Here is a 55,004-nt window from a genome sequence, read left to right as displayed (position 1 = left end):
TCGTCGGGGTAGACCTCGGGGTTCTCGTAGGGCATGCCGTTGCCGACCTTTTCCTTCTCGGCGAAGAGCTCGATGGCGTGGCCGGTGGGCACGGTGAAGCGAAAGCGCTTGCCGGTGCGCAGGTGCTCGCCGGCGTCGATCCACTGCATGTCGGTGGCCAGGCCGCTGGCCTTCAGGTCGGCCGCAAGCTTGTCGAGCGTGGCGGGCGAATCGACGCGAAAGCCCATGAAGTCCATGCCGGCCTCGTCGGCTTCGCGCAGCACGACGCTGTGGTGGTCGTGCTCGTCCCAGGCCTTGAGGTAGATGCGGCCCTGCGCATCGCGCCCGGTTTCGATCAGGCCCAGCACGTCGCGGTAGTGCGTGAGGGCGGCCCCGAGGTCGAGCACGCGCAGTTGCACGTGTCCGGGGCGAATGACGCCAGTGAGTGCCATGGAAGTCTCCTTTGGTGGGTGAGGGAAAGGTTCAGGTGGGGGAACGGGGAACGGCGGGCTGCGACGCGGCCATGCGCCGCTCGATGCAGCGCGCCAGCCTCTCGACGGCGCGCAGGGCCAGGTCGCTCTGCGGGTACGCGCGGCAGGCCAGCACGTAGCCCTGGGCTTCTTCTTCGGCGCTGACGTGGCAGCGGCTCATGCGCTCGCGGCGCACGGCGCCCGACTCGATGCGCACCTTGCACACGCCGCAGCCGCCGCCGCGGCAACCGACCGGGATGCCCTTGCGGCCGAGCTGCTCCATGCCGCCGAGCAGGGTCTGGTCGGCGCGGCACACGTAGTGCTCGTGGGTGTTGCCGATGGCGACGGAAAAGCGCATGACCGGCTCCACGTCACAACGCCTTGAACAGCGGGCTGCGCGGCGCTGCAGAGGCCGCATCGGCAGCGGTGAAGAATTTCTCGGTGTAAATGTCGCGCTCGAACAGCCGCCCCTGCATCAGCGTGGCGATGCAGGCCTCGGTCATCGGCGGCGGCCCGCACAGGTAGGCCTTGTGGCCGCGGAAGTCGTTCGCGAAGTGGGCCTTCAGCGCCTCGTGCGCAAAACCGCGCGCGCCGTGCCAGTCGCTGTCGGCCGGCAGGTCGGACAGCACGGGCACGTAGGTGAAGTTGGGGTGCCGCTCGGCGAGCTGCTCGAAGAGCGCGCGGTAGTACAGCTCTTCGGTGTTGCGTGCGCCCTGCACCAGCGTGATCGGCAGGGTGCAGCCTTCGGCCAGCAGGTCGAGCACCATCGACTTCGGGCTCGACAGGCCCGAGCCGCCGGCCACGAAGATCATCGGCAGCCCCGCCGACTTGCGCACGAAGAAGCGGCCGTTGGGTGCGGTGAAGCGCAGCCGCTGGCCCACCTGCAGTTCGTCGTGCAGCCAGCCGGTGGCGCGGCCGTTGGGCACGCGGCGGATGTGCAGCTCGACGAGGTGGTCGTCGGGTGCGTTGGCGATCGAGAAGGCGCGCGCGCCCTCCACGCCCGGCACATGCAGCATCACGTACTGGCCGGCCTGGAACGGCGCCGGCCGGTCGGTGCGCAGCCACAGGCCGCGGATGGTGGGCGTGAGCATGCGGGCCTGGACCAGCTCGGCGTCGAAGTCTTCCAGCGGCAGGAACTGCGCGTCGGGGTCTTCGTCGATCTCGGCCTCGATGACCAGGTCGGCCTGCGCCATCGCGCAGCACGCGAGGATCTTGCCGTCGTCGCGCTCGAAGTCCATGAGCGCGAAGTTGGACGCGTCGCCGTGCTCGCACTCGCCTTCGAGCACCTGCACCTTGCAGGTGCCGCACACGCCGTGGCCGCAGGCGTGGGGCAGCCACACGCCGGCGCGCAGACAGGCGTCGAGCACGGTCTGTCCGTCGCGCGCCGCCACGGCCTGGCCGAGCGGCTCGATCATGATCTGGAAGCTCATGGCAAGGCCCTCCTTCCTGTGCTCAGCTGAACGAGCCGCCGATGCCCGTGAGCCCGGGCGTTCGAAAACGCAGCGCCGACTTGTGGACCAGGCCGTTGTCGGCCAGCGACTTCGCCGCGTCGGGCGCGAAGGGCTTGCCGGAGTCGAACCATTCGACCTTCGACCAGTCGACCTTCGCGAAGTCGGGGTGGCTGCCGTACACGCCGGGCAGCACGTCGCTGACGAGCGCGCCAAAGGGCATGGCCGCGGGCAGCGGCAGGCACACGGGGGCGCAGAAGAGCAGGTGGTCTTCCCAGCCGATGTAGAGCAGGCGGTTGCCATGGAAGCGGTCTTCGCTGTCCATGACGGTGCCGGTGTAGCCGGGGGCGAGTGCAACAACAGACATGTCGGTCTCCTTGTTTCGGGGTGAGCGCCGCCCGCGCCGTGCGTGGGCCACGGCGGGAGCGCGGGGTCGATGAGGGGTGGTGGGCCGGGGGCTCAGGCCACCTTGGGCTCGGCCGCCGACAGGTCCTGCCCTGTCCAGCGTTCCCAGTTGGCCTTGTCGGGCGAGGTGTTGAACTCGCCGTTGTCCGCGCCGACGTTGATGTGGTAGTAGTCGAGCACGGCCGCCAGCGGGTTGAAGCCTTCCACCGTCGGGTCGGTGCCCTCGGGGAAGCAGTTGCCCTGGTAGATCTGGTGCACCGGCAGCCAGGCCTGCACGTACTTCTCGGGCTCGCCGTCGAACACGTCCTTGCAGCCGTCGGAGCAGAAGTGGTACTTCATGCCGTGGTAGCTGCTCTCGCGGTAGCAGATCTTGGTCGGATCGTCGGGCTCGGTGAAGGCCATCGGGATCTGGCAGGTCTGGCACAGCATGGGCAGCGTGTTGTTGAACCAGCGCTTGCCCTGCTTCTCCTGCTCGGCCAGCCACTCGAAGCGCGGGCGGTACAGGCTGTCGAAGGTCTCGGGGTACTTCTCGGCCAGCCAGGTCATCTCGTCGGGCTTGGGTGCCCAGACGTTGAAGTTGGCGGCGTGGCCGTAGTTGTTGAAGATGGCCCAGGCCTCGTGCGAGATGCGGCTCTTTTCCTTCGACGCGACCTCGTGGTACTTGGGCATGCGGATGCCGTAGCGCGCCAGGTCCTCGAACAGCGCGCCGCCGTTCTTCTCGAAGTACATCTCCCAGGCCTCGGACCAGCTCATGACGCGCTTGGGCAGCATGTAGTCCATCATCATCGCGACCAGCGTGAGCAGGCGGTAGCCGCGCCAGAACCACTTGTCGACCCACTTCTGCACGATGGGCACGTTGTCCGGGTCCTGCTCGAGGATGAACTTCACCACCTCCAGGCCCAGCGTCATGTGGCGCGACTCGTCGCTCTGCGCCGAGAAGCCGAAGGTGACGGTGGCCATGTCGCCGTTGTAGGCGGCGCCGCTCATGAAGGGCATGAACAGCAGGTTGGTCAGCACGTACTCGAAGGAGAACGAGATGGCGGTGATGAACTCGAAGGGCCCCGCGCTCATCGCATCTTCGAAGTAGCTCTTGGGCACCGACAGGTACCACACGCGGTCGTGCATGTGCTGCGGGTCGTGCAGGCCGTGGAAGTACTTGTTGAAGTGGCTGATGGTGTGGAACTGCGTCTGCGCATGGCGCAGCTCGTCGATCGACTGCATCTGGCAGGCCACGCGCGCGCCCACGCCGCGCAGCGAACGCCCGGCCATGGCATAGCCGCGGTGCGCCGCGTATTCCAGCGGCGAGACGCCGGTGAGGAACAGCTTGAGCGTGTTCAGGTAGCGCGGGTCGCTGATGTTGAACTGGCCGTTGTTCTGCTGGAACGCATCGATGATGGCGTAGAGCTTCTTTTCCTTCTCGCCCTGGAACTTCCAGTAGGCGTCCATCGTGAGGCGGAACGGGTCTTCCCATTTATCCCAGTCGTGGATCTTGATGCCCTCGAACTTGTCGAACGGGAACACGTCGTCCATCGACTGGTAGGTGGTCTCCCAGCCGAGGCCGCGCGTCATCATGGCGTAGCGTTCCTTCAGGCCGAGGCGCGGGGTCGTGGGGGTCTTTGCTGCTGCTTGGGTGGTCATGGCGTGGTCCTTGGTCGTGGTCCGGTGGGGGCTGTGCTCAGGCGCCCCAATGGAGGGTGAATTCGTCGTCGGTTTCTTCGATGCTTCCGGACAGCGAGATCAGGCTCAGGTGCAGTTCCTGCAGGTCCCAGCGGCGCCCGACCAGGGCTTCGACGCTCTCGCGGCGGATCACGAGGCGGCCGGGCGCGTCGATCTTCACCATCGCGGGGTACTCGGTGACGGTGGCCCCGGGGTTGTCGGCCACGATGGCCTCGACGATGGCGCGCGCGGCCTCGCCGGTCTGCAGCGCGATGAAGACGGGCGGTCGGGACACTTCGGCGGTGGCGGTGGTCATGGGGTGGTCTCCTTGGTTCGATCGATTCGGGCGTCAGGCGGCGGCGCCCGTGCGCACCAGGCGGGCCACGCGCGCATCGAGCGCGGCGTGCAGCGTCTTGAGCACCTCGGCGCCCTGCGCGCCGAGCGCCAGCGCGGCCAGCGGCGCCAGCGCCTGCACGGCCTGGTCGCGCCAGCTCGCGTACCACTGCGCGAGCAGCTCGGCGTTGGCAGGCGACTCGTCGGCGGCGGTCTTCAGCGTGGCGTCGACCCAGCGCACGTTCTCGTCGAACCACTCGTTCATGAACTCGGTCAGCATCGCCAGCGCGTTGCCGGTGGCGGCGCTGTGCGCGTTCACGTAGTGGCGGTAGACCAACGGGTACAGCAGGCCGTCGAGCACGAGGTTCTGGGCCACGAACACCTCGAACCAGTCTTTCGTGACGAAGAGGTTTTCCATCAGGCGGCGCACGCCCTGCCAGGCCGGGTGCGCGAGCCAGGCCTGCTTGCCGGCGTCCAGCGCGCGGCCCGAGTTGGCGTCGATCTGCAGGCCGACGCGCGAGAGGTACTGCGCGATGCCCAGGCGGTCCATGGCCGCGTAGATGAAGGGCTGCGTGATGGCCGTGCCGTAGCCATAGCCGCAGCAGTAGCTGTGGTTCATGTTGGCGCCCCACTCGTAGTGGCGCAGCGGCACCAGCACCTGCTGCAGCGACTCGCGCACGCCCGCATCGGCCTGGGCCAGCAGCTGGCGCTTCTCCGCGAACTCGAACTGGCGGTCGGCGCCTTCACCCTGGCGCGCGCGGGTCATCGTGTACACGCCGTAGTAGTAGTGGCGCGGGTCCTTGAAGCTGTACCAGTCGGCCATCACGAGCGCCGTGCGGCGCTTGTCGTACAGCGCGTGCTGCGGGTCCCACAGCGGCCGGTAGTGGAAGTTGGCCGTGGGCTGCATGTCCAGCGTGGCCTCCTGGTAGCGCGAGGCCGGCTTGTCGCCGAGCCGCCGCGCCACATGCGAGAAGGTCTGGCGGATCGGCCGGATGTCCGAGGTCTTGATGTCGACTTGCACGGGGTGTCTCCTTGGTTGTCGCGGGAAAAAATACGGGGTCGTCAGTGGTCGATGCCGGGCGCGCCGAAGCGCCACTTCATGCGCTCGAAGTCCAGCCGCGCGCCCTCTTCGGTGCTCAGGTGGCGCACCGCGTGGCGCGCGCAGAACTCGCGGAACTGGTCGAACTGCAGCACCAGCTCCACGGCCAGTTCGGGGTCGCCGATGGCGAACTCGAACTCCACGAAGCGCGTGCCGCGCGTGCCGGTGACGCGCACGAAGCACGGCTGGCCGGTCATCTGTGCGGCGCTGCCGCTGCGGGGGTCGGGCTGCATCGAGGGCATCACTTGTTCAATCCATCAACAGGTGGACGGCACCAGCGCCGCCCGGCCTGATAAGGGCAACGGGCGTGCCAGCGTGGCTAAGTGATTGATTTGCATAGGCCCGCTGCGCCTGCGGGCCCGAAGCACCGGGAAGTCCCGGATGCTGGTTTGATCATTTGCTGCGGTGCAGCTTGATCAAATGGTGAAAAACCGGAAAACGCCGGCCGGCGTCCGCTCAGGACGTGGGCAGGCCTTCTTTCTTCAAGCGATAGGCCAGCTGCGGGCGCGTGATGCCCAGGATGCGCGCGGCCTGCGACAGGTTGCCCTTGGCGCGCTGCATCGCGGTCTGCATGAGGCGCTGCTCCAGCGAGGCGATGTCGATGTTCTGCTCGAGCACGCGCTGGCACAGCGCGTCGAGTTCGCTCGCGTCGGCGCCCGAAGCCGAGGCCCCCGTGGCGACCTTGCCGCTGGCGTCGAGCTGGTTGTCGGGCGGCGCGCCCGGCGGCTGCATCCACAGGTGGCAGGCCTCGATGTCGCCGTGGTCGGGCGCCAGCAGCACGGCGCGCTCGATCACGTTCTCGAGCTCGCGGATGTTGCCGGGCCAGGCGTGCTTGTGCACGTCGAGCGCGGCCTTGTCGGTGAGGCCGCGCAGCTTCTTGCCGTACAGCGCGCTGTACTTCTCGACGAAGCGCGCCACCAGCGCCGGGATGTCGGCGGTGCGCTCGCGCAGCGGCGGAATCTGGATCGGGAAGGTGTTGAGCCGGTAGAACAGGTCGGTGCGGAACTTGCCTGCCTGCATGGCCTGCTGCAGGTTGACGTTGGTGGCGGCCACGATGCGCACGTCGACCTTGGTCGGCTGCTCGGCGCCCAGGCGCTCGACCTCGCCGGTCTGCAGCACGCGCAGCAGCTTGACCTGCGCGGCCAGCGGCAGGTCGCCCACCTCGTCCAGGAACAGGGTGCCGCCGTGCGCGCGCTCGAAGCGCCCGGCGCGCGCATGGTGGGCGCCGGTGTAGGCGCCCTTTTCCACGCCGAACAGCTCGGCCTCGATCAGGTCGGCCGGGATCGCCGCGCAGTTGACGGCAATGAAGGGCTGCTTGCCGCGCGGCCCGTTGTCATGCAGCCAGCGAGCGAACACTTCCTTGCCCACGCCGGTCTCGCCGAGCAGCAGCACGGTGATGGCGCTGTCGACCGCGCTGCGCATGAGCTCGAAGGCGGCGCGAAAACCCGGCGACACACCGACCAGCTTCTGGTCGTACTCGCGGCGCGGCTGCAGGCGGCGCAGGTGCTGCAGGCCGAGGTTGAAGTCGATGAGCTTCTCGGCCACGTGGTGCTGGCGGAAGTACTCCAGGTAGTGCTCGTCGTTCCACGCCTCGGCGGCCTGGCCGACGATGCGGCAGCGGCTGTCGCCCATGCTGGTGCATTCGACTTCCTTGAACACCACGAGCCGCCCCATGAAGGCGGTGGTGTAGCCCGAGGCATAGCCGATCTGCGACCAGCACTGCGGGTCTTCCCCGTAGCCGAAGTCGGCCACGTGGGCTTCGCATTCCCAGGAGTTCTCCCAGAGGAATTCGCCATAGAAATGCTTGGTGGCCACGTCGAGGTCGACCTGCACCTTCTGCACCGAGACGATGCCCTCGATGGAATGCAGGCGCGGCCCGAGCATGAAGGCGTCTTCGGCGCGCATGCCGGCAAGGCGCTCGCGCACGGCCACCTCGCCGTCGCGCAGGCCGGAAGCAAAACCCATGCGCACCAGCAGGCCGCGCGCACGCTCGATGCCCAGCGAGTCGAGCAGTTCGCGGCGCAGTTCGGCGAAGGCCCGGGCATGCATGAGCAGCATGCGCTGCTCGTCCAGCCAGATGTGGCCCGAGCCGGCGCTGAAGCGCAGGAGAGAAAGAAGTTCTCCCACCATGTCCCCTTTACTTGTCTGGAATCCGTTCCTCCTACATTCTCCTGCAAGGACGGACGACAAGGCTGCTCAATCAACAGGCAACGTGGTGCGAAGCCGCGCCAATGCTCGCTCTGCTGGCTCGCCTCCTCAGGCAACCCACAGAGTTATGCACAGAAAGAACGAACAACTGTCATCAAGTTGACTTGGCTGCGACGTAGCCCTTGAACTGCTCGCGCAATTTGGTCTTCAGCAGCTTGCCGGTGGCTGTATGCGGCAGGCTGTCGACGAAAGCCACGTCGTCGGGCAGCCACCACTTGGCCACGCGCTGCGAAAGAAAAGTGAGCAGTTCCTCGCCCGTGACCTCCGCGCCTGCACGCTTCACGACGATCAGCAGGGGCCGCTCCTGCCACTTCGGATGCGCGATGCCGATCACCGCCGCCTCGGCCACGGCCGGGTGCGCGCTGGCGGCGTTCTCCAGGTCGATCGACGAGATCCACTCGCCGCCCGACTTGATGACGTCCTTGGCGCGGTCGACCAGCTGCACATAACCGTCGGCGTCGATGTTGGCCACGTCGCCGGTCGGAAAGAAGCCCTCGGCATCGAGCACGTCGCCGCCTTCGCTGCGGAAGTAACCGCTCGCAATCCACGGACCGCGCACATGCAGGTGACCGAAGGCCACGCCGTCGTGCGGCAGGCGCTGGCCGTTCTCGTCGACGATCTTGAGCTCCACGCCCCACACGCCGCGGCCCTGGCGCATCTTGACCGTCGTCTGCTCTTCTTTCGGGAGCGCGAGGTGCTTGGGCAGCAGGTTGCCGATCACGCCGATGGGGCTGGTCTCGGTCATGCCCCAGCCTTGCACGAAGTCGGCGCCGAAGTCGCGCTCGAAGCGCTCGATCATGGCGCGCGGCGTGGCGGCGCCGCCCACGCCGATGCGCTTGAGGCCGATGGCGCGGGTGTCGATCTCGGGGTGGGCGTCGAAGTACTGGAACAGCATGAGCCACACGGTGGGCACCGCCTGCGAGAAGCTCACCTTCTCGTCGCGCATGAGCTCGTACAGGCTCTGGCCATCCAGGTGCGGGCCGGGCATGACGAGCTTGGCGCCCACCATCGGCGCCGAGTACGGCATGCCCCAGGCGTTGGCGTGGAACATGGGCACGGCCAGCAGCAGCGTCATCTGCGAGCACACGCCGAAGGTGTCGGGCGCGCATTCCATCAGCGAATGCAGCACGGTGGAGCGGTGCGAATACAGCACGCCCTTGGGGTTGCCGGTGGTGCCCGAGGTGTAGCACAGCGACGAGGCGGTGCGCTCGTCGAACTCGGGCCAGGTGTAGTCCTCGCTCTGCGCGCCGATGAGCTCGTCGTAGCACAGCAGGTTGGGCACGTCGATGGCCGGCATGTGCGCGCGGTCGGTCATGGCGACGAAGGCGCGCACGCTCTTCAGTTTGGGGGCGAGCTTCTCGACCAGCGGCGCGAAGCTGGTGTCGAAGAACAGCACCTTGTCTTCGGCGTGGTTGACGATGTAGTCGATCTGCTCTGGAAAGAGCCGCGGGTTCACCGTGTGCAGCACCGCGCCCGAGCCCGACACGCCGTAGTACAGCGCCAGGTGCCGGTAGGTGTTCCACGCCAGCGTGCCCACGCGGTCGCCGGGCGCCACGCCCAGCGCCTTCATCGCATTGGCCACCTGCTTGGAGCGCCGCTGCACCTCGCGGTAGTTGGTGCGGTGCACCGGGCCTTCGACGGTGCGCCCGACGATCTCGACGTGGGGGTGGAAGGTGGCCGCGTGGTCGATCAGCGACGAGATCAGCAGCGGGCGGTCCTGCATCAGTCCGAACATGGTGTGTGTCTCCTGTGGTTCTTTTGAGCGTGCGTCTGCGAAGGCTACTTCACGGCGATCGAATCACCCATGGGCTCGAACTCCTTGCCGTTGAACTGCACCAGCTGCAGCGTGTTGAACGGGAAGTAGTCGGTGGCCGAGGTGTTCAGCGCAATGCCCGGCAGCAGCATGCCGGTGCGCATGTTCTTGAGCGTGGTGGCCTGCTTGAGCACGTTCTCGCGCGTGAGGTTGTCGCCCGAGGCCTTGAGCACCGTCTCCATCGCCTGCGCCACGCCGTAGCCGTACACGCCGGCGGCGTTGTTCACGTCTTCATTGGGGGCGTACTTCTTCATGAAGGCCAGGAACTCCTGCGTGGCCGGGTCGTTGGCCCAGCGCGGCTGCGCGGCGTCCTTGAAGAAGGCCATGGCCATGATGCCCTTCGACTTCTCCAGGCCCGCGGGCTCCAGCGTCATCTTCACGTAGGCCGACACGTAGGTGAGGTACTGCTGCTTGGGCTTCCAGCCGATGTCCCACGCTTTGCGGATGGCCTGCGCGGCAAAGCGTGCCGTAGCGAAGTTGACGAACACGTCGGCGCCCGACGACTGCAGCTTGATGATCTGCGAATCGACCGTCGGGTCGGCCACCTCGAACGAGGCCTCAGCCACCACCATCGAGGCCTTGTCGCCCAGGCCCTTCTTCAGGCCCTTGAGCAGGTCCTTGCCGAAGTCGTCGTTCTGGTAGAGCACGGCGATCTTCGCGTTGGGCATCGTCTTGAGGATGTTCTTCGCGTAGAGGCTGCCCTCGCCTTCGTAGCTGGGCATGTAGGGCGTGGTCCAGGGGTAGGCCTTGGGATCGTTGAAGCGGTCGGCGCCCACGCCCAGGAACAGGTGCGGCACCTTCTTGGCGTTCATGTAGCGCTGGATCGCGGCATTCGAGGCCGAACCCAGGTTGCCGTACACGGCGAGCACTTCGTCCTGCTCGACCAGCTTGCGCACCACCTCGGTGGTGCGCGGTGGCGTGTACTGGTCGTCATAGCTGATGAGCGTCACCTTGCGGCCGTTGATGCCGCCCTTGTCGTTCACCATCTTGAAGTAGGCCTCGTTGACCTTGCCGACGATGCCGTACGACGACACCGGGCCGCTGTAGGGCATGGCCATGCCGAGCTTGATCTCGGTGTCGGAGGCGCCGGTGTCGTACTTCTTCTGCGCAAGGGCCGCGCCGGCGGTGAACAGGAGGGCCGCGCCGCCCAGGGCGGCGGCCAGTCGAACGATGGAGGTCATGGAAGCTTCAGTGGAAACAAAAAGGGGAAATGAACAGCGGGCCAGCTGTGCGGCCCGCGTGACGTCGATCAATCGCCGAGCACCTTGCCGAACGGCTCATAGCGCGTGCCGTTGAAGCGCACCAGCTGCATGCGCTCGATCGGATAAAAGTCCGTCGGCGAGGTCTTCACCTCGATGCCCGGGTAGAGCATCGGCGGGCTGTACTGCAGGTTGGCCGCCACCTTCATGATGTTGGCGCGCGTGAGGTCGTCGCCCGCCTTGCGCAGCACCTGCTCCAGCGTCTGCGCCGACGAGTAGCCCAGCACGTTGAGCGAGTCGCTCAGGTCGCCCGAGGGGTAGTACTTGCTGAACCAGGTCTTGTAGTCCTCGTACTCCTTGGCGCCCTTCCACATGTCGTCGGCCGGGTCGCGCAGGTAGGTGGCCGAGATCACGCCCACCGCGTTCTCGGGGCCGGCCGGCTTGATCACCGCCGACACCGACACCGACACGCTCGACAGGTACTGCGTGGGCTTCCAGCCGATGTCGGCCGCCTTGCGGATCGCCTGCGCCGCGAACTTGGGCGTGGTGATGCTGAAGAAGGTGTCGGCGCCCGAAGCCTTCAGGTTGACCATCTGGCTGTCGATGGTCGGGTCGGTCACCTCGTAGGTCGACTGCACCACGATCATCGTCTTGGCCTTGTCGCCCAGTGCCTCGAGAAAGCCCTTCAAAAAGTCCTTGCCGAAGTCGTCGTTCTGCATGAGCACGGCGATCTTCGCGTTGGGCTTCGTGGAGAGGATGTGCTGCGCGTAGATCTTGCCTTCGGTCTGGTACGTGGGCTGCCAGCCCATGGTCCAGGGGAAGGCCTTCGGGTCGCCGAAGCGCGTGGCGCCCGTGGCCACGAACAGCTGCGGCACCTTCTTGGCGTTCATGTAGCGCTGGATCGCCAGGTTGTGCGCCGTGCCCAGCGGGCCGAAGAGCACCAGCACCTCGTCCTGCTCCACCAGCTTGCGCGCCTGCTCCACCGTCTTCGAAGGGTTGTAGGCATCGTCCAGCGAGATGAACGTGACCTTGCGGCCGTTGATGCCGCCTTCGGCATTGAGCTTGGCGAAGTAGCCTGCCGCCGCCTTGCCGATGGTGCCGTAGGCCGACACCGGGCCCGAGTACGGGACGATGTGGCCGATCTTGATCTCGGTGTCGCTCGCGCCCGGGTCGTAGCGCTTCTGGGCCTGCGCCGTGAAGGCGACAGTCAAACCGAGCGTGGCGGCCAGGCCGGCGCCCAGCAGGCGGCGGCGCGTGCCGGGGCGGGCGGAAATGAGGGAACGTGTCATGGTGTTGTCTCCGTCGTTCTCGTGAAAAAGAAGCTGCCGGCCGCGGGCCTCTTGCCGGCCTCGTGTCGGTCTCTTTCGGACCTCGTGCGGCGTTCGGGCTGGATGGTAGGCAGCGCCTCCTGCGCGTCACATCGTCGGAACGGACGATTGAGAGCGGCCGAGGGTTGCCCCTAGCATGAGCCTCGACACGGAGACACACCCACCGCCGCGCAACGCGGCGCGCACCGAAGGCAAGCACCGCATGGACCTCACGCTCAATCCCCGCTACGAAGCCTTTCGCGACGAGCTGCGCGCGTTCCTGGCCACGCACGGCCACCGCTCGGCCTTCGCGCGCACCGCCGAGCGCCCCGACGCCGACGCCCTCGCGTGGCAGCGCCTGCTGCTGGACCACGGCTACGCGGGCCGCACCGTGCCGCGTGAGTACGGGGGCCACGGCGCGGTAGCCGACGTGATGGCGTCGCACCTCATCACCGAGGAGTTCGCGCGCGCCGGCGTGGCGCCGCCGCTGGGCAACCAGGGCATCTCGATGCTGGTGCCCACCCTGCTCGAGCTGGGCACCGAGGCGCAGCGGCGCGAATGGATCGGCCCCACCTTGCGCGGCGAGGTGGTCTGGTGCCAGGGCTACTCCGAGCCCGGCGCGGGCTCCGACCTGGCCTCTCTGCAGACGCGCGCCACCGAAGACGGCGGCGACTTCGTCATCAACGGCCAGAAGATCTGGACCTCGACCGCGCACGTGGCTGACATGATCTTCTGCCTCGTGCGCACCGAGCCCGGCGCCGCGAAGCATGCAGGCATCAGCTACCTGCTGTTCTCCATGAAGACGCCCGGCATCGAGGTGCGCCCGCTGAAGACCATGACGGGCCATGCCGAGTTCAACGAGGTCTTCTTCACCGACGTGCGCGTGCCGCAGCACCAGATCGTGGGCCAGCGCGGCGACGGCTGGAAGGTGGCCAACGCCACGCTCAAGCACGAGCGCGGCTCGCTCGGCAACCCCAACCTCACGACCCAGCGCTACCAGGAACTCGCGACGCTGATGCAGGCCGAGACGGTGGACGGCACGCGCCTCATCGACCAGCCCGTGCTGCGCGACCGCCTGATGCGACTGCAGGGCCAGGTGCTGGCGCAGAAGTGCCACGGCCTGCGGCTGCTCACGGCCGCGGCCAAGGGCGAAGACCCCGGCCTGGCCGCGCTGGTCGTGAAGCTGCAGGGCTGCGAGCTGCGCCACCAGCTGGCCGCGCTCGCCATCGACGCGCTGGGCGAACTGGGCCTCTTGATGCCCGGCAGCGCGCACCTGCGCGCGCAGGCGCTCTGGCAGGAGCGCTACATGTTCGACCTGGGTTTGATCATCGGCGGCGGCACCGCGCAGATCCAGAAAAACATCATCGCGGAACGCGGGCTCGACATGCCGCGCGAACCGCGCCTCGCCTGATCGGTTGAAAGAAAGCACCTCATGGAATTCGCCCTCTCCGCCGACCAGAAGCTGCTGCAGGACAGCCTGCGCCGCGCGCTCGAACGCGCCTGCCCGCTCGACCGCGTGCGCCGCGTCGCGGCCGACGACCTGCCGCTGGACCGCGAGGTCTGGCGCACGCTGTGCGAGGTCGGCGTGCCGGCCCTGCTCGTGCCCGAGGCCTTCGGCGGGCTTGGCCTGTCGCTGCTCGACGCCGCGCTGGCCGCCGAGGAACTGGGCCGCCATGTCGCGCCCACGCCTTTTCTGGGCACCGCCGTGCTCGCACCGCTGGCGCTGCGCGAAGCCGGCAGCGCGGCGCAGCAGGATGAGTGGCTGCCACGACTGGCCGCAGGCGAATGCATCGCCGGCGTGGCCATCGCCGAAGCCGTGGCCGGCGCACGCGACGGCGCCGGCGTGACGGCCAGCACCAATGGCACGCTCGACGGCAGCGCACTCTTCGTGCTCGACGCGGGCGCGGCCGATGTGTTCATCGTGGCCGACCGCGCGGGCGGCCTGCACCTCGTGCGCGCCGATGCGCAAGGCCTCACGCGCGGCGCGCTGCGCAGCATCGACGCCACGCGCCCGCTCGGCGAGCTGCACTTCGCGCAGGTGAAGGCCGAGCGACTGCCCCACGCCAGCCCCGCCACGCTCGCACGCCTGCGCAGCGCGGGCTGGGCCCTGCTCGCCGCCGACACGCTTGGCGCGGGCGAAGCCATGATCGGCCAGGCCGTGGCCTACGCCAAGGAGCGCCGCCAGTTCGGCCGCGTGATCGGCTCCTTCCAGGCCGTGAAGCACCTGTGCGCCGAGATGGCCGCCGCGCTGGAACCCGGCCGCGCGCTCGTCTGGTACGCGGCGCATGCCTTCGACGCATTGCCCGAAGAAGCGGCGCTGCTCGCCGCCCATGCCAAGTCGCACCTGAGCGAGACTGGCACCTTCGTCGCCCGCACCGCCACCGAGGTGCACGGCGGCATGGGCATCACCGACCTGCTGGGCCTGCACTACTGGTTCAAGCGCATCGGCTTCAACCGCCAGCTGCTCGGCGGGCCCGAGCGCGTGCGCCACCTGGCCGCCGAAATGCAGGGCCTCGTCGCCGCATGACCTCCCAACCCATGACCACCACATCACCCGCCCCCCGCATGCTCGAAGGCCTGCGCATCGTCGACCTCACCACGGTGATCTTCGGCCCCTACTGCACGCAGATCCTCGCGGACCTCGGCGCCGAGGTGGTCAAGGTCGAGCCGCCCGAGGGCGACAGCATCCGCATCATCGGCACGCCGCCCGTCACGCCGCTGATGAGCCCCGTGCACCTGCGGCTGAACCGCGGCAAGCGCTCGGTCGACTGGGACCTGAAGCGCGAGGACGGCCGCGCCGCGATGCGCCGCCTCATCGAGACCAGCGACATCTTCATCCACAACGTGCGCAGCGACGCCATCGCGCGCGCGGGCCTCTCGTACGACGACGTGCGCGCCATCCGCCCCGACATCGTCTACGTGCACTGCACCGGCTTCGACCAGCGCGGGCCGTACGCCGCGCTGCAGGCCTACGACGACATCATCCAGGCCGCCTCGGGCATCGCCTCGCTGCCGCCCAAGGTCGACGGCAACCCGCAGCCGCGCTACGTGCCGATGACCATGGCCGACAAGGTCTCGGGCCTGCACGCGGCGTACGCCGTGCTCGCCGCCGTGGTGCACCGGCTGCGCACCGGCGAGGGCCAGCAGGTGGAGGTGCCGATGTTCGAGTCGCTCGCCAGCTTCAACCTCGTGGAGCACCTGTGCGACAAGACCTTCGTGCCGCCCACCGGCCCCGCGCTGTACCCGCGCCAGATCGACCCCATGCGCCAGCCCATGCGCACGCGCGACGGCTACATCGCCATTGCGCCCTACCTGGACGACCGCTGGCTGCGCTTCTTCGAGGCCGCCGGCCACCCCGAGGTGCTCGAGGCGCCCGAGCTGGCCGACAAGGCGCTGCGCCGCAAGCACATGAGCCGCATGTACGAGGCCGCCGCCGCCATCCTGCCCGAGCGCACCACGGCCGAATGGCTCGACATCCTGAAGAAGGCCAACGTGCCCGCGATGCGCGTGAACGACATCGCCGACCTGCCCGACGACCCGCAGCTGCAGGCCGCCGGCCTTTTCCGACAGCGCACGCACCCGACCGAAGGCGAGTATCTTGAAGTGCGCCCGCCGGTGCGCTTCTCGGGCTATGCCTACGCCGACCTGTCGCACGCCGCGACACCCGGCCAGCACAGCGCCGAAGTGGCACGCGAGCTGGGCGTGACCCTCATGAACGAACGAAAGAACGCCGCATGACCATGACTGTCTACGACGCCGTCGCGAGCCGCCGCTCGGTGCGCGAATTTCTCGACCGCCCCGTGCCGGCCGACACCATTCGCCGCGTGCTGCAGGCCGCGCTGCGCGCGCCCTCGGGCGGCAACCTGCAACCGTGGCACCTGCACGTGGTGGGCGGCGAGCGGCTGGACGAACTCAAGGCCCTCATGCGCACCCGCGTGCAGGAAACGCCCGGCGGAGAAGGCAGCGAGTACGACATCTACCCGCGCGAGCTGGTGGCGCCGTATCGCGACCGCCGCTTCGCCGTGGGCGAGGCGATGTACGCACGCCTGGGCATTCCGCGCGAGGACAAGGCCGCGCGCCTGAAATGGTTTGCGCGCAACTTCCAGTTCTTCGGCGCGCCGCTCGCGCTCTTCTGCACGGTGGATCGCCGCATGGGCCCGCCGCAGTGGTCCGACCTGGGGATGATGTTGCAGAACGTGATGCTGCTGCTGCGCGCCGAGGGCCTGGACAGCTGCCCGCAGGAATGCTGGGCCATCTACCCGCAGACCATCGGCCGCTTCATCGACCTGCCGCCCGAACGCATGCTCTTCACCGGCATGGCCATCGGCTATGCCGACCGCGACAAGCCCATCGACGCCCTGGAGACCGAGCGCGCGCCGCTGGATGACGTGGCCGAGTTCATCGGCATCTAGGAAGGCAATCACCGATGGACGATTGGGAAAGCGCCTGGGCGCCGATGGTGGCGCGCGTGGGCGAAGACTTTGCGAACGGCGTGATCCGCTGGGGCGCCGACGTGATCGAGGCCGGCGCGGTGCGCCGCTATGTCGAGGTGCTGGAGTTCGACTGCCCGCTGCACCAGGGGCCCGACGCCGTCGCGCCATCGACCAGCCTCGCCAGCCTCACGCTGCCGCCCATGTGGGCCCCGGGCCAGCCGCCCGTGTTCACCAGCGACGCACGCAACGCCGAACCCGAGCGCAGCCCGCTCAAGGGCACGCGCCCCGAAGGCATGCCGCCCACCACCGCCTACATGGCGACCGACTACGAGGTCGACTACCTGCAACCCGCGCGCCTGGGCGACCGGCTGGGCCGGCGCGGCAACCGGCTCGTGCGCTGCGAACCCAAGGCAACCAAGGTGGGAAAAGGCGCCTTCACGACGTGGGAGTACGACATCGTGAACCAGCGCGAGGAGGTCGTGGCGCGCTGCCGCTTCGGCATGTACCACTACCTGCCGCACTAGCGAACAGCCCCCGATTCAGTGCGGCCTCCCGCACTGGCGCGCTGCCACCCGTGCACAGGGCACTGGGTGCTTCCCGCAGCGAAATCAAGGAGGAGGCCGCAGGCCGGGGGACATTCGCGGAGGGAAGTACCCGGTGGCCTGGGCACGCGCCCTGAACAACGAAAGCAGAGCAACAAGATGAACTGGCAAGAACAACGCCACTGGAACGAAGTCAACGAGGGCGACCCTTTGAACCCCGTGCCCTTCCCCCTCACCGTCTACCGCCTCGTGATGGCCGCCGGCGCCAACCGCGACTTCAACGCCATCCACCACAACACCGAGCACGCGCAATCGACCGGCGCCCCGGAGATGTACGCCAACGTGATGCTGCTGCAGGGCATGTGGGAGCGCGCGATTCGCGAGTACATCGGCACGGCCGGCGTGCTGCATGCCATCCGTGGCTTTCGCATGAAGTCGTTCAACACCGCGGGCGACACCGTCACCGTGCGCGGCCAGGTCGAGCGCAAGTGGATCGACAACAGCGCCGATGCCGCGCACCGCCACCGCCTCGACCTGCGCCTGTGGAGCGAGAACCGCCACGGCGTATCGGTCGGCCCCGGCCTGGCCGTCGTGAGCCTGCCGCCCTGACATCGCCCCCCCACAGAAGAACCATCGGAGACAAGACAGACATGCACAGCAGATTCACCCGCCGCCACGCCCTCGCGCTGGCCGCCGCCCTGGCCACGAGCAGCGCCTTCGCGCAGCAGCCAACCTGGCCCGACAAACCCATCCGCATGATCGTCCCCTACGCCGCAGGCGGCGGCACCGACGTGTTCGCGCGCATCGTCGCCGAGGGCCTGGGCAAGCGGCTCGGCCAGAGCGTCATCGTCGACAACCGCCCCGGCGGCAACGGGCAGATCGGCATCACCGCCGTGCAGCGCGCACCGGCCGATGGCCACACCGTGCTGTTCTCGCTCACCTCCATCATCCAGAACCCGCTGCTGTACCCCAACGCCGGCTTCGATCCGTTCAAGGACTTCGTGCCCGTGTCGGAAGCGGGCCGCCTGCCCATCGTCTTCACCGTGAGCAACAAGCTCGGCGTCGACACCCTCGATGGTTTCGTCAAGCTCGCGCGCGCCGCGCCCGGCAAGTACTCGTACGGCTCCTACGGCAACGGATCGAGCGCCCACCTGTACGCCGAGGTGCTGCAGGACGCCGCGGGCATCCAGCTGCTGCACGTGCCCTACAAGGGCGAGGCGCCGGCCATCACCGACCTGCTCGGCGGCACCGTCGATGCCGTGTTCGTCTCGGCCAAGGGGGTGGGCCCGCACGTCGCGGCCGGCAAGGCGAAGTCGATCGCCGTGGTCGGCACCGCACGCGCCCCGCTCGCAGCCGGCGTTCCCACCTTCAAGGAACAGGGCTTCGCCGGCATGGAGTCGGTCGGCTGGTTCGGCATCTACCTGCCCGCCGGCACGCCGCAGCCCATCGCGCAGCGCCTCTCGACCGAAGTGGCACAGGTGGTGCAAAGCCCCGAGCAGGCCGCGCGCATCGAAGGCCTGGGCGTGATCCCGGTCGGCAGCACGCCCGCGCAGCTCACCGCCACCATGCGCGCGGACCATGCGCGGTGGAAGCAGGTGATCCAGGCCAAGAACATCAAGCTCGATTGAGACCGCACGCCATGACACGTCTTTCCTCCACGCTCGGCATTGCGCTCGCTGCCTTGCTCGCCCTGCCCGCCGCCGCGCAACAGCCACCGGCCGACTACCCCTCGCAACCCGTCACGCTCGTCGTGCCCTTCCCCGCCGGCGGCATCACCGACAACATCGCGCGGCTGGTCGCGCAGGAACTCGGCACCGCCTGGGGCAAGCCCGTCGTCGTCGAAAACCGCGTGGGCGCCAGCGGCACCATCGGCGCCGCCGCCGTCGCACGCGCCCCGAAGGATGGGCACACCGCCCTCTTCACCATCACCACGCACGTGCAGATGCCCGCGCTGCAGCGCAAGCTCTCGTACGACGCGGTGAAAGACTTCGCGGCCGTGTCGCAGATCGGCATCTCGACCTCGGCCCTGGTCGTGACGCCCGACGTGCCCGCCAAGACGCTGGCCGAACTCGTCACGCTGCTCAAGGCCGAGCCCGGCAAGTATTCGTACGGCTCGACCGGCGTCGCGACCACCTCGCACATCTACGGCGAGCTGTTCAAGAAAGAGGCCGGCGTCGACATGCCGCACGTGCCCTACAAGGGCGCTGCGCCCATGGTGACCGACCTGCTCGGCGGCCACATCCGCGTGGCTGTGCTCGACACCGGCACCGCCCTGCCCTACCTGCAAAGCGGCAAGCTGCGCGCGCTGGCGGCACTGGGCACGCAGCGCTCGGCCACGCTGCCGCAGGTGCCGACCTTCCAGCAGGCGGGCTACGCGGGCTTCGAGCCCTATGCGTGGATTGCGCTCTTTCTGCCGGCCGGCACGCCGCAGCCGCGCGTGGACAAGATGTCGAAGGCCGTCGCCGCCATCATCGCCAAGCCCGAGCTGCAAAAGAAGATGCGCGACATGAACATCGAGCCCGTGGGCAGCACGGCCGCCGAGTTTGCCGTGGTGCTGCGCCAGGACGCCGACACCTGGAAGCGCGTGATCGACAAGACCGGCATCCGCCTGGAGGACTGATCGATGACGCCCCCTCCACTTTTTCGCGGCGCCCTCGAAGGCGTCAAGGTGCTCGACCTGTCGTCCGTGGTGCTCGGCCCGTTGGCCAGCCAGATGCTGGCCGACATGGGCGCCGACGTCATCAAGGTCGAGGCGCCGCAGGGCGACCTGGCCCGCTCGGTGGGGCCCGCGCGCCACAAGGGCATGTCGTCGCTGTACCTGTCGTGCAACCGGAACAAGCGCAGCCTCGTGCTCGACCTGAAGCAACCCGCCGCGCGCGAGGTGCTCGACACGCTGGTGCGCGGCAGCGACGTGCTCGTGCATTCGGTGCGCACCGACGCAGCGGCGCGCATCGGCATCGACGCGGCGCGGCTGCTCGAACTCAACCCGCGCCTCGTGAGCGCGCACGTCAAGGGCTTCTCGGACGAGGGGCCGTATGCGGGCCTGCCGGCCTTCGACGACATCATCCAGGCCGCCTCGGGCCTGGCGCAGCTGCAATCGATCTACACCGACGAGCCGCGCTACATGCCTGCGCTCGTGGCCGACAAGACCACGGCGCTGTACGCGGCGTACGCCATCGTCACCGCGCTGTTCCACCGCGAACGCAGCGGCCAGGGGCAAGCGGTCGACGTGCCGATGTTCGAGACCATGACCGCCTTCAACATGGTGGAGCACCTGTGGGGCCACACCTTCCAGCCGCCCATCGACGACATGGTGTACGGCTCGATCCGCTCCGGCGTGCGCAAGCCCTTTCGCACGGCCGACGGCTACATCGCACTGGTGCCCTACACCGACGCGCAGTGGCTGCGCTTCTTCGAGGTGGTGGGCCGGCCCGAGCTGCGCGAGGACGAACGCTTTGCCACGCTGGCCGCGCGCGTGCGCAACCACACGGTGGTGTTCGGCGAACTCGAACGCGCCACCGGCGCGCGCACCACGGCCGAATGGGTCGCGGCCTTCCGCCAGGCCGACATTCCGGCGATGCCGATCCAGACGCTGCAGCAGCTGCCCGACGACCCGCAGCTGAAGGCCAGCGGCCTGTGGCACGACGCCGAGCACCCGACCGAAGGCACGCTGCGTTTTCCCGGCGTGCCGTTCACGCTGTCGGCCACGCCGGGTGGTGTGCAGCGGCTCGCGCCGTCGCTGGGGGAGCACACGGACGAGGTGCTGGGGGAGTTCGGGTTCGAACGCACGGCGGTCGATGCGCTGGTGACCGCCGGCGTGGTGGCGCGGGCCTGAGGTCTATTCGAGCTTCAGGTTCATGTCCTTGATGAGCCGCGACCACAGCAGGTTCTCGCGCCTTACCGCTGCCATCAACTCACCCGGCCCTTCACCCGAAGGCTCCAACCCCAGCCCGATCATGCGTTCCTGCAGATCGGGCTGCGCCACGGCCTGGCGCACCGCGCCGGCCAGCTTGTCGATGGCCGGTTGTGGCGTGCCGGTGGGCGCGAAGAAGCCCCAGAAGCCGCCGTGCTCGTAGCCCTTGAAGCCCTGCTCGGTGAAGGTGGGAATCTGCGGCGCGAGCGGCATGCGGCGGGTGCCGAACACGCCCAGCAATTTCGCGCGGCCCGACTTCGCGTGCGGCAGCGCCTCGCCCATGGTGACGAAGCCGCCCTGCACCTGGCCGCCGAGGATGTCGATCATCAGCGGCGCGCCGCCCTTGTAGGGCACGTGCGTCATCTGCAGGCCCTCGTCGCGCATCAGCTTCTCGCCGTAGAGGTGGCCCGACGAGCCCTGCCCCGCCGAGCCGAAGCTCAGCTTGCCGGGCTGCGCCTTGGCCATGGCGACGAACTCGCGCATGCTCCTGGCCGGCACGCCCTCGCCCACCGCGAAAACGAGCAGGCCGTAGTTCGACAGCGACACGGGCGCGAAGTCCTTGAACACGTCGTAGCCGGGCTTGGCCATCAGCAGTGGCGCGAGCACGAAGGAGTTGACGGCGAACAGCAGCGTGTGGCCGTCGGCCGGCGCCTTGGCCACGAAGGACGCGGCAATGGCGCCGTTGGCCCCCGGTTTGGGGTCGATCAGCACCGGCTGGCCCAGCGGCTTGGCGATGCGTTCGCCGATGGTGCGCGCGATGCCATCGACCAGCCCGCCGGCGGCCGACGACACGATCACCTTGATCGGCTGGGTCGGGTAGGCGTCGGCCGCCTGCGCTTTCGGCAGGGCTCCGAGCGCGGGGGCCAGCAGTCCGCTCGCGCCCCATTGCGCGAATCGACGTCGTTGCAGCATGGAAGAAGTCTCCTGTTTGTTTTCTTGACGATGAAAGTCGGTCAGCCCGCCGCGCCCCACACGGCCAGCGCATCGAGCGCCTCGACCGTGCGGCCGTCCACCCGCAGCGGGTTGACTTCGAGCGAGACCAGCTCGGGGCCGAGCGCAAGCGCGGCGTTGCCGATGGCGGCCACGGCTTCGGCGATGGCGTCGCGGTCGGCCGCGGGCGCGCCGCGCCAGCCGTCGAGCAGGCGCGCACCGCGCAGCTCGGCCAGCATGTCCTTCACCTCGGCGGGCGTCACGGGCAGCAGGCGCAGGCTGGTGTCGCGCAACGCCTCGACCCAGATGCCGCCGAGCCCCACGGCCAGCGCCGGGCCCCATTGCGGATCGCGCACGGTGCCCACGAACAGTTCGAGCCCGCCTTGGCGCATCGGCGCGACGAGGATGCCGTCGATCTCGGCCTCGGGCCGCGCGGCACGCACGCGCGCATCCATCGCCTGCCAGGCGGCGCGCACCGTGTCGGCGCCCTGCAGGTTGAGCGCCACGCCGCCGACCTCGGTCTTGTGCGCGATCTGCGCCGAGGCGATCTTCAGCACGACCGGTCCGCCGATTTCTTCTGCGAAGCGCGCGGCCTCGTCGGCGCTGCGCGACAGCCGCACGGGCACCACGGGCACGCCGCGCTGCGAGAGCCAGTCGAGCGTCTCGCGCTCCGAACGCAGAGGCTGCGCGGGTGGCGTGGCCGGCACTGCAGCAGCGACACCTTGCGCGCCTTGACGCCGGCGCAGCGTTTCAGACCAGCGGCGCACCGCACCCGCCGCGCTCATCGCGTGGTGAATGCCGCAGGCGATGTGGCGGATGCCGGTTTCGGCGATGAGCTCGCGCGACCGCTCGCTCACCTGCATCACGTAGTGGCTGCAGACAATGGCGGGCACCGGGCTGGCGGCCAGCCCGCGTGCCACCTGCGCCAGCACGGCGCGGTTCAGCGGCGTGTCGTTGGCCGGCGCGTTGGGCACGTCGGCCACGACGATGGCGGCGCCCAGCGCGGGATCGCGCACCAGCGCTTCGAGCGCGTTGCCGAACAGCTCGGGCTGCAGCATGGCGGCACCGGTCACGTCCAGCGGGTTCTGCGGCGTGCCGTAGCCCGGCAGCACCTCGCGCAGCGCGGCCTCGGTGCTGGGCGCAAGCGGCGTGAGCGCCAGGCCTTCTTCCTCGGCGCGCTCGGCAAAGATCTCGCACATGCCGCCCGACATCGACACCGCCGCGAGCCCGCCGGCCGCGAAGGGCCCGGTCATGCTGGCGAAGGCGGCAGTGAACACCAGGTCTTCGATGGAACGCACGCGCATCAGGCCCAGGCGCTGGCACATGGCGTCGAACACGCGGTCATCGCCCACCAGCGAGCCGGTGTGGGCCTGCGCGGCCTGCGCCGTGATCTCGCTGCTGCCCATCTTCAGCACCACGATGGGCTTGGCCACGGCCAGCGCGCGCTCGGCCGCGGCGGCAAAGCGCTGCGGGTCGCGCACGGTCTCGGCGAACACGGCGATGGAACGCGTGTGCTCGTCGTCCACCAGGTAGTCGATGACCTCGGCGATGTCGATGTCCGACTCGTTGCCGGTCGACACCATGCGGCTCAGGCCGATGCCGTGCACCTGCGCCATGAACGACAGCTGCCCCGCCAGCGCGCCGCTTTGCGACACGATGCCCAGCGTGCCCGCCGGCAGCGGCTCGCGCAGCGAGGCGGTCCACACGGCCGAGCGGTCGACGAAGTTGACGAAGCCCAGGCAGTTCGGCCCGAGGATGCGCAGGCCGCGCGATCGCGCCTTGGCCGTGAGCTGGCGTTGGCGCTCGCGGCCTTCCTCGCCGGCTTCGGCGAAGCCCGAGCTCAGCAGCACGGCGTTGCCGATGCCCGCGCGCTGCAGGTCGGCCAGCGCGTCGTCGAGCGCGTCGGCCGGCACCATGAGCAGCGCCGTGTCGACAGGCTCGCCGATGGCCTCGGCCGAAGTGGCCGCCGCCATGCCATGAAAGCTGCCGCCGCGCCGGTTGACCGGGTAGAGCTGGCCCGCGTAGCCCAGCGTGCGCAGGCTGGCGAGCGCCGCGTTGGACCACACCGAGCGCTCGGTGGCGCCGACGAACGCGATGGCCTTGGGGTGGAGGAAGCAGTGAAGAGAAGAAGAGGAAGAAGAAGTCATGGCAGCAGGAAGGAAGGTCGGGTTCAGTCGTCGAGCTTGATGCGCAGGTCGCTCACGAAGCGCTTCTCGTCGGCGTAGGTCTTGTGCGCCCAGGCCGTGTAGGCGGGGCTGTCCATGTAGAACCTGACGTAGTCGTTCAGGTCGAGCGTGCGCAGGAACTCGGGGTCGTCCACGGCCTTGCGGAAGGCCTCCTGCAGCGCCTGCACCACCTTCGGGTCCATGCCGCGCGGGCCGGCGATGCCCCACGAGCCGTTGGCCACCACGTCGTAGCCGAGTTCCTTCACGGTCGGCACGTTCAGCCGCGTGGGCGAGCGCGCCTCGTTGAAGGTGGCCAGCAGGCGCACGCGCCCGCCCGCCACGGCGGCGCCGAAGCCGGCCTCGGAGACCGCGTCCACATGGCCGCCCATGAGCGCGTTGTACAGCTCGGCCGCGCCCTTGAAGGGAATGAAGTTGAACTTCACGCCGGCCAGCGCGGCCAGCCGCTCCATCGACACATGCGAGGTGCCGCCGCGCCCGGTGGTGCCGTACGACACCTCGCCCGGCTTGGCCTTGGCCGCGGCCAGCAGCGCGTTCAGGTCTTTCCACGGCGCGTCCTAGCGCACCGTGATGCCCAGCGTGGCGGCCGTCACGTTGGCCACGTAGGTGAAGTCGGTGGCCGGGTCGTAGCTCACCTTCTGCAGGTGCGGCAGCCGGTACAGCGAACTCAGCATGAGCGACAGCGTGTAGCCGTCGGGCGCGGCCTTGCGCGCCATGGTGGTCGGCGCCAGCGTGGCGGCCACGCCGGGCTGGTTGAGGATGACGATCTGCTGCTTCAGCTCGCGCGAGGCCGCCAGGGCCAGCGCACGCGCCTGCACGTCGGTGGCGCCGCCCGCGGGGTACGGCACCAGCAGCGTGATCGGCTGCTTGCCGAACAGGCCCTGGGCGCGCGCCAGGAAGGGCAGCGCGGTGCCCGCGGCGGCGAGCGCGGCGCCGTGGATCAGGCGGCGGCGCGCCGGGTCGGTCGGGAAGGAATGCATGGCTTGTCTCCGGTCGGTCGAACAGTCGAATCGTTCGTTCTTCGGCGATGGTCGCGCGCAGCCCTTGGCCGGTCACCGTCGCTTCGGACGACTTTGGCCGCCAGGGCGCTTTCGATCCCGTCGCTTCCGACGATGCCGGCGCGGCGCGTCCCTTCCATACTCGGCGCACAACAACGAACCGACCGACGGAGACCGCAGTCCATGGACCTCACCCAGCCCCTGCACAAGGCCCTGCAGGAACGCCCCGGCGCCACCGCCCTCGTGTGCGGCGAGCGCCGCAGCACCTTCACCCAGTTCGTCGACCGCGTGGCGCGGCTCGCGGCCGTGCTGCAGTCGCTGGGCCTGCAGAGCGGCGACCGCGTGGGCCTGCTGGCGCTGAACTCCGACCGCTACGTGGAGTACCTCTACGCCACCTGGTGGGCGGGCGGCGTGATCAACCCGGTCAACATCCGCTGGAGCGCGCGCGAGGTCGCGTACTCGCTGGACGACTGCGACACGCGCATCCTGCTGTCCGACGCGCACTTCGGCGCCGTGGCGCAGCAGCAGCGCGAACTCTCGCGCTCGCTGAAGACGCTGGTGCACTTCGGCGACGGCCCCGCGCCCGACGGCATGGCCGACGCCGAAGCCCTCATGGCGCAGGCGCAACCCGTGCCCGACGCGCGGCGCGGCGGCGCCGACCTGGCCGCCGTGATGTACACCGGCGGCACCACCGGCCTGCCCAAGGGCGTGATGCTCACGCACGGCAACCTCTACACCGGCCAGCTCTCGGCCAACATGGCCGCCACGCGCCCCGCCGAGGCCGTGGGCCTGAACATGGCGCCCATGTTCCATGTGGGCGGCACCGGCCTCACGCTGCAGCTGATGATGCGGCTGTGCACGCAGGTCATCATCCCGGCCTTCGACGAAGTGAAGGTGCTCGAGGCGATCCAGAACGAGCGCGCCAGCGAGACCTTCATGGTGCCCACCATGCTCAAGCGGCTCATCGAGCACCCGCGCTTCGGCGAGTTCGACACCACGCCGCTGCAGCTGGTGCTGTACGGCGCCGCGCCCATCGACGACGCGCTGCTGCTGCAGGCCATCGACAAGCTGCCGCGCGCGGGCTTCTGCCAGCTCTACGGGATGACCGAGCTGTCGCCCGTGGTCACCGTGCTGCCCACGTGGTGCCACCAGCCCGACCAGCCGGCCGCGCGCCGCCGCTCGGCCGGGCGGCCCGTGCCCATCGCCGAAGTGCGCATCGTCGATGCCGACGGCCGGCCCGTTCCCAACGGCACCGTCGGCGAGATCGCCGCGCGCGGGCCGATGGTGATGGCCGGCTACTGGAACAAGCCCGAGCAGACCGCCGAGGTGCTGCGGGGCGGCTGGATGCACACCGGCGACGGCGGCGTGATGGACGCCGACGGCTTCGTCTACGTGGTCGACCGGCTCAAGGACATGATCGTGAGCGGCGGCGAGAACATCTACTCGGCCGAGGTCGAGAACGCCATCACGCAGCTGCCGCAGGTGTCGATGTGCGCCGTGGTCGGCGTGCCCGACGACCAGTGGGGCGAGCGCGTGCATGCCGTGGTCGTGCTGCGCGCCGGCGAGGCCCTGAGCGCCGAGGCGCTGGTGGCGCACTGCAAGACGCTGATCGCCGGCTACAAGTGCCCGCGCAGCGTGGAGTTTCGCGAAGAGATTCCGCTGTCGCCGGCGGGGAAGATGCTCAAGTACAAGCTGCGCGAGCCGCACTGGGAAGGGCGCGCGCGCAAGGTGGGGTGACGCGCCGGCGGGTGTGTCTGGGTGTGTACGGGTGTGTTTCACCTGCTTGGGGTATGGTGGCGGGCCGCCACCTGCACCCACTGCGACATGCACCGCCGCCTCCTCGCTCTCGCCCTGCCCTGCTTTCTGCTCCTTGGCCTGTCGCCCGCCTTTGCGAACGGCAGCCTGCAGTGCGACGGCCGGCCGTACGCGGTCGAGATCCAGTTCAGCCTCTCGACCGGCCAGCTGACCGAACTGATCGTGGCGAACACCGCCTCCGATGCCGGCGAGACCGAACGCTTCAGCCTGCAGCAGCGCTTCGTCGACCATCGCCGTCAGTTCATGCGCGCGCGCGGCACCGGCCTGGACCGTCCGCAAGTGGCCGTGGCGCTGCGCGTGGCCGGCGCGACGGGCACGCTCAGCTACCGCGGCGCGCAGTACGAGCTGCGCTGCAACTGGACCGCACTGGGCTGACCCACCCTGTCGTGCGTTCCCGCTTCGCATGCCGCAAGACCGCACCCTTCTCTATGCCGGCCGCGGGTTCGAGGTGGCGCACGTGCGCCTGCACGCGCCGCAGGGGCCGGCATGGAGCGATCTGTACACCGTGGCCTCGCCGCGCGTGGTCTTCCCCATCGGGCGCACGCGGCTCGACGTGCGCGCGGGCGAGCACACCTGGCTGACCGACGCGCTCACCGCCATCCGCTTCGGCGACGCCACCGCCTACCGGCTGCGGCCCGAGACCGCGACCGTGCGGCACAGCCTCGTGGTCAGCGGCCATGCGTCGGTGAGCCCGGCCCACGGTGAAAGCGCGGCGGGCGTGAGCGTCTGCCTGCTGACGCCGCAGGCGCTGTACCGCATGCACGCGGCGCGACGCCAGCTGCCGGACACCGACAGCGCACGGGCTGCCGCGCTGGTGGCCGCGCTCGTCGCCGAGCTGGGCAGCGCGCCGCACCAGGCGCCCTGGCACGGCGCCGTCGCGCGTGCGCGGCAGCTGCTGCTGTCCGAAGGCAGCGGCCCGGGTGCGCGGCCTCCGCTCTCGCTGGACGAACTGGCCGAGGCCGTGTCGCGCTCGCCCTTTCACCTGGCGCGGCGCTTTCGCCAGCAGACCGGCCTGAGCCTGCACCAGTACCGCCAGCACCTGCGGCTGGCGGCGGCGATGGAGCGGCTGGCCGACGGCGAGCGCGACCTTGCGGGCCTCGCGCACGACCTGGGCTACTGCAGCCAGAGCCACCTGGGCGCCGTGTTCCGGCGCGCCGTGGGCGTCACGCTCGGCGAGGCCCGCCGCGTGCTCGGACCGGCCGGCGCAGCAGGCGCACGAATCTGATAGCTTTCGCGCCGCCCGGGCCACAGACTGGCCCGATGACGACATCGCCTCGCACCCTCTGGACCGGCGCGCTCGCCGCGCTGGCCGCCGCCCTCATCGGCAGCGCCTGGCAGCTGCTGTCGCGCCACGGCGTGACCGCCACCGCGCTCGGGCCGATGGACCTCGCGCTGCTGCGCTACGGCATTCCCGCGCTGCTGCTCAGCCCGCTGTGGCTGCGCGGCAGGCTCGTGCCGCCGGGTGCGTCGCGCGGCGCGCTCGTGCTGCTCGTCGTCGGCAGCGGCCTGCCCTTCGGCCTGCTGGTGCTGGCCGGCGCGCAGTGGGCGCCCGCCAGCCACATGGGCATCTTCATGGCCGGCAGCCTGCCGCTCTTCACCGCGCTGGGCGCGTGGGTCTACCGGGGCGAGCGCGTGCACGGCCTGCGCCTGCTCGGGCTGGCCGGCATCGCCGTCGGCATGGCCGTGTTCGCGGCAGGCAGCTTCGGCGAGGGTTTGCGGCAACAGCACTGGCGCGGCGACCTGCTCTTTCTGCTCGCGGCCTTGCTGTGGACCGTCTACTCCCTGGCCTTCGGCCGCTGCGGCATGAGCGCGTGGCAGGGCGCGGCCTTTGTCAACGGCGCGTCGACCCTGCTGCTGTTGCCGCTGCTCTGGCTCGCCGGCCCGCCGCGACTGTTCGCCGCACCATGGACCGACATCGCGATGCAGGCCGCAGGGCAAGGCGTGGTCGCCGGCCTGCTGGGGCTGGTGGTCTACGGCGTGGCGATCACGCGGCTGGGCGCCGCACGCGCCGCGCTGTCGTCCGCGCTGGTGCCTGTGCTCACCACGCTCGGCGCGGCGTGGTGGATGAACGAGCCCGTCACGCGCCCCGCGCTGCTGGCGCTGTCGTTCGTGGTGCCCGGCGTCGTGCTCGCGAGCGGCGCGTTGCGGTGGCGGGTGCCGGTGCCACGCGACAACGAACGACAGGCCCCGGGGCAGAATGCGGCCGCGTCCTTGCCCACTTCCGAAAGCACTCGCCCATGAAGGAAAAGATGAATCGCCTTCGCACCGCCGCGCTCGTGGCAGCCTCGTTCGCGTCGCTCTTCGCCTTCTGCGGCGCGGGCTGGGCGCAGCGACCGGAGCCGCAGCAACAGCCACAAACACAGCAGCAGCCGGTGCAACGCAGCGTCGTGCGCGTGCCCACGCCCTTCGTCGAGAACGGCGCGCCCGTCACGCTCGAGATGGTCATCTACAAACCCGACGGCGCCGGCCCGTTCCCCACCGTCGTGTTCAACCACGGCTCCACCGGCATCGGCAACGACCCGGCCTTGTTCAAGCAGACATGGGCCCCCGAGCGAACCGCCCGCTGGTTCACGCAGCGCGGCTGGCTCATCGCCTATCCGCAGCGGCGCGGACGCGGCCAGTCGGACGGTCTGTACGACGAGGGCTTCACCGCCAAGCGCGAGCACTACAGCTGCGAGCCCGCCATCGCCCTGGCCGGCTTGGACCGCGCCGTGGCCGACCTCGACGCCGCCGTCGCATGGCTGCAGCGCGACCCCGACGTCGACACCCGCCGCATGGAAATCGCAGGCCACTCGCGCGGCGGCATCCTCGCTGTTGCGTATGCGGGCCTGCACCCCGACATGTTCCAGGGCGTCATCAACTTCGTCGGCGGCTGGATGGGCGACAAGTGCCCCGGCAACGCCGCCGACGCCATCAACCCCGCCACCTTCCGCCGCGGCGCGGCCTTTGCCAAGCCCACGCTGTGGCTCTACGGCGAGAACGACCCGTTCTACGCGATGTCGCACAGCCGCAAGAACTTCGAAGCCTTTCGCGACGCAGGCGGCAAGGGGCGCTTCGAGAGCTTCACGCTGGAGGCCGGCATGAACGGGCACGGGCTGATTGCGCAGCAGGGGCTGTGGGGGAAGACGGTCGAGGCGTATCTGGCGGCACCGTGAAGTAGTGCGCCAGCGGTGATCGGGAGCGCCTGCGCTGCGGCCATGTCCGTGGCTATACTGCGCCGGTCACGTCCACACAGGGCGTGATCGGGATTGGCGTCCCGATGAAATCACTGCGACGTAAAAGCCGCAGCCACCCCGCAGGGTCTGCGGCTTTGTCGTTCGTGCCTCCTTCCTGTTTAGGCGGCTCGATGGGCGGGCGCGAGCCCGGCCGGTTTCACGCAAGTGGTTTCCCGGTACGCCAACCCGTCGAGCTGCCGCCCTCAATTGGCGTTGGGTGCGTCGGTTTCAGCAAACCGAAACCCTTGGAGGCCATTCATGGCTGCATCTGCATCTCCCCGCGCGTCCGCGCACGCGTCTTCGCTTCCTGCGTCTTCTGAAGAAACCGCCAGTGCCGAATCGCTCGCGCTGCAGGCGTGTGATGACGTCGACAGTCTTCATGCGGTGCAGCGGGCCTACGCGTGCATCGAGAAGCTCATCGTTCCGCAGCGTGTGGGGGATACGGAAGAAGTCTTTCCGACGCGTACGGAATTGGGGGCGTTGGTGCGGCTGGTGAATGAGGAGTTGCTGCGGCGGATCGAAGCCGCCGATGCAACGACTCAGTCACTGCGTGCCGTTGTTGAAGGCGGTGTGCGATAGGCCGCTTCGCCCCCCAGCATGGGATCTCCTGCGAGATGGCCCTAATCTTTAAGGCGAGGCACCCCTGTTCGGCTGGTCAAAATCTAGCACTCAACAATGGAAACGGGCATATCGCATTTCGAGTTGGGAAGGCAGAATCCGGCCAACACTGAGGATTCGAACCAGGGACCAGTCTCAGCCACAATCTTCTTGGTGCAAGCAGTGCCTCCGATGCTGACGAATCGACACTCGAAGCAACGCGCGTTTGAAGTACTTGATCCCCTTTTGAAATAGTTCGATCCACCCCATGCCCGTTCGATATCGACTTGCGTTGTGCTGTGTTGCAGCGCTTTCCGCTGGATGCTCCTCCATCCCGGACTATCAACAACCCGAGGGAGAAAGTGCAGCCAAGTTGCGCGTTGTCGTTCCCAATCCGGAGCAGTTTGCGCTTCGTCTTGCAACGGTCGATCTAACTACATGCAAGCCCGCCGCCGATATCGGTTGGGTTAGCGGAGGCGCAAGGGTTGATACGGTACGAGTGGGCATGCTCGACACTACGATGCCGCGAGATGGCGTCCTTGAGAGGCGAGTTGCACCAGATCGTCCGATGGCGGTCATGCCGTGGATGACCGTTGCGCTGTTCGATGCAGTAACAATCCTCTTCTCGATGAATCCGGCTACGCACGGGGCTATTCAGAAAGCCCAGGCAGGCGTCTGCGCAGTGCCGGTCTTTTCCCCAAAGCCTGGCGAAGAATATGAGTTGTCGATCAAGATGGCAGCGGGCGGTAGGTGCGCCATAACGCTCAGCTTGCTCTCGATCGATGAAGGAAAAGTCTCACGCACCCCTGTGAAGGAGACGGGCTGGGTATCGCTCCCAGCGGGAATGCTTCCAGCAGAGAAAAAACTGATGGAATGCGACAAGAATCAACCGCAAGCCACTGCATCTTCGGCATCACGAGCTGCTTAGTGAACGACTGCTCCGTGGCAATGTGTACTGCCGCTATGGGCCCAATCCGGAAGTTCGCGATGCTCCGCAGCAGTCATTCAGCGCATGTACAGCCCTTCAGTGGAGCGTTGCTTCGAGCACCCTTCCCGGAGCTGCCATCAAGGCTTCTTTGGGGGAGCGCTCGGCGTCGCCGGAGTTGCTGCCTGCGCGGCCCCGCCCAAGGACTGTGCGCAGATTGAATTCCACACAACAGCGTCCAACGGCATGACTCTTGACCAGTCAATCTTCCCCGCGAACACCGGATGAGGCGCGAAACCGAAAAACTGCCCCACAGCCCGCGATACGCCCCGTTCCTTCAGTAAGGCAACACCATTGCTCAAAAGATGTTGTTCCTGCCAAGGCTGAGAGTTCATCAACGTTGCAAACTCTGGACGGTTCGCTGCGACGTGGTGGACCCCGCCTTCCAGTACGTCCAGCTTTTCTACAGCACCAGACCTTCGCTCAAAGAAGAGGTCGCCGAAAGCTGAGGCTTCGATAGGCCCTACTGGACCGGTAACCACGTCCGGCCATTCGGAAAGCAGCCTCCTGAAGTCGAGGTGCGCTGCATCGACGAATAGATCGTCCCAAGTCAATGAACTCATGGGTAGGGAGAAATTGAAAGATAGTCGTCAGAGACAGCTTCTGGCCGATAGGGGCCGGACGCGATATTCCGCCTTACATCGAAAGGCACGTCTGGTCGACAGGGGGCGCCCCTTCGGTTGCTAGGCGCCCTACCCATGAAGATTCGATGGCGCGCTCATGCAAGATCAGCGTCATTCCGTAGTTTTTTTGCCCGCTTCCCGCTCGGGCGGTTCGGGCAATACCTTGAACCCCACGTCATCGGAGTTTGCCGGGCGGTAGACGATTGCCGCCTTGTCGAGGATGCTGACACCCGACAGGAGCGAGGCATCACCCGTCTTGGGTACAAAGGCGATGTACCTCTCGTCTTCGACGAGGAGATAACCCCGTATCTGCACGCGCGGCTTGAGGTGGGGGAAGCCACCCTCCACGATGGTCATCTGGTTGTCGTCGCGGGTATACGGTTGCGCGATGTCGTTGAGCATGACCTTTACAGCGCGCTGCAAGCTGGTCGCTGCAGCCGCTTTCAGAGGATCACCGCCGCTAGAGGTCCAACTGTCTGTGCCGACCAGGGGCCTGACTTCACCCGTGGATGCGAAATAGCGCGTTTCCCAGAGATGGCGCTTGTCGGCGCCGCTCAGTTGTACTTTCAGTATGGTGAAGGGCCGCACCTGAATGTCGTCAATGTACGACAGCAAAAGGGCGCTGGATACATTCAACTGCGTCGGGCTCGGCTCGGTGGTGAGCTTGTCGGCGAGCAGCTTTTTCCCGATGGTCGCTTCGATTTCGTTGCGCGTCTGGTCGGTGAGCTTGATGCGGAGGATTTGTTCGGTGTTGCTGACCCCAGCCGCAGAACTGTTGCTGTTTGCCGCGTGGGCAATGCCCAATCCCAACAAACCAAACATCGCGACGCCGGCATTTCCGCGCTGGTGGCCGCCGACGATCACGTCGCTCTCGGGCACCCTGTAGGCGCCCAGCGGAAGATCGGTCCAACCTGAGAGTTGATCGTTGTTCACTGTGACGGTAACCGGGCCAGCCACCGCGGGAGGCGGCTTTGCTCGGTCGAAGGTGGCGCAAGCGCCAAGCGACAGGCACAGGGCCGCGATAGCGACCTTTTGACCAAGCATTGCAAGCACAGGTGTTCCCCTCCAACGAGTTGTTGTCAATCGATGTAGCGAGCGGCGTAATCCGTCTAAGCCGCTGCAGCGAAGACTGGCTTTGATCGTTCGGTGCTAATGGAGAGCCGAGGCGCCCATAACACTGATTGATTTTCTTGAATTTTCGGACCTAGCCGAATTCTGCCGTATTGGCGAGTGACCGCTCCTGGCCGATAGCGCCACCCCGAATCCTCGCACGGACCACTCAACCCGATAAGCGCAGTTTTTTCAAACGGCGCGGCAAGCATCCATCGGCACCGGGAATTCGGGATTCAACGAAGAAATTCGCAGCTCTTTGAGGCTCCAACACCTGTTGCCCCACAAACGACGGCATCCGCCTACAGTACGCACCCTCCATTTGTGTCCCCAAATTGAGCACAATCCCCCCATGCCAAACATCGCCTCCATCCTCAAAGCCGAAATCTCCCGTGTCGCTCGCAAGGAAGTGCGAGCGGAGATCGAAACCCTCAAGAAGGCCTCCGTCGCGCACCGGGCATCGATTGCCGACTTGCGCCGTCAGGTGAGCGCGCTTGAAAAAGAACTGCGCAAGGTCGCCAAGGGTTCCGCGCGTCAGGCACCGGCCGCCGCCGGTGCTGCGGGCGACGACGCCGATGCAGGCGGCCCCAAGCGCCGCTTCAGTGCCAACCGGCTGGCCGCGCACCGCGCCAAGCTCGGGCTTTCTGCAGCGATCTATGGGCAGCTGGTCGGCGTGTCGGGCCAGACGATCTATCACTGGGAACAAGGCAAGGCACGCCCGCGTGCGGCGCAGCTGGAGCGACTGGCCACGGTGCGGGAACTCGGGGCGCGCGAGATTGCTGAGCGGCTGGAAGCGCAGTAAGCAAGCAACGCGCCCTCGCCCATGAAACTCGGCTACACCATCGTCTACGTTCCCGACGTCGCCCAATCGCTGAAGTTCTTCGAACAAGCCTTCGGTCTGCCCACGCGCTTCCTGCACGAATCGGGCACTTATGGCGAGCTTGAAACCGGCGAGACCACGTTGGCCTTTGCCGCACACGCGCTTGCCGATTCCAACTTTCCGGGCGGGCATGTCGCCGCCTCGGATTCCGTGCAACCGCTGGGCATGGAGCTGGGCCTCGTGACGCCCGACGTGCCCGCCGCGCACAGCCGTGCGCTGGCGGCCGGCGCCACGCAGCTGTCGGCACCGGTGACCAAGCCCTGGGGGCAGGTGGTCTCGTACGTGCGCTGCCCCGACGGCACGCTGGTCGAGCTGTGCTCGCCCATCGGCGGCTGACAGGCGCTCTGCCCCGCTAGCTGGCTGGCCGGCGCCTACCGGGCATAGCTGCCGATCCACGTGCCGGCCTTCGTGATGTAGCCACGGATGCCATCGCGCACGACCTCGAGCACCTGCGGATCGAACGACAGATCGATGTCGTCGTACACCGGATCGATGACCACCTCGCCCGTGGCATCGATGCATCCCCATTTGTGGTTCGTGTGCAGAAAGACGGCGAACCCTGCGTAGCAAAAGCTCGACAGGTCGTCGAAGACGGGGTCGATCGCCATGTTCCCCGCCGTGTCGATGAAGCCCCATTTCTCCCCGATGCGGACTTTGGCCAGTCCGTTCTTGGCGAAGCCGGCAGCCTCCACATAGCGGGCCGGAATTCGGGGTTCACCGCTCGCGTCCATGTAGCCATGGCGATGGTTGCCTCCCTTGAAGGTCGCCAGCCCGCGCGCATCGAACTCACCGAATGCCTTGAATGCCGGGCACAGCACTTCCTTGCCGGTGACGTCGATGAATCCGGTGAAGCCAGTGCGCCGGGCCTTGGCGAGGCCATTGGTGGCGAATGCGCCGATCCCGTCGTAGAGGGTTGGAACCACCAGTTCTCCCCGAAGGTCGATGCATCCGCAGGTGCCTTCCGGCGTGCGGATCATCGCGAGGCCCAAGTCGTCGAACGAGCGGGCGCATTCGAAAACCGCTGTGAAGACCTTGTGGCCCTTGGCATCCACGAAGCCGTGCTGAAACAGCTGTTCCCGGTCAAGGATCACCTTGGAGACGCCCTGGCTGGAAAAATCTTCGGCCTGATGGAACGACGGGCCGACCACGGTGCGACCCGTTCGATCGATGAACCCGAGGCCGGTTTCGCTTTCGCGATCCAGTCGCGCAACCGCAAGGCCGTTGGCGGCAAAGGGCCCCACGTCGTGGAACTGCGGAGGAACAACAGTTTCCCCTCCGACATCGATAAAGCCGAAGAGGCCGCTCGCGGCGGATCTGATGAGAAGCATGGACTCTTTCGCTGTGCCGAGGGACAGACGAAATGATACGGAGGCTTCTCAGGCGCAGCTTCTAGTCGATCAGCGCCACCGCCCGCCGCGCAAACCCCGCGGCCTGCGCGCCCACCTGCACCGCATCGGCCGCCGCCGCGCTGCCGCTCTTCGCACGCGCGGCGATGCCCTCGAGGATCACGGCAAAACGGAACAGCGAGAACGCCAGGTGAAAGTTCGTCACCGGCTCGGCGCAGCCGCCGGCCTGCTGGTAGTGGGCGACGTACTCGTCCTGCGTGGGAATGCCTTCGGCCGCGAGGTCGATGCCCTGCATGCCTTCGAACTCGTCGGCGCCGGTGTGCCAAGCCATGCAGTTGTAGGCCACGTCGGCCAGCGGGTGGCCCAGGGTCGAGAGCTCCCAGTCGAGCACGGCGATCACGCGCGGCTCGGTGGGGTGGAACATGAGGTTGCCGAAACGGAAGTCGCCATGGGCAATGGTGGTTTGGTCGCCCGGTGGCAGGTTGGCCGGCAGCCAGGCGATGAGGCGGTCGATGTTGGCGTCTTCGCGCGTGCGCGAGGCCTCCCACTGCCGGGTCCAGCGCGCGATCTGGCGCTGAAAGAAGTTGCCGGGGCGGCCGTAGTCGGTGAGGCCGACGGCGGCAAGGTCGACCGCGTGCAGGCGCGCCAGGGTCTCGGCCATGGCGAAGTAGTACGCACGGCGCTCGGCGGGCGCGATGCCGGGCAGCGCGTAGTTCGACAGCACGCGGCCTTCGAGCTTCTCCATCACATAGAAGGGCGTGCCCACCACGGCGCGGTCCTCGCAGTACAGCGCGGTGCGCGGCACGGGCACGTCGGTGGCGGCCAGGGCGCGCAGCACGCGGTACTCGCGGTCGACCGCGTGGGCCGAGGGCAGCAGCTCGCCGGGCGGCTGCTTGCGCAGCACCAGCGCGCGGTTGTCGAAGTCGACGAAGAAGGTGGGGTTCGACTGCCCGCCGCCGATGCGCGCCAGACGCATCGGGCCTTCAAGGTCAGGCAGCGCCTGCCGCAGGTGGCGCTGCAAGCGCTCGGCATCGAACTCGAGGCCCGCCGGGGCCGTGGAATCAACTGCCCCGCTCATGGCCGACGGAACACGGGCTCGCGTTTCTCCATGAAAGCTTTCACGCCTTCGGCGAAGTCGGGCCGGTCGATCAGCTCGCGCTGGCGCTCGGCCTCGTGGCGCATCTGGCCGATGAGCGACTGGCTCGCGGCCGATTCGTACACGGCGCGGATCTCGTGCGCGGCGTGTGCAGGCAGGCGCGCGAGCCGCTGCGCGACGGCCACGGCCTGGGCGCGCAGTTCGGCGTCGTCCACGCAGGCCCACACGAGGCCCCATTGCGCGGCCTGTTCGCCCGACAGGCGCTCGCCGAGCAGCGACATGCCAATGGCTCTTGCGCGGCCCACGAGCCGTTCGAGGAACCAGGTGGTGCCCAGGTCGGGCACGATGCCCAGGCGCGGCATGAAGGGCAGGTAGAAGTAGGCCGATCGCGCCACCAGCACGACGTCGGCGGCCAGTGCCACGCCCACGCCGGCGCCCGCGGCGGGGCCGTTGATGGCGCTCACCACGGGGAAGGGCATGCTGCGCAGGTCTTCGATGAGGCGGTTCGACATGGCCTCCATCGCGTCGGCCGTGCGCTGGCCCAGGCTGCCGGGCGCGGTTGCGTCCATGCTGCCCAGGTCTGCGCCTACGCAGAACGATTTGCCGACGCCGGTGAGCACCACGGCGCGCACCTCGCCTTCGTCGCGCAACTGCGCGAGTCGCTGGCGCAAGGCCTCCTGCAGCGGCTGCGTGAGCGGGTTGAGGCGCTTGGGAATGTTGAAGCTGAGGATGGCAACGTCGCCGTCGCGCTCGTACAGAAGGGGGTCCTGGTCGTCAGGCTGGCTCATGGGTGGGCTCCGAAGGGCGTGAGTAGATAAAGGGGTTCACTTCATGTTCAGCGCGGGCCCGACCGGGTCGAGGTCCACGCCGTTGAAGCGCACGGGCTGCATGGAGGCGTAGGCGTGCAGGTCGGCGGCCGAATTGGCCATGGCCACGCCGGGCAGCAGCATCGAGATGCGCGGGCTCTTGAGGGTGCTGGCGGCCACGCGCACGCTCTCGCGCGTGGGGTTGGCGCCGGCCTCGCGCAGCACGTGGGCCATGAGCTGCGCGACGATGTAGCCCGACACGCCGCTGCCGTTGCTCGGGTCGACGCCGCTGGCGTGGGTCTTGAGCAGCTCGAGGTACTCGAGCACCTCGGGGTCGCGACTCCAGCGCGGGCTCATGGGCTCCTTGTAGACGGCGAGCGCGACCACGCCCTTGGCCTTGTCGGCGCCCGCGGGCTCGAAGGCCATCTTCACGGAGGCGGCGGCAAAGTTGAGATAACGGTCGGGCGTCCAGCCCACGTCGGCGACCTTGCGGATGGCCTGCGCGGCGGTGCGCGCGGTGGCGGCCATCACGAGCACGTCGGCGCCGGACGACTTGAGCTGCACCACCTGCGAATCGACGGTGGGGTCGGTCACCTCGAAGGTGGCCTGCGCGACGATCTTCGCCTTGCCCTGCTTCGACAGGCCTTCCTGCAGGCCCTTGAGCACTTCGCGCCCGAGGTCGTCGTTCTGCATGAGCACGGCAATCTTGGCGTCGGGGCGGTTCTCGATGATGTGGCGCGCGAACACGCGGCCCTCGCCCTGGTAGCTGCCGAGAAAGGGCACGGTCCACGGGTACTTGGCGGCGTCGTCGAACTGCGAGGCGCCCGACTGCACGAACAGCTGCGGCACTTTCTTGGCGTTCATGTAGCGCTGGATCGCCATGTTGGGCGCGGTGCCCAGGTTGCCGAAGATGGCGAGCACCTGGTCTTCCTCGACGAGGCGTCGCGCCACCTCGACGGTCTTGGGTGGCGAGTACTGGTCGTCGTAGATCAACAGACGCACCTTGCGCCCGTGGATGCCGCCCTGCTCGTTGAGCTTCTTGAAGTAGGCCTCGGCCACCTTGCCGACCACCGAGTAGCCCGACACGGGCCCCGACAGCGGCATGGGCATGCCCAGCACGATCTCGGCGTCGCTCACGCCGGCCTCGGGCTTCTTCTGGGCCAGGGCCGGCAGGCTGATGCAGAGCGTGGCAAGGCCCACGACAAGGCCGGAAGCCAGGGCGGTGCGGCGGGAAAGCGGATGAACCATGTCGCGTGTCTCCTTCTGTGTTGCTGAGTGGCCGGGTGGCCTGCGTCGTCAGTCGTCGTCGGAAAGCGGTTCAGGCGGTGGTGGCCCGGTTCGGCCCCATGTAGCCGAAGAGGTGGCCCGCCACCTTGCGCATCTGGATCTCTTCGGAGCCCTCGGTGATGCGGTAGCGGCGGTGGTGGCGGTAGATGTGTTCGAAGGGCTTGTGGCGCGAGTAGCCGATGCCGCCGTGCACCTGCATCGCGCGGTCGGCGGCCTCGCACACGAGGCGGTTGGCCCAGTAGTTGCACATCGAGACCTTGTCGGACAGCTGCTTCTCGACCTGCGGCTTGGGCATCTGGTCCATCTGCCACGCGGTCTTGCGGATCAACAGGCGCAGCATCTCGACCTGCGTGGCCAGCTCGACCAGCGGAAACTGGATGCCCTGGTTGCGCGCCAGCTCCTCGCCGAAGGGCTTGCGCTCGCGCGCGTACTTGACGCTCTCGCGCACGCAGTAGTCGGCGGCGCCCAGGCTCGACGCGGCCTGGCGGATGCGGTTCTCGTGCACGAAGTGCTGGGCAATGGCCAGGCCGCCGTCGAGCGGGCCGAGCACGGCGTCTTCGGGCACCCACACGTTCGTGAAGCTCACGCGCGGGTGGTCGGTGGGCATGTTGAAGGTCCAGAGGTACTCCTCGATCTTCACGCCCTCGGCCTTCGCGGGCACAAGCAAGGCGCTGATGCCGCGCGCGTCGCCGTCGCGCCCATTGGTGCGCGCGAACAGCACGCAGTGCGTGGCGGTGTGCATGCCGGTGGTCCACATCTTTTCGCCGTCGATGCGAAAGCCGGCGCGGCCGAGGCGTGCTTCGGGCACGGCGCGCGTTTCCATATGGGTGGCATCGGAGCCGTGCTGCGGCTCGGTGAGGCCGAAGGTCAGGCGCACGCGCTCGTCGAGCATGCCCTGGATGAGTTCGTCGCACTGCGCGGGCGTGCCGAAGTCGCGGATGGCGAGCACGAAGGGGTTGTTGGCGACGATCGAATGTTCGTTCTGCAAGTCGTTGTGCAGGCCCAGGCCGCGCGCGGCAAAGTGCTCGCGGATCACGGCCATCCAGAGGTTGCTGCCGTCGCGCCCGCCGAATTCGGCGGGCAATGCAAAGCGCAGGTGGCCCGCGCGGTCGGCGCGGTGGCGCGCCTCGGCCAGCAGCGCTTCCCACTCGGGGCGCGGCAGGCCGCCGTTCTCGAAGTCGGTGCGGGCCCATTCACGGCGATGGTCGAAGAAGCGCTCGTTATCGTCCTGCGCCTGCAGCGGCGCGATCTCTCGGTCGATGAAGGCGTCGAGTTCCGCGAGGTAATCGACGAGGTCGCGGGGCAGGTCGAAGTCCATGGCTCAGTCTTTCTTCTTCGTGCCGGCGGCGTAGCCGGGCTGGTCGATGGCGAGCTTGTCGCGCGTGGTCTGGCGCAGGTGGTCGATCAGGCCGGGGGTGGCGGCGTCGAGGTCGCCCGAGGCGATGCGGGCGCAGAGCAGGCGGTTTGCTTCGGCTAGGTCGGCGGGCACGCCAGGGCCCAGCAATGCGTGCAGCCGCGCCAGCTCACTCGCCTGCGCGCGCGGGCCGAGCTGCACTTCGCGCCGCGCGATGTCGAGCGTGTTCGCGGCCACGCGCGCATGAAAAGCGACCTGCCCTTCGGTCGCCGGCACCACCTGCTCGCGCAGGAAGGCGGCAACGGCCTCGAGCAGCTCGGCGATGTCGGGGCGGTCCTGCATCAGGCGGCCTCTTCCTCGGGGGCGAGCAGCGCCAGCAGGTCCGATTCGGCCTCCGACGCGCGGCGGCCGATGGCGGCCTTCTCGACGTCGCGCTCGCGGCCGCTGAGCCACGCATGCACCATGGCCTCACAGACGATGCCCCACTTGAGCGTGCCCAGCACCTCCCACCAGCGCACGCGCGCGGCATCGACCTGCCCGCCCTCGGCGGTGTAGCCCTCGAAGAGCTGCTCGCGCGTGCCGAAGCCGCCCACGGGCAGCGCGCCGTGGCCGAAGCGCCAGGAGCGCACGCACATCCAGCCGAGGTCTTCCATGGGATCGCCGAGGTGCGCCAGCTCCCAGTCGAGCACGGCGCGCAGGCCTTCCTCGCCGATCATGAGGTTGCCGTTGCGGAAGTCACCGTGCACGAGCACCGGCGCGGGCACGTCGGCCGGCGCATTCGCGCGCAGCCACCGGAACGCGAGTTCGAACACGGGGCGCGCGGTGCCGTGGCTGCGGTGCAGGCCGATCTGGAAGTCGAGCTCCGCGCGCGCGGCGGCCGTGCGCAGCGGCGGCAGGTTGTGCGCGGGCAGGCGATGGATGCGTGCCATGGCCGCACCGCACTGGCGCGCCAGCACGCGGCGCGCGCCGGCCAGGCGCTCGTCGCGCACGATGCGGCGGCCCAAGGTTTCGCCCTCGATGCGGTCCATGACGAAGCCTTCACCGAGCCCATCGGCCGGCTGCAGCACATGGCGCACGCCAGGCACGGGCACGCCGCCTGCGCGTGCGGCCTCGATGAGCAGCGCTTCCGCCGCCAGGCCCGCGGTGCCCAGGGCGCGCGCGCCGCTGGCATCGGCCGCGCGGCGCAGCACCAACGGCTGAACATGGCTCGCGCCATTCGTCGTCACATCGAAAGCCCAGGTCTGCTGGCTGGCGCCGCCCGAGAGCCGGCGCACGGCCTGCACCACATGGCCATCGGGCACGAGCCGCCCGGCCAGCCGCTGCAGTGCGTTCGCGATCAGGGTCGCGTCATCGTGCACGGGCGACGCGTGCCTGGAGCTTGCGCAGCAGCCCGACCACGCCGCCGGGCATCGCGAACATGAAGGCGATCAGCACCACGCCGTACACCGCCCAGGGCGCGGCCTTGGAGACCTTCTCGGCCAGCGAGGGCACGAACATGATGAAGATGGCACCGAAGATCGCGCCGTACAGCGTGCCCACGCCGCCCACCACGATGCCCACCAGCAGCGAGATCGACAGGAACAGCGTGAACGAATCGGGCGCCACGAACTGCACGGCAATGGCCGACAGCGCGCCGCCCACGCCGGTGTACGCGGCCGACACGCCGAAGGTCATGGCCTTGTAGTGGCTGTTGTCCACGCCCATCGCCTCGGAGGCCATGGCGTGGTCGCGGATGGCGCGCATGGCCCGGCCGCTGCCGCTTTGCAGCAGGTTGTGGGCAATGAAGAACATCACGACCGCGACGAACAGCGAGAACAGGTAGAGCCACTGGTCTTCATTGAGCGGCAGGCCGAAGGGCGCGGCGGGCTTCATGAGCACGATGCCCTGCACGCCGCCGGTCCAGGCCTCGAGGTGCTTGTACTTGAGCAGCTGCGGCATCGCGACGCCGAGCGCAAAGGTGGCCAGCGCCAGGTACAGCCCTTCGAGCTTGAGCGCGGGCCGCCCGAACAGGTAGCCGACGATCAGGCACACCACGGCCGCCGCCGGCACCGTGAGCCAGTACGGCACGCCCGCGTGCTCCATGAGGATGCCGGTGGTGTAGGCGCCAATGGCATAGAAGGCGCCGTGACCCAGCGAGATCTGGCCGTTGTAGCCCGTGAGGATGTTCAGGCCCAGCAGCGCAATGGCATACGAGATCACCATGGTCGCCTGGAACAGCTGGTAGCCGCGCGCCACGAAGGTGATGCCGATGGCCAGCACGATCAGCAGGCCGACCCACAGGAGCGGAGAGCGCGAGGGCTTGGCGGTGCGTACGTTGGCCGACGCACCGAGCGGTGCCATGGCCGTCGGCAAGGAGGAGGCTTGAGGGGAGTTCATGCGATCAGACCCGGGTGACCAACTTGCGGCCCATGAGGCCGGAAGGCTTGACGATGAGCACGCCGACGATCAGCACCAGCGCCACCGACAGCTTGAGTTCGGTGCCCACCACGTAGGTGCCGATGAGGTTCTCGAGCACGCCGACGATGAAGCCGCCGAGCACCGCGCCCACGGGGCTGTCGATGCCGCCGATGAGCGCGCCGGCAAAGGCGTACAGCAGCACGCCGGTCATCATGTGCGGGTCGAGGAAGACCACGGGTGCGACCATCATCCCGGCCACCGCGCCGATGGCGCCGGCCAGGCCCCAGCCCAGCATCAGCATGCGCCCGACGTTGATGCCCACCAGCCGCGACGAGGCCGCGTTCTGCGCCGCGGCGCGCATCGCCAGGCCCAGCGGCGTGAAGCGGAAGAACGCGAACAGCAACAGCACCACCAGCAGCGTGACGCCGATGGCGCCCATCTCGTGCGCCGACATCATGGCGCTGCCGAACCACGCGTCCGACGGGAACGGGCTCGGGAACTGCTTGATGGTGTAGCCGAAGAGCCAGCCCGCCAGACTGTGGAAGATCACCAGGAGGCCGATGAACACCACCACCACCGACAGCGCCGGCTTGTCGTGCATGGGCCGGATGACGGTGAACTCCACCACGGCCGCGAGCACGAAGGACAGCGCCACGGTCGCGACGAAGGCGGCCCAGTACGGCAGGCCGGCCTGCATGAGGCTCCAGGCGATGAAGGTCGAGAACATCGCCATCTCGCCCTGCGCGAAGTTGATGTGGTGCGTGGCCTGGTAGATCATCACCAGCGCCAGCGCAACGCTGGCGTAGATGCCGCCGGTGGCCAGGCCCGCCAGCAGTTGGTGCAGGAATGCATTCATCGGTGTGAGGCCCTTATTCGCCGAGATACGCTTTGCGCACGGCGTCGTTGCGGCGGATGTCGGCGGCGGTGCCCGAGAGCACGATGCGGCCGGTTTCCAGGAGGTAGGCCGAGTCGGCCAGGTCGAGCGCGAGCTTGGCGTTCTGCTCCACCAGCAGGATCGACACGCGCTCTTCCTTGTTGATGCGCCGCATGATCGAGAAGATGTCCTTCACGATGAGCGGCGCGAGCCCGAAGGAGGGTTCGTCGAGCAGCAGCAGGCGCGGCTTGCCCATGAGCGCGCGGCCGATGGCCAGCATCTGCTGCTCGCCGCCCGACAGCGTGCCGGCCTGCTGGGCGCGGCGCTCGCGCAGGCGCGGGAAGTAGTCGAACACGCGCTCCATGTCGGCGTCGATGCCGTCCCTGCTCGCGCGGGCGTAGGCGCCCAGCCGCAGGTTCTCTTCGGTCGTGAGGCCCAGGAAGGTGCCGCGCCCGTCGGGCACGTGGCCCACGCCGGCCTTGGCGATCTGCTCGGTGGAGCGGCCGTCGATGCGCTGGCCGGCCAGCATGATGCGGCCTTCGGTGCTCACCATCATCTGGCACAGCGCGCGCAGCGTGGTGGTCTTGCCGGCGCCGTTGGCGCCCAGCAGCGCCACGACCTGGCCGGTGGGAATGTCGAGGTCGATGCCTTGCAGCACGCGCGTCGGGCCGTACGCCGCATGCAGCCCGCGCACCTCGAGGATGTTCGTCGTCATGCCATCGCCTCCGCTTCTGCTTCCTCGCCCAGGTAGGCGCGGATCACCTCGGGGTGCGCGCGCACCTCGGCCGGCGTGCCCTCGGCGATCTTCTTGCCGAAGTTCAGCGCCACCACCTTGTCCGACACGCCCATCACGAGGCTCATGTGGTGTTCGACCAGCAGCACCGTCACGTTCAGGCGGTCGCGGATGTCGCGGATCAGCGTGCCCAGGCTCTCAAGCTCTTCGTGGTTGAGGCCGCAGGCCGGCTCGTCGAGCAGCAGCAGCTGCGGCTCGGCCGCCAGTGCGCGCGCCAGCTCGACGCGCTTTTGCGTGCCGAACGGCAGGTCGGCCACTTCGCGTTCGGCCACGGCCTCGAGGTCGAGAAAGTGGATCAGCTGGTCGGCCCGCGCCCGCGCCTGCGACTCGATGGCCGCCACGCCGGGCAGCCGGAAGGCGTTGCGCAGAAAGCCCGCGTGGTGCTTGCTGTGGCAGCCCACCAGCACGTTGTCGCGCACGGTCATCGTGCGAAACAGCGCCAGGTTCTGGAAGGTGCGCCCGATGCCCAGGCCCGCCATGCGGTGGCGCGGCAGGCGCGTGAGCGGATGGCCATCGAACTCGATGCGGCCGGCGCTGCACTCGTACAGGCGCGAGAGACAGTTGAACAGCGTGCTCTTGCCCGCCCCGTTCGGCCCGATGAGGCCGCAGATCTGGCCCCGCCGCACGTCGAACGAGACGCCGTCGAGCGCCACGATGCCGCCGAAGCGCACCGACACCGCGTCGATGCGCAACAGGGGGGTGTTCTCTTTGTCTCCGCGATCGGTGTCATGAATCATGCGTCGATCTCTTTTTTTGAGGGAACGGAAAAGGTCAGCGCCGCCCCCGCGGGCGCTGCCAGGTGGCGGCGCAAGGGCCGCCCGGCTTCGTCAGAGCCGCTCTACGATGGTCACGTTGGCCATGCCGCCGCCTTCGCACATGGTCTGCAGGCCGTAGCGCTTGCCACGCTGGCCCAGGGCGTTCACCAGCGTGGTCATCAGCTTGGTGCCCGAGGCGCCCAGCGGGTGGCCCAGCGCAATGGCGCCGCCGTTCACGTTGATGCGGGCCGGGTCGGCGCCCAGCGCCTTGAGCCAGGCGATGGGCACGGGCGCGAAGGCTTCGTTGACTTCGTACAGGTCGATGTCCTCGATCTTCATGCCGGCCTTTTGCAGCGCGCGCTGCGTGGCGGGCAGCGGGGCCTCGAGCATGATGACCGGGTCGTGGCCCAGCACGCTCATGTGGTGGATGCGCGCCAGCGGCTTCACGCCCAGCGTCTTCAGGCCGCGCTCGTTCACGACCATGAGGCCGCTGGCGCCGTCGCAGATCTGGCTGGCGGTGGCCGCGGTGCAGCGCCCGCCTTCGGCGATGAGCTTGACGCCGGCGATGCTCTCCAGCGTGGCGTCGTAGCGGATGCCTTCGTCGGTGGTGTGCAGCTCGCCGGTCTCGGTGCCGTCGGCCATGCGCACGGCCACGGGCACGATCTCGCGCTCGAAGTGGCCAGCCTTCGTGGCGGCGATGGCGCGGTGGTGGCTTTCGAGTGCGTAGCGGTCGAGCGCGTCTTTCTCGATGCCGTAGTTGCGCGCGATCATCTCGGCGCCCGTGAACTGGCTGAACTGGATGCCGGGGTAGCGCTTTTCCATGCCGGGGCTCACGTAGAAGCCCAGGTTGTTCTTCAGCGGCAGCGTGGTGGGCAGGCCCATGGGCACGCGGCTCATGCTCTCGACGCCGGCGGCGATGACGATGTCCATCGTGCCCGACATCACGGCCTGCGCCGCGAAGTGCAGTGCCTGCTGCGACGAGCCGCACTGGCGGTCGACCGAGGTGGCGGGCACCGACTCGGGCAGGCGCGAGGCCAGCACCGCGTTGCGCGCCACGTTGGAGGCCTGCTCGCCGGCCTGGCCGACGCAGCCCATGATGACGTCCTCGATCAGGGCGGGGTCGGCGTCGGTGCGCTCCACGAGGGCGTTGAGCACCTGGGCGGCCAGGTCGGCCGGGTGCCATCCGGCGAGGCGGCCGTTGCGGCGGCCGCCGGCGGTGCGCGCGGCGGCGACGATATAGGCTTCGGGCATGTGAAATCTCCGGTGAGTGATCGGTTCGCGTCCTGCGCATTGTTGGCGCCGCGCCGCCGCACAGCGTCGTCGGAACCGACGATTTTCGGGCGCCCCACCCGCCGGGCGCCCCCCCCTCACCGGTGGCCGAACACGGGCGGGCGCCGCGCAAGGAAGGCGCGCAGGCCCTCGTGCGCGTCTTCGGTGGCGAAGCGCGCATGCAGCTGGCGCCGCTCGAACAGGATGCCCTCGGACAGCGGCGACTCCCACGCGCGGTTGACCGACTCCTTGATCGCCACCAGCGCCGGCAGCGAGTACCCCGCGATGCGCGCGGCCAGCGCCAGGGCCTCAGGCATGAGCGCCTCGGGCGCGACCACGCGCGACACCAGGCCGCAGCGGTCGGCCTCGGCCGCGTCGAGCACGCGCGCGGCCAGGCACATCTCCATCGCCTTGGCCTTGCCGATGGCGCGCGGCAGGCGCTGGGTGCCGCCGGCGCCCGGCAGCATGGCGAGCTTGACCTCGGGCAGCGCGAAGCGCGCCGATTCGGCGGCCAGCACGATGTCGCAGGCCAATGCCAGCTCGCAGCCGCCGCCGTAGGCCACACCGGCCACCGCGGCGATCACGGGCTTGCGCACGCGGCGGATGGCTTCCCAGTTGCGGGTGATGAAGTCGTCGCGCACCACGTCGGCGTAGCCCCAGTCGGCCATGGCCGCGATGTCGGCGCCGGCGGCGAAGGCGGTGTCGCCGCCGGTGACGACGATGGCGCCGATGCCCGCATCGGCATCGAAGGCCAGCAAGGCGGCGCCGAGGGCGTCCATGAGCGCGTCGTCCAGCGCGTTGAGCTGGCGCGGGCGGTTCAGGGTGATCACGCCGACGCGGCCGTCGACTTGGGTGAGCACGGGGGCGTCGGGCATCGTCATGAACTCAGTCCACCACGATCTTCTGGCGCGCAATCAGCGAGGAGAGCATCGCGCCTTCGTCGGCCAGCAGCTTGCGGAACTCGGGCGTGCTCATGGCCACGGGCTCGGCGCCCAGGTCGCCGTAGCGCGACTTGACGGCGGGCAGCGCCAGCGCCTTGCCGAGTTCGGCGCTCATGCGGGCCAGCACCTCGGGCGGCGTGCCGTTGGGCGCCCACATGCCGAACCAGATGTCGAGGTTGGCGCCCGGGAAGCCCTGCTCGCCCACGGTGGGCACGTCGGGGAAGAAGGGCGAACGCTTGGCGCTCACGATGCCCAGCAGCTTGGCCTTGCCCGCGCGGATGTGCTGGAAGGCGATGCCGGGGTCGCAGACGAAATCGGCCTGGCCCGAGAGCACGTCCTGCAGCGCAGGCGCCGCGCCGCGGTAGGGTACGTGCGTCACCTGCGTGCCGGTGGCCTGCTTGAACAGCTCGCAGGCCAGGTGCGGCGGCGTGCCCGCGCCGGCCGAGGCGTACGAGAGCGTGCCGGGCTTGGTTCGCGCCAGCGTGACCAGTTCGCGCACGTCCTTCGCGGGCAGCTGCGGCTTGGCGACGAGGTACATCTGCGTGCGCCCCACGGTGGCCACCGGCGTGAGATCGCGCGAGGGCAGCAGGCTCGCCTTGAAGAGCGAGGGGTTGGCGGTCTCCACCGAAGTCGGTGCGATGAGGAAGGTGTGGCCGTCGGGCGCGGCGCGCACCACCTCGGAGGCCGAGATGTTGCCGCTGGCGCCGGGCTTGTTGTCGATCAGCACGGTCTGGCCGAGCGACTCCGACAGCGACTGCGCAAGGATGCGCGCCATGACGTCGGTGCTGCCGCCGGGCGCAAAGCCGACGACCACGCGGATGGGCTTGGACGGCCATGCGCCCGCAGCCCCGGTGGGTGTGGTTGCAGGCGCCTGGGCCCAGGCCGCGTGGCCGGCGAGCGCGAGGCCGCCCAGTGCGGCCACGGCGCGGCCCAGCCGCCGGCCCACGCCGGCGGCGAATTGCTTCTTGTGCATGTGTTGTCTCCGTTGTGGCGTCGAAAGGATCGGCAGGTGCGCTCAGGCGGCCGGGGCGCCCGATTCGTCCGCGCGCAGCAGGTCGCGCAGCTTGAATTTCTGGATCTTTCCGGAGGGCGTGGACGGCATCGTCTCGCGCACCACGAGGCGCTCCGGGATGTACTGCAGCGCCACCTTCTCGGCCTTGAGGAAGGCGACGATCGACGGCAGGTCGACCTGCCGCCCCGGCCTGGGCACCACCACCGCGCAGGCGCGCTCGCCCAGGCGCTCGTCGGGGTAGGCGACCACCGCAGCCATGGCCACGTCGGGGTGGCGGTACAGCAGCGACTCGATCTCGACCACGGGGATGTTCTCGCCGCCGCGAATGATCACGTCCTTGGTGCGCCCGGCGATGCGCACGTAGCCGCGCTCGTCGATGCGCGCGAGGTCGCCGGTGTCGAACCAGTCGGCCGCGTCGGTGCCGTTGAGCTGCGGGCGCTTCAGGTAGCCGCCGAAGTTGGAGCAGGCGCGCAGCAGCAGCTTGCCGACCTCGCCCGCCGGCAGCGCGAGGCCGTCGACATCGACCACCTTCAGCTCCACGCCGGGCAGCGGGCAGCCGTCGGTGTGGATGGAGCGCTCGTCGTCGTCGTCCAGCCGCGTGAGCGTGACGGCGCCGTTCTCGGTCATGCCCCAGGCCGAGACGATCTTGGCGCCCAGCGCCTGGCGCGCCTGCTCGACCAGCGCGCCCGGAATGGGCGCACCGGCGCAGAGAAAGGCACGCAGCGTGGGCACGGCCGTGCCCGACTCGGCCACGGTCTTCGACAGGTCGGACAGGAAGGGCGTGGACGCCATGGTGAAGCTCACGCCCTCGGCATTGATCGACGCGATGGCCTGCTTCGGCTCCCAGATGTCCTGCAGCACGACCGAGGCCTGCAGCAGGATCGGCATCATGAGCCCGTACATGAAGCCGGTCTGGTGTGCCATGGGCGAGGCCATGAGCACCACGTCGGCGGCGCCCAGGCCGAGCCGCTGCGCGTAGGGCACGATGTTGGCCATGGTGGTGTTGGCCGAGTGCATCACGCCCTTGGGCTCGCCGGTGGTGCCCGAGGTGTAGATGAGCTGGGTCACGTCGTCGGGGCCGGGCCGGTGCTGCTGCAGGATCTGCGCGGCATCGGGCTCCTGCTCCCATGCGGGGCCGGCCAGCAGTGCCTCGAAGCTGTTGGCGCCGCTGCCGCCGACCACCACCACCTGCGCCAGGTCGGGCAGGCCGGCCTGCAGGCCCATGGCCATCTGTTCGAAGTCGAAGCCCCGGAAGCGCGCCGGCACGACCAGCACCTTGGCCGCACCGTGCCGCAGCATGAACGACAGCTCGCGCTCGCGGAAGATGTGCATCAGCGGGTTCATCACCGCGCCGATGTGCGAGCAGGCCAGGTAGGTCAGCGTGAACTCCCACCAGTTGGGCAGCTGGCAGGCCACCACGTCGTTGCGGCCCACGCCCAGCCGCGCCAGGCCGACGGCGATGCGGTCGGCCATGCGGCCCAGCTCGCGGTAGGTGAAGCGCACGGTGGCGGCCTCGCCCTCCCCGTCCTTCACGCGCACCGCGGTGAGCGCCACCTTGTCGGGACAGGCGGCAATGCAGGCGTCGAGCGCATCGTTGATGGTGCAGTCGTGCCACAGGCCCTGGGCCACCATGCGCGCGCGGCGCGGGGGCAGCAGTACGGCGTCGAATTCCATGATGTCGTGTCTCCTCTTGTTGTGCGAACCGGAAAACCAGGAACCGCCGACTACGCCGGCACCGCCGAGCGCCCGGCGCGCGTGCGGGCGACGATGGTCTTCATGATCTGGGCCGTGCCGTCGCCGATCTGGAAGCCCAGCACGTCGCGCAGGCGCTGCTCCATCGGCCCGCGGTCGTAGCCGCCGTGGCCGAACATCAGCAGGCACTGGTGGATGGCGTCGTAGGCCAGCTTGGGGCCCCACCACTTGCACATGGCGGCCTCGGCGGTGTGCGGCGCGCCCTTGTCCTTGAGCCACAAGGTCTGCAGGCACAGCAGGCGCGCGGCCTCGATCTGCGTGTCGAAGTCGGCCAGCGGATGCGACACGCCCTGGAACGCCGACAGCGGCTTGCCGAAGGCCTCGCGCTGCGCCACGTACTCCCAGGTTTCTTCCAGCGCCACGCGCGCCACGGCCAGCACCTGCAGCCCGATGAGCGCGCGCGAGAAGTCGAAGCCCTGCATGACCTGCACGAAGCCCTTGTTCTCCTCGCCCAGCCGGTGGTCGACGGGCACGCGCACGTTCTCGAAGAACAGCGAGCCGCGCCCGATGGCGCGCTGGCCGTGGCAGTCGAAGCGGTTGCGCGTGACGCCGGGCAGGTCCATTGGCACCAGCAGCGCGGTCACGCCGTGGGCCGCCGACTCGATGCTGCCGGTGCGGCCGAACACCACGGCAGCGTCGGCCTGGTCGGCGGCCGAGATGGAGGTCTTCTCGCCGTTGAGCACGTAGTGGTCGCCCACGCGCTCCACGCGCAGGCGCAGGTTGGCGGCGTCGGAGCCGCCGCGCGGCTCGGTGAGCGCAATGGCGAACAGCGCCTCGCCCTGCGTGAGCTTGGCCAGCCACGGCGCGACCACTTCGGGCCGGCCGTGCTCGCAGAGGATCTGGCCGTTGAGCGAAGCCAGCAGGTTGATGTAGCTCAGGCTCAGGTCGGCGCGGGCGATCTCTTCGTGGATCACGCCGGCGGCCAGGCAGCCCAGGCCCTGGCCGCCGTGGGCCTCGGGCAGCTCGGGCGCGATGAAGCCCATCTCGCCCATCTCGCGCATCAGCGCGCGGTCGAGCACGCGCGTGGCGTCGCGCTCCAGGAAGCCGGGCGCCACGCGCCCGGTGGCGAAGCGGCGCGCATGCTCGGCCAGCGTCACCAGGTCGTCGTCGATGTACGGGTTCATCGCGGTGGTCCTGCTGTGGCTACTTGGCGTACTTGCGGAACTCGGGCTTGCGCCGTTCCTGCAGGGCCGCGACGCCCTCGCGCGACTCTTCGGTGTCGTAGTACAGCTTGAGCGCGTACATGCCCAGGCCCGCGATGCCGGCCTGGTGCGCCGTGTCGGCGTTGAAGCTGCGCTTGGCGATGGCCAGCGCGGTGGGGCTGCGCTCGCAGATTTCCTCGGCCCACTTCTGCACCTCGGCGTCGAGCTGCTCGTGCGGCACCACGGCGTTGGCCAGGCCCATGGCCACGGCCTCGGCGCCGCTGTAGCGGCGGTTCAGGTACCAGATCTCGCGCGCCTTCTTCTCGCCGACGACGCGGGCCAGGAACGCGGTGCCGTAGCCCGGGTCGACCGAGCCCATCTTCGGGCCGACCTGGCCGAACACGGCTTTCTCGGAGGCGATGGTCAGGTCGCAGATGGTGCACAGCACGTTGCCGCCGCCGATGGCAAAGCCCTGCACGCGCGCGATGACAGGCTTGGGCACGTTGCGGATGGCGTCGTGCAGCTCTTCCATCGGCAGGCCGATGGTGCCGCGCCCGTCGTAGTTGCCGTTGTGGGCCGACTGGTCGCCGCCGGTGCAGAAGGCCTTCTCGCCGGCGCCGGCCAGCACGATGGCGCCCACGCCGCGATCGTAGCCCGCGCGGTTGAGCGCGCGGATGATCTCGTCGCAGGTCTGGCCGCGGAAGGCGTTCATCTTCTCGGGGCGGTTGATGGTGATCCACGCCACGCCGTTGCGCACGTCGTAGAGGATGTCTTCGAAGTCGGGGGATGCCATGGGGGTCTCCTGAAAGGTGTCGGGTGTGGGGGGGGGTCAGCCGTTCATCGTCAGGCCGCCCGAGACGCTGAGCACCTGCCCGGTCACGAAGGCCGCGTCGTCGCTGGCGAAGAAAAGAATGGCGCCCGGCAGGTCGTTCGGCTGGCCGATGCGGCCCAGCGGAATGGAGCGCGTGAAGGCCTCCATGAGCTTCTCGGGGTTGCCCGCGCCTTCCTTGTATTCGGCGAACAGCGCGGTGTCGGTGGGGCCGGGGCACACCACGTTCACGGTGATGCCGTGGCGCGCGTGCTCGCGGGCGATGGTTTTCGAGAACGCCACCAGCCCGCCCTTGCAGGCCGCGTACACCGCCTCGCCCGAGGAGCCCACGCGCGCCGCGTCGGAGGCGATGTTGACGATGCGCCCCGCCTTGCGCGCGGCCATGCCGGGCAGCACGGCGTGGTGCATGTGCAGCGCGCCGGTGAGGTTGATGGCGATGAGCTTGTCCCACTGCGCGGGCTCGGTCTTGGTGAAGGGCTTGAACACGTCCCAGCCGGCGTTGTTGACCAGCACGTCGACCGGGCCGAAGCGCTCCACCACGGCGGCCACGGCCGCGTCGACGCCGGGGCGGTCGGTGATGTCGCAGCGGAAGGCCTGGGCCTGGCCGCCGTCGGCGCGGATCTGCGCGGCCACCGCTTCGGCGGCCTCGAGGTTCATGTCGAACACCGCCACGCGGGCGCCGTCCTGGGCGAAACGGCGGCTGGTGGCGCCGCCGATGCCGCCACCGCCGCCGGTGACGATCACTGTCTTGTCCTGAAATCGCTGCATCTGGTTCTCCTGGGGTGCGAGGGCTTGCTATATCGTTGGGCCGTTGGGCGCCACTTTGAGGCATTTACGTAAATATGTTGACGTATTATGAGATGCTTCTGTGGCGTCGCGCAAGCCTTTCCGAAAGAAAAAACATGCCAAATACTAGTGAAAACACCGACGCAGCACGCATGGCGCTGGCCAACCGGGTGTTCTTTCGCCTCTATCAATGTGCAAACATGTTGCATAAAACCGGCAGCCGAGCGGTCGAAGCCGAGGGCCTGACGACGCAGCAATGGGCCGTGCTCGGCGCGCTGTCGCGCGACGAGGCCGAGGGGGGAATGAGCGTGGGAGACCTGGCGCGCTACCTGAAGGTCAGCCGCCAGAACCTGTCGGGCCTGGTCAGCCGCATGGAGCGCGACGGGCACGTGACGACCGCGCCCGACAGCCGCGACCGGCGGTCACGGCTGGTCACGATGACCGGGTCGGGGCAACACGTGTGGAAGGTGGAAGCGCAGCCGAAGATCTACGCCTACTACGAGCAGGTGCTGGACGGGTTCTCGGTGAACGACGTCACGCACACCCTGCACTACCTGCTGAAGCTGCTCGACAACATGCAGCGGGTGGACGATGTGCAAGGGGGAGCGGAAGAGCCGGCGGAATGACGCCGGCCCCCGCGGCCTGAATCAGGCCTTGGCCAACCGCTTGGCCATGCTCCAGCGGTGCACTTCCGACGGACCGTCATAGATCCGGAAGGCCCGCATGTCGCGGAAGATGCGCGCGGCCACGGTCTCGTCCGACACGCCGCTCGCGCCCAGGATCTGCACCGAGCGGTCGACCACGCGCCATTCGGCCTCCGAGCACAGCACCTTGGCCACGCTCGACTCGTGGCGGCCCTTGCCGCCCTGGTCGAGCACCCACGCGCAATGCCAGATGGTCAGGCGCGAGACGTGCAGGTCCATCTCGTTGTCGGCCAGCATGAAGCCCACGCCCTCGTGCTCCACCAGCGCATGGCCGAAGGCCTGGCGGCGGCGGGCGTAGTCGGCGGCGAGCTCGTGCACGCGGCGCGCGGCGCCGAGCCAGCGCATGCAGTGCGTGAGGCGCGCGGGCGCCAGCCGCACCTGCGCGTAGCGAAAGCCTTCGCCGATGGCGCCCAGCACGTCGGTGGCCGGCACGCGCAAGCCGTCGAAGCGCACCACGCCGTGGCCGCCGGTGAAGCAGCTGTCGAGCGCGTCGATCTGCCGCTCGATCACGATCTCGGGCTGGTCCATGTCGGCCAGGAACATGGTCGATGAACCGTCTTCCATGCGCGCCATGATGATCGCGAAGCCCGCGCCGGTGGCGCCGGTGATGAACCACTTGCGCCCGGTGATCACGTAGTGGTCGCCGTCGCGCACGGCCACGGTCTGCATCATCGACGGGTCGGAGCCGGCGCCGGGCGGCGGCTCGGTCATGCAGAAGCACGAGCGCACGTGGCCGTCGATGAGCGGCTGCAGCCAGCGCGCCTTCTGCGCGGGCGTGGCCACCACCTCCATCAGGTGCACGTTGCCTTCGTCGGGCGCATGGATGTTGAGCGCCACCGGGCCGAGCGGCGAGTAGCCCGCCTCCTCGAAGACGATGGCCTTGTCGACATGCGACAAGCCCAGCCCACCGTGTTCCTTCGACGCATGCGGCGTGAGCAGGCCGGCGCGGCGCGCGCGCGCCACCAGCTCGTCGCGCAGCGCCTCGGCGGGGCCGTGCGAATCCTGCCGGGGGTCGGATTCGAGCGGAATCACCTCCTCGGCGATGAAGCGGCGCGTTCGTTCCTGCAGGTCGAGCTGGGCCGGGGTGAGGCTGAAGTCCATGGTGGGACGCTCCTTCTTTCTCTCAGTGGATTCAAGGACGGATTGAAGACAATGCGGCGCATGGTGCCGACGCGGGCGCGGGTTTCGAGTCGTGAGCGGGACAAGCCCGCCGGATTCGTCCGTTCCGACGATGCCGCGGCCCGGCCTTCGCCCAACACTGACACGCCATGAACACACCTGCAACCGACAACGACGCCGACAACATCCTCCTTCTCACCCGTCCGCAGGACGGCTGCGCCTGCCTCACGCTGAACCGCCCGCAGGCCATGAACGCCCTGTCGCTCGCGCTGCGGCGCGCGCTGGTGCGCACGCTCGACACGCTCGCGCACGACGACAGCGTGCGCGTGCTGATCCTCACCGGCGCGGGCCGCGCCTTCTGCGCCGGCCTGGACCTGCGCGAGATCGACCCCGGCGCCATCACCGGCGACACCGGCACCGACGTGGCCACCGCGCTCGCGAACTTTCCACGCCCGGTGATCGGCGCCGTGAACGGCGCGGCCATCACCGGCGGCCTCGAGGTGGCGCTGGCCTGTGACCTGCTGATTGCCTCGAGCGAGGCGCGCTTTGCCGACACCCACGCGCGCATCGGCGTGATCCCGGGCTGGGGGCTGTCGCAGCG

The 55,004-nt window shown here is 68.7% G+C and carries 55 protein-coding genes and 1 pseudogene (2 of these 56 only partly in view); 20 read left to right on the top strand and 36 right to left on the bottom strand.

The window, feature by feature from the left end; genetic code table 11:
- The 12 genes from AC1RLW_RS26685 to AC1RLW_RS26630 form a co-directional block, all read right to left on the bottom strand.
- Positions 1 to 431: the beginning of a catechol 2,3-dioxygenase gene (locus AC1RLW_RS26685; RefSeq protein ID WP_390348552.1), read on the bottom strand. The gene continues 502 nt to the left of window position 1, outside the view; only the first 431 of its 933 coding nucleotides appear in the window; its start codon is at positions 429 to 431; the stop codon falls past the left edge of the window.
- A gap of 31 nt (positions 432 to 462) precedes the next feature.
- Positions 463 to 807: a 2Fe-2S iron-sulfur cluster binding domain-containing protein gene (locus tag AC1RLW_RS26680; RefSeq protein ID WP_493195706.1), complete on the bottom strand. Its 345-nt coding sequence runs from the start codon at positions 805 to 807 to the stop codon at positions 463 to 465.
- Positions 808 to 820: 13 nt separating this feature from the next.
- Positions 821 to 1,879, bottom strand: a complete 1,059-nt coding sequence (locus AC1RLW_RS26675; RefSeq protein ID WP_493195705.1) for an NADH:ubiquinone reductase (Na(+)-transporting) subunit F — start codon at positions 1,877 to 1,879, stop codon at positions 821 to 823.
- A gap of 22 nt (positions 1,880 to 1,901) precedes the next feature.
- The gene (locus AC1RLW_RS26670; RefSeq protein ID WP_070062786.1) at positions 1,902 to 2,264 is read right to left on the bottom strand and encodes a phenol hydroxylase subunit P4; all 363 of its coding nucleotides are present in this window, start codon (positions 2,262 to 2,264) and stop codon (positions 1,902 to 1,904) included.
- A 92-nt stretch (positions 2,265 to 2,356) separates the two neighbouring features.
- Positions 2,357 to 3,940: an aromatic/alkene/methane monooxygenase hydroxylase/oxygenase subunit alpha gene (locus AC1RLW_RS26665; protein ID WP_493195704.1), complete on the bottom strand. Its 1,584-nt coding sequence runs from the start codon at positions 3,938 to 3,940 to the stop codon at positions 2,357 to 2,359.
- A 37-nt stretch (positions 3,941 to 3,977) separates the two neighbouring features.
- Entirely contained in the window at positions 3,978 to 4,274 is a 297-nt protein-coding gene (locus AC1RLW_RS26660) for an MmoB/DmpM family protein (RefSeq protein ID WP_174250302.1), read from the bottom strand.
- Between the two features lie 33 nt (positions 4,275 to 4,307).
- Complete coding sequence (locus AC1RLW_RS26655; RefSeq protein ID WP_493195703.1) at positions 4,308 to 5,312, bottom strand: aromatic/alkene monooxygenase hydroxylase subunit beta; 1,005 nt, start codon at positions 5,310 to 5,312, stop codon at positions 4,308 to 4,310.
- Positions 5,313 to 5,353: 41 nt separating this feature from the next.
- A complete protein-coding gene (locus tag AC1RLW_RS26650) occupies positions 5,354 to 5,623 on the bottom strand; it encodes a phenol hydroxylase subunit (protein WP_174250303.1) in 270 nt (89 codons plus the stop codon).
- Between the two features lie 223 nt (positions 5,624 to 5,846).
- Complete coding sequence (locus AC1RLW_RS26645) at positions 5,847 to 7,520, bottom strand: sigma 54-interacting transcriptional regulator (protein WP_492698655.1); 1,674 nt, start codon at positions 7,518 to 7,520, stop codon at positions 5,847 to 5,849.
- Between the two features lie 172 nt (positions 7,521 to 7,692).
- A complete protein-coding gene (locus tag AC1RLW_RS26640) occupies positions 7,693 to 9,333 on the bottom strand; it encodes a 3-(methylthio)propionyl-CoA ligase (protein WP_070062790.1) in 1,641 nt (546 codons plus the stop codon).
- A 44-nt stretch (positions 9,334 to 9,377) separates the two neighbouring features.
- A complete protein-coding gene (locus tag AC1RLW_RS26635; protein WP_062475166.1) occupies positions 9,378 to 10,592 on the bottom strand; it encodes an ABC transporter substrate-binding protein in 1,215 nt (404 codons plus the stop codon).
- A gap of 68 nt (positions 10,593 to 10,660) precedes the next feature.
- Positions 10,661 to 11,899 (bottom strand): ABC transporter substrate-binding protein, encoded by a 1,239-nt coding sequence (locus tag AC1RLW_RS26630; protein WP_493195702.1) that lies wholly within the window; start codon positions 11,897 to 11,899, stop codon positions 10,661 to 10,663.
- Between the two features lie 175 nt (positions 11,900 to 12,074).
- On the opposite strand from AC1RLW_RS26630, the gene AC1RLW_RS26625 reads away from it, so the two are divergent.
- From AC1RLW_RS26625 to AC1RLW_RS26585, 9 genes are all read left to right on the top strand, one after another.
- Positions 12,075 to 13,328 carry an acyl-CoA dehydrogenase family protein gene (locus AC1RLW_RS26625; protein WP_493195701.1) on the top strand — a complete coding sequence of 418 codons (1,254 nt, stop codon included), beginning with the start codon at positions 12,075 to 12,077 and terminating at the stop codon, positions 13,326 to 13,328.
- 21 nt (positions 13,329 to 13,349) lie between these two features.
- Positions 13,350 to 14,444: an acyl-CoA dehydrogenase family protein gene (locus tag AC1RLW_RS26620; RefSeq protein ID WP_447747171.1), complete on the top strand. Its 1,095-nt coding sequence runs from the start codon at positions 13,350 to 13,352 to the stop codon at positions 14,442 to 14,444.
- 11 nt (positions 14,445 to 14,455) lie between these two features.
- A complete protein-coding gene (locus AC1RLW_RS26615) occupies positions 14,456 to 15,655 on the top strand; it encodes a CaiB/BaiF CoA transferase family protein (protein WP_493195700.1) in 1,200 nt (399 codons plus the stop codon).
- A 2-nt stretch (positions 15,656 to 15,657) separates the two neighbouring features.
- A complete protein-coding gene (locus AC1RLW_RS26610; protein ID WP_354344798.1) occupies positions 15,658 to 16,329 on the top strand; it encodes a nitroreductase in 672 nt (223 codons plus the stop codon).
- Between the two features lie 14 nt (positions 16,330 to 16,343).
- Complete coding sequence (locus tag AC1RLW_RS26605) at positions 16,344 to 16,874, top strand: hotdog family protein (RefSeq protein WP_070062794.1); 531 nt, start codon at positions 16,344 to 16,346, stop codon at positions 16,872 to 16,874.
- A 177-nt stretch (positions 16,875 to 17,051) separates the two neighbouring features.
- Positions 17,052 to 17,501, top strand: coding sequence for a hotdog family protein (locus AC1RLW_RS26600; protein WP_493195699.1), 450 nt, complete (start codon positions 17,052 to 17,054; stop codon positions 17,499 to 17,501).
- A gap of 41 nt (positions 17,502 to 17,542) precedes the next feature.
- Positions 17,543 to 18,520, top strand: coding sequence for a Bug family tripartite tricarboxylate transporter substrate binding protein (locus tag AC1RLW_RS26595; protein ID WP_493195698.1), 978 nt, complete (start codon positions 17,543 to 17,545; stop codon positions 18,518 to 18,520).
- A gap of 11 nt (positions 18,521 to 18,531) precedes the next feature.
- Positions 18,532 to 19,512, top strand: coding sequence for a Bug family tripartite tricarboxylate transporter substrate binding protein (locus tag AC1RLW_RS26590; protein ID WP_493195697.1), 981 nt, complete (start codon positions 18,532 to 18,534; stop codon positions 19,510 to 19,512).
- Positions 19,513 to 19,515: 3 nt separating this feature from the next.
- Positions 19,516 to 20,727 carry a CaiB/BaiF CoA transferase family protein gene (locus AC1RLW_RS26585; RefSeq protein WP_493195695.1) on the top strand — a complete coding sequence of 404 codons (1,212 nt, stop codon included), beginning with the start codon at positions 19,516 to 19,518 and terminating at the stop codon, positions 20,725 to 20,727.
- Between the two features lie 3 nt (positions 20,728 to 20,730).
- Here AC1RLW_RS26585 and AC1RLW_RS26580 read toward each other — a convergent pair whose 3' ends face one another.
- The 3 genes and pseudogenes from AC1RLW_RS26580 to AC1RLW_RS26570 form a co-directional block, all read right to left on the bottom strand.
- Positions 20,731 to 21,717, bottom strand: a complete 987-nt coding sequence (locus AC1RLW_RS26580) for a Bug family tripartite tricarboxylate transporter substrate binding protein (RefSeq protein ID WP_493195694.1) — start codon at positions 21,715 to 21,717, stop codon at positions 20,731 to 20,733.
- A gap of 41 nt (positions 21,718 to 21,758) precedes the next feature.
- Positions 21,759 to 23,882: an acetate--CoA ligase family protein gene (locus tag AC1RLW_RS26575; RefSeq protein ID WP_493195693.1), complete on the bottom strand. Its 2,124-nt coding sequence runs from the start codon at positions 23,880 to 23,882 to the stop codon at positions 21,759 to 21,761.
- A 23-nt stretch (positions 23,883 to 23,905) separates the two neighbouring features.
- Positions 23,906 to 24,898 (bottom strand): annotated as a pseudogene (locus AC1RLW_RS26570) (tripartite tricarboxylate transporter substrate binding protein).
- Positions 24,899 to 25,099: 201 nt separating this feature from the next.
- Between AC1RLW_RS26570 and AC1RLW_RS26565 the strand changes: the two are divergent.
- The 7 genes from AC1RLW_RS26565 to AC1RLW_RS26535 all read left to right on the top strand — a co-directional run bounded on the left by AC1RLW_RS26565 (position 25,100) and on the right by AC1RLW_RS26535 (position 31,471).
- Entirely contained in the window at positions 25,100 to 26,653 is a 1,554-nt protein-coding gene (locus AC1RLW_RS26565; RefSeq protein WP_493195692.1) for a long-chain-fatty-acid--CoA ligase, read from the top strand.
- A gap of 87 nt (positions 26,654 to 26,740) precedes the next feature.
- Positions 26,741 to 27,106 carry a hypothetical protein gene (locus AC1RLW_RS26560; RefSeq protein WP_369645227.1) on the top strand — a complete coding sequence of 122 codons (366 nt, stop codon included), beginning with the start codon at positions 26,741 to 26,743 and terminating at the stop codon, positions 27,104 to 27,106.
- Between the two features lie 28 nt (positions 27,107 to 27,134).
- On the top strand, positions 27,135 to 27,956 hold the full coding sequence (locus AC1RLW_RS26555) for a helix-turn-helix transcriptional regulator (RefSeq protein WP_493195691.1): 822 nt from the start codon (positions 27,135 to 27,137) through the stop codon (positions 27,954 to 27,956).
- Positions 27,957 to 27,991: 35 nt separating this feature from the next.
- Positions 27,992 to 28,972, top strand: coding sequence for a DMT family transporter (locus tag AC1RLW_RS26550; RefSeq protein WP_493195690.1), 981 nt, complete (start codon positions 27,992 to 27,994; stop codon positions 28,970 to 28,972).
- 8 nt (positions 28,973 to 28,980) lie between these two features.
- Positions 28,981 to 29,886 (top strand): alpha/beta hydrolase family protein, encoded by a 906-nt coding sequence (locus AC1RLW_RS26545; protein WP_493195689.1) that lies wholly within the window; start codon positions 28,981 to 28,983, stop codon positions 29,884 to 29,886.
- A gap of 318 nt (positions 29,887 to 30,204) precedes the next feature.
- Entirely contained in the window at positions 30,205 to 30,525 is a 321-nt protein-coding gene (locus AC1RLW_RS26540; protein WP_070062804.1) for a hypothetical protein, read from the top strand.
- Positions 30,526 to 31,048: 523 nt separating this feature from the next.
- Complete coding sequence (locus AC1RLW_RS26535; protein WP_139140350.1) at positions 31,049 to 31,471, top strand: hypothetical protein; 423 nt, start codon at positions 31,049 to 31,051, stop codon at positions 31,469 to 31,471.
- Between the two features lie 137 nt (positions 31,472 to 31,608).
- Here the strand turns inward: AC1RLW_RS26535 and AC1RLW_RS26530 are convergent, their stop codons facing one another.
- Positions 31,609 to 32,091, bottom strand: a complete 483-nt coding sequence (locus AC1RLW_RS26530) for a hypothetical protein (protein ID WP_493195688.1) — start codon at positions 32,089 to 32,091, stop codon at positions 31,609 to 31,611.
- 171 nt (positions 32,092 to 32,262) lie between these two features.
- Positions 32,263 to 33,204 (bottom strand): hypothetical protein, encoded by a 942-nt coding sequence (locus tag AC1RLW_RS26525; protein WP_139140348.1) that lies wholly within the window; start codon positions 33,202 to 33,204, stop codon positions 32,263 to 32,265.
- Positions 33,205 to 33,613: 409 nt separating this feature from the next.
- Here AC1RLW_RS26525 and AC1RLW_RS26520 point away from each other — a divergent pair, with 409 nt between their 5' ends.
- Positions 33,614 to 34,063: a helix-turn-helix domain-containing protein gene (locus tag AC1RLW_RS26520; protein ID WP_070062806.1), complete on the top strand. Its 450-nt coding sequence runs from the start codon at positions 33,614 to 33,616 to the stop codon at positions 34,061 to 34,063.
- A gap of 21 nt (positions 34,064 to 34,084) precedes the next feature.
- Positions 34,085 to 34,477, top strand: coding sequence for a VOC family protein (locus AC1RLW_RS26515; protein ID WP_070062807.1), 393 nt, complete (start codon positions 34,085 to 34,087; stop codon positions 34,475 to 34,477).
- A gap of 35 nt (positions 34,478 to 34,512) precedes the next feature.
- Here the strand turns inward: AC1RLW_RS26515 and AC1RLW_RS26510 are convergent, their stop codons facing one another.
- From AC1RLW_RS26510 to badH, 18 genes are all read right to left on the bottom strand, one after another.
- The gene (locus tag AC1RLW_RS26510) at positions 34,513 to 35,469 is read right to left on the bottom strand and encodes a WG repeat-containing protein (RefSeq protein ID WP_493195687.1); all 957 of its coding nucleotides are present in this window, start codon (positions 35,467 to 35,469) and stop codon (positions 34,513 to 34,515) included.
- Positions 35,470 to 35,530: 61 nt separating this feature from the next.
- The gene (locus AC1RLW_RS26505) at positions 35,531 to 36,565 is read right to left on the bottom strand and encodes a phosphotransferase (protein WP_493195686.1); all 1,035 of its coding nucleotides are present in this window, start codon (positions 36,563 to 36,565) and stop codon (positions 35,531 to 35,533) included.
- A complete protein-coding gene (locus AC1RLW_RS26500) occupies positions 36,562 to 37,371 on the bottom strand; it encodes an enoyl-CoA hydratase-related protein (protein WP_493195685.1) in 810 nt (269 codons plus the stop codon). The genes AC1RLW_RS26505 and AC1RLW_RS26500 overlap by 4 nt, the downstream gene beginning before the upstream one ends.
- A 36-nt stretch (positions 37,372 to 37,407) precedes the next feature.
- Positions 37,408 to 38,637: an ABC transporter substrate-binding protein gene (locus AC1RLW_RS26495; protein WP_493195684.1), complete on the bottom strand. Its 1,230-nt coding sequence runs from the start codon at positions 38,635 to 38,637 to the stop codon at positions 37,408 to 37,410.
- Positions 38,638 to 38,707: 70 nt separating this feature from the next.
- Complete coding sequence (locus AC1RLW_RS26490; RefSeq protein WP_493195683.1) at positions 38,708 to 39,994, bottom strand: acyl-CoA dehydrogenase family protein; 1,287 nt, start codon at positions 39,992 to 39,994, stop codon at positions 38,708 to 38,710.
- A gap of 3 nt (positions 39,995 to 39,997) precedes the next feature.
- Entirely contained in the window at positions 39,998 to 40,372 is a 375-nt protein-coding gene (locus AC1RLW_RS26485; RefSeq protein WP_493195682.1) for a DUF6285 domain-containing protein, read from the bottom strand.
- A complete protein-coding gene (locus tag AC1RLW_RS26480; RefSeq protein ID WP_493195681.1) occupies positions 40,372 to 41,388 on the bottom strand; it encodes a phosphotransferase family protein in 1,017 nt (338 codons plus the stop codon). The genes AC1RLW_RS26485 and AC1RLW_RS26480 overlap by 1 nt, the downstream gene beginning before the upstream one ends.
- Entirely contained in the window at positions 41,378 to 42,370 is a 993-nt protein-coding gene (locus AC1RLW_RS26475) for a branched-chain amino acid ABC transporter permease (RefSeq protein ID WP_493195784.1), read from the bottom strand. Before AC1RLW_RS26475 ends, AC1RLW_RS26480 begins: the two co-directional genes overlap by 11 nt.
- Positions 42,371 to 42,410: 40 nt before the next feature.
- A complete protein-coding gene (locus tag AC1RLW_RS26470) occupies positions 42,411 to 43,283 on the bottom strand; it encodes a branched-chain amino acid ABC transporter permease (RefSeq protein ID WP_056577629.1) in 873 nt (290 codons plus the stop codon).
- 13 nt (positions 43,284 to 43,296) lie between these two features.
- Positions 43,297 to 44,016 carry an ABC transporter ATP-binding protein gene (locus tag AC1RLW_RS26465; RefSeq protein WP_007834335.1) on the bottom strand — a complete coding sequence of 240 codons (720 nt, stop codon included), beginning with the start codon at positions 44,014 to 44,016 and terminating at the stop codon, positions 43,297 to 43,299.
- The gene (locus tag AC1RLW_RS26460; protein ID WP_062478152.1) at positions 44,013 to 44,831 is read right to left on the bottom strand and encodes an ABC transporter ATP-binding protein; all 819 of its coding nucleotides are present in this window, start codon (positions 44,829 to 44,831) and stop codon (positions 44,013 to 44,015) included. Before AC1RLW_RS26460 ends, AC1RLW_RS26465 begins: the two co-directional genes overlap by 4 nt.
- 90 nt (positions 44,832 to 44,921) lie before the next feature.
- Entirely contained in the window at positions 44,922 to 46,100 is a 1,179-nt protein-coding gene (locus tag AC1RLW_RS26455; protein WP_062478155.1) for an acetyl-CoA C-acetyltransferase, read from the bottom strand.
- Positions 46,101 to 46,216: 116 nt separating this feature from the next.
- Positions 46,217 to 46,993, bottom strand: coding sequence for an enoyl-CoA hydratase-related protein (locus AC1RLW_RS26450; RefSeq protein WP_493195679.1), 777 nt, complete (start codon positions 46,991 to 46,993; stop codon positions 46,217 to 46,219).
- A 10-nt stretch (positions 46,994 to 47,003) separates the two neighbouring features.
- Positions 47,004 to 48,032: a Bug family tripartite tricarboxylate transporter substrate binding protein gene (locus AC1RLW_RS26445; RefSeq protein WP_493195678.1), complete on the bottom strand. Its 1,029-nt coding sequence runs from the start codon at positions 48,030 to 48,032 to the stop codon at positions 47,004 to 47,006.
- A 42-nt stretch (positions 48,033 to 48,074) separates the two neighbouring features.
- A complete protein-coding gene (gene aliA, locus AC1RLW_RS26440) occupies positions 48,075 to 49,745 on the bottom strand; it encodes a cyclohexanecarboxylate-CoA ligase (RefSeq protein WP_493195676.1) in 1,671 nt (556 codons plus the stop codon).
- A gap of 50 nt (positions 49,746 to 49,795) precedes the next feature.
- Positions 49,796 to 50,947, bottom strand: coding sequence for a cyclohexanecarboxyl-CoA dehydrogenase (gene aliB / locus AC1RLW_RS26435; protein WP_493195675.1), 1,152 nt, complete (start codon positions 50,945 to 50,947; stop codon positions 49,796 to 49,798).
- 19 nt (positions 50,948 to 50,966) lie between these two features.
- A complete protein-coding gene (gene badI, locus AC1RLW_RS26430) occupies positions 50,967 to 51,758 on the bottom strand; it encodes a 2-ketocyclohexanecarboxyl-CoA hydrolase (RefSeq protein WP_095947987.1) in 792 nt (263 codons plus the stop codon).
- A 36-nt stretch (positions 51,759 to 51,794) separates the two neighbouring features.
- Entirely contained in the window at positions 51,795 to 52,562 is a 768-nt protein-coding gene (badH, locus tag AC1RLW_RS26425; RefSeq protein ID WP_056577609.1) for a 2-hydroxycyclohexanecarboxyl-CoA dehydrogenase, read from the bottom strand.
- A 170-nt stretch (positions 52,563 to 52,732) separates the two neighbouring features.
- On the opposite strand from badH, the gene AC1RLW_RS26420 reads away from it, so the two are divergent.
- Complete coding sequence (locus tag AC1RLW_RS26420; RefSeq protein ID WP_200937575.1) at positions 52,733 to 53,206, top strand: MarR family winged helix-turn-helix transcriptional regulator; 474 nt, start codon at positions 52,733 to 52,735, stop codon at positions 53,204 to 53,206.
- 21 nt (positions 53,207 to 53,227) lie between these two features.
- Here the strand turns inward: AC1RLW_RS26420 and AC1RLW_RS26415 are convergent, their stop codons facing one another.
- Positions 53,228 to 54,385 (bottom strand): acyl-CoA dehydrogenase family protein, encoded by a 1,158-nt coding sequence (locus AC1RLW_RS26415; protein ID WP_062478158.1) that lies wholly within the window; start codon positions 54,383 to 54,385, stop codon positions 53,228 to 53,230.
- A gap of 167 nt (positions 54,386 to 54,552) precedes the next feature.
- Between AC1RLW_RS26415 and AC1RLW_RS26410 the strand changes: the two genes are divergently transcribed.
- A protein-coding gene (locus AC1RLW_RS26410; protein ID WP_493195674.1) for an enoyl-CoA hydratase crosses the window boundary here: on the top strand, positions 54,553 to 55,004 show its 5' portion. It continues 343 nt past the right edge of the window; only the first 452 of its 795 coding nucleotides appear in the window; it begins with the start codon at positions 54,553 to 54,555; its stop codon lies off the right edge, out of view.

Source organism: Variovorax sp. GW822-FHT04A09 (genome assembly GCF_058801005.1).
Note: the sequence above shows the minus strand (reverse complement) of the source record. Positions and strands in the feature narration are given on the sequence as shown.

Excerpts from the sequence above, each read along its gene's own strand:
- AC1RLW_RS26680 (WP_493195706.1), bottom strand. The coding sequence starts at position 807 with ATGCGCTTTTCCGTCGCCATCGGCAACACCCACGAGCACTACGTGTGC.
- AC1RLW_RS26675 (WP_493195705.1), bottom strand. The coding sequence starts at position 1,879 with ATGAGCTTCCAGATCATGATCGAGCCGCTCGGCCAGGCCGTGGCGGCG.
- AC1RLW_RS26670 (WP_070062786.1), bottom strand. The coding sequence starts at position 2,264 with ATGTCTGTTGTTGCACTCGCCCCCGGCTACACCGGCACCGTCATGGAC.
- AC1RLW_RS26665 (WP_493195704.1), bottom strand. The coding sequence starts at position 3,940 with ATGACCACCCAAGCAGCAGCAAAGACCCCCACGACCCCGCGCCTCGGC.
- AC1RLW_RS26660 (WP_174250302.1), bottom strand. The coding sequence starts at position 4,274 with ATGACCACCGCCACCGCCGAAGTGTCCCGACCGCCCGTCTTCATCGCG.
- AC1RLW_RS26650 (WP_174250303.1), bottom strand. The coding sequence starts at position 5,623 with ATGCAGCCCGACCCCCGCAGCGGCAGCGCCGCACAGATGACCGGCCAG.
- AC1RLW_RS26645 (WP_492698655.1), bottom strand. The coding sequence starts at position 7,520 with ATGGTGGGAGAACTTCTTTCTCTCCTGCGCTTCAGCGCCGGCTCGGGC.
- AC1RLW_RS26640 (WP_070062790.1), bottom strand. The coding sequence starts at position 9,333 with ATGTTCGGACTGATGCAGGACCGCCCGCTGCTGATCTCGTCGCTGATC.
- AC1RLW_RS26635 (WP_062475166.1), bottom strand. The coding sequence starts at position 10,592 with ATGACCTCCATCGTTCGACTGGCCGCCGCCCTGGGCGGCGCGGCCCTC.
- AC1RLW_RS26630 (WP_493195702.1), bottom strand. The coding sequence starts at position 11,899 with ATGACACGTTCCCTCATTTCCGCCCGCCCCGGCACGCGCCGCCGCCTG.
- AC1RLW_RS26625 (WP_493195701.1), top strand. The coding sequence starts at position 12,075 with ATGAGCCTCGACACGGAGACACACCCACCGCCGCGCAACGCGGCGCGC.
- AC1RLW_RS26620 (WP_447747171.1), top strand. The coding sequence starts at position 13,350 with ATGGAATTCGCCCTCTCCGCCGACCAGAAGCTGCTGCAGGACAGCCTG.
- AC1RLW_RS26615 (WP_493195700.1), top strand. The coding sequence starts at position 14,456 with ATGACCACCACATCACCCGCCCCCCGCATGCTCGAAGGCCTGCGCATC.
- AC1RLW_RS26610 (WP_354344798.1), top strand. The coding sequence starts at position 15,658 with ATGACTGTCTACGACGCCGTCGCGAGCCGCCGCTCGGTGCGCGAATTT.
- AC1RLW_RS26605 (WP_070062794.1), top strand. The coding sequence starts at position 16,344 with ATGGACGATTGGGAAAGCGCCTGGGCGCCGATGGTGGCGCGCGTGGGC.
- AC1RLW_RS26600 (WP_493195699.1), top strand. The coding sequence starts at position 17,052 with ATGAACTGGCAAGAACAACGCCACTGGAACGAAGTCAACGAGGGCGAC.
- AC1RLW_RS26595 (WP_493195698.1), top strand. The coding sequence starts at position 17,543 with ATGCACAGCAGATTCACCCGCCGCCACGCCCTCGCGCTGGCCGCCGCC.
- AC1RLW_RS26590 (WP_493195697.1), top strand. The coding sequence starts at position 18,532 with ATGACACGTCTTTCCTCCACGCTCGGCATTGCGCTCGCTGCCTTGCTC.
- AC1RLW_RS26585 (WP_493195695.1), top strand. The coding sequence starts at position 19,516 with ATGACGCCCCCTCCACTTTTTCGCGGCGCCCTCGAAGGCGTCAAGGTG.
- AC1RLW_RS26580 (WP_493195694.1), bottom strand. The coding sequence starts at position 21,717 with ATGCTGCAACGACGTCGATTCGCGCAATGGGGCGCGAGCGGACTGCTG.
- AC1RLW_RS26575 (WP_493195693.1), bottom strand. The coding sequence starts at position 23,882 with ATGACTTCTTCTTCCTCTTCTTCTCTTCACTGCTTCCTCCACCCCAAG.
- AC1RLW_RS26565 (WP_493195692.1), top strand. The coding sequence starts at position 25,100 with ATGGACCTCACCCAGCCCCTGCACAAGGCCCTGCAGGAACGCCCCGGC.
- AC1RLW_RS26560 (WP_369645227.1), top strand. The coding sequence starts at position 26,741 with ATGCACCGCCGCCTCCTCGCTCTCGCCCTGCCCTGCTTTCTGCTCCTT.
- AC1RLW_RS26555 (WP_493195691.1), top strand. The coding sequence starts at position 27,135 with ATGCCGCAAGACCGCACCCTTCTCTATGCCGGCCGCGGGTTCGAGGTG.
- AC1RLW_RS26550 (WP_493195690.1), top strand. The coding sequence starts at position 27,992 with ATGACGACATCGCCTCGCACCCTCTGGACCGGCGCGCTCGCCGCGCTG.
- AC1RLW_RS26545 (WP_493195689.1), top strand. The coding sequence starts at position 28,981 with ATGAATCGCCTTCGCACCGCCGCGCTCGTGGCAGCCTCGTTCGCGTCG.
- AC1RLW_RS26540 (WP_070062804.1), top strand. The coding sequence starts at position 30,205 with ATGGCTGCATCTGCATCTCCCCGCGCGTCCGCGCACGCGTCTTCGCTT.
- AC1RLW_RS26535 (WP_139140350.1), top strand. The coding sequence starts at position 31,049 with ATGCTCGACACTACGATGCCGCGAGATGGCGTCCTTGAGAGGCGAGTT.
- AC1RLW_RS26530 (WP_493195688.1), bottom strand. The coding sequence starts at position 32,091 with ATGAGTTCATTGACTTGGGACGATCTATTCGTCGATGCAGCGCACCTC.
- AC1RLW_RS26520 (WP_070062806.1), top strand. The coding sequence starts at position 33,614 with ATGCCAAACATCGCCTCCATCCTCAAAGCCGAAATCTCCCGTGTCGCT.
- AC1RLW_RS26515 (WP_070062807.1), top strand. The coding sequence starts at position 34,085 with ATGAAACTCGGCTACACCATCGTCTACGTTCCCGACGTCGCCCAATCG.
- AC1RLW_RS26510 (WP_493195687.1), bottom strand. The coding sequence starts at position 35,469 with ATGCTTCTCATCAGATCCGCCGCGAGCGGCCTCTTCGGCTTTATCGAT.
- AC1RLW_RS26505 (WP_493195686.1), bottom strand. The coding sequence starts at position 36,565 with ATGAGCGGGGCAGTTGATTCCACGGCCCCGGCGGGCCTCGAGTTCGAT.
- AC1RLW_RS26500 (WP_493195685.1), bottom strand. The coding sequence starts at position 37,371 with ATGAGCCAGCCTGACGACCAGGACCCCCTTCTGTACGAGCGCGACGGC.
- AC1RLW_RS26495 (WP_493195684.1), bottom strand. The coding sequence starts at position 38,637 with ATGGTTCATCCGCTTTCCCGCCGCACCGCCCTGGCTTCCGGCCTTGTC.
- AC1RLW_RS26490 (WP_493195683.1), bottom strand. The coding sequence starts at position 39,994 with ATGGACTTCGACCTGCCCCGCGACCTCGTCGATTACCTCGCGGAACTC.
- AC1RLW_RS26485 (WP_493195682.1), bottom strand. The coding sequence starts at position 40,372 with ATGCAGGACCGCCCCGACATCGCCGAGCTGCTCGAGGCCGTTGCCGCC.
- AC1RLW_RS26475 (WP_493195784.1), bottom strand. The coding sequence starts at position 42,370 with ATGGCACCGCTCGGTGCGTCGGCCAACGTACGCACCGCCAAGCCCTCG.
- AC1RLW_RS26470 (WP_056577629.1), bottom strand. The coding sequence starts at position 43,283 with ATGAATGCATTCCTGCACCAACTGCTGGCGGGCCTGGCCACCGGCGGC.
- AC1RLW_RS26465 (WP_007834335.1), bottom strand. The coding sequence starts at position 44,016 with ATGACGACGAACATCCTCGAGGTGCGCGGGCTGCATGCGGCGTACGGC.
- AC1RLW_RS26460 (WP_062478152.1), bottom strand. The coding sequence starts at position 44,831 with ATGATTCATGACACCGATCGCGGAGACAAAGAGAACACCCCCCTGTTG.
- AC1RLW_RS26455 (WP_062478155.1), bottom strand. The coding sequence starts at position 46,100 with ATGCCCGAAGCCTATATCGTCGCCGCCGCGCGCACCGCCGGCGGCCGC.
- AC1RLW_RS26450 (WP_493195679.1), bottom strand. The coding sequence starts at position 46,993 with ATGCCCGACGCCCCCGTGCTCACCCAAGTCGACGGCCGCGTCGGCGTG.
- AC1RLW_RS26445 (WP_493195678.1), bottom strand. The coding sequence starts at position 48,032 with ATGCACAAGAAGCAATTCGCCGCCGGCGTGGGCCGGCGGCTGGGCCGC.
- aliA (WP_493195676.1), bottom strand. The coding sequence starts at position 49,745 with ATGGAATTCGACGCCGTACTGCTGCCCCCGCGCCGCGCGCGCATGGTG.
- aliB (WP_493195675.1), bottom strand. The coding sequence starts at position 50,947 with ATGAACCCGTACATCGACGACGACCTGGTGACGCTGGCCGAGCATGCG.
- badI (WP_095947987.1), bottom strand. The coding sequence starts at position 51,758 with ATGGCATCCCCCGACTTCGAAGACATCCTCTACGACGTGCGCAACGGC.
- badH (WP_056577609.1), bottom strand. The coding sequence starts at position 52,562 with ATGCAGCGATTTCAGGACAAGACAGTGATCGTCACCGGCGGCGGTGGC.
- AC1RLW_RS26420 (WP_200937575.1), top strand. The coding sequence starts at position 52,733 with ATGGCGCTGGCCAACCGGGTGTTCTTTCGCCTCTATCAATGTGCAAAC.
- AC1RLW_RS26415 (WP_062478158.1), bottom strand. The coding sequence starts at position 54,385 with ATGGACTTCAGCCTCACCCCGGCCCAGCTCGACCTGCAGGAACGAACG.